The organism is Capnocytophaga sp. oral taxon 326 str. F0382, from assembly GCF_000318295.1.
In the GTDB taxonomy this organism is placed as follows: Bacteria; Bacteroidota; Bacteroidia; order Flavobacteriales; family Flavobacteriaceae; genus Capnocytophaga; species Capnocytophaga periodontitidis.
Genome location: NZ_KB291436.1, coordinates 11,447 through 69,117 on the forward strand (window position 1 = coordinate 11,447; position 57,671 = coordinate 69,117).

Sequence of the window (57,671 nt, forward strand, 5' to 3'; positions counted from 1 at the left end):
AAAAGCGATTTTTAGACTTTTCGGACAGCCCCTATTTGCTTAATCTGCAAAGCGTATTCCTATAGAGAAAGGATATTCGTTTACTGGGTTGTTGCGGAAGAGTGGTACAAGGCTGTAACGCGCGTAAAGCACACAACTTTTATATCCTAAATGCGCTGAAAGTCCGTATATCCAAGGGCTAATATTTAGGTCTTCTCTTATCACATTTTTATGAGTACCCCCATCGTCATATCTTATTTTCTGACTGCTGTCTATCAATACCCCTACATAGCCACCAAATCCTACTCTAAAACTTTCGTGAGTGGGGTAGATTGTAACTCCTTTTTTAGTTTTAGTGGGGGGAGTAAAATCAAACTCAAAATCTATAGGTACAATGGCGTAATTGGTGCGCAATTTTGATTTGTTGAGTTTATTAGCGGTATAAGGCACCGATTTTGTCACATCGTTTTCTCTTACAAAATACTCGCTTTCTTTGAATTTGAGTCCGTTGTGCATCCACGCAACCCCGTAGTTGATATGGAATAGATTGTTGGTTTTTAGCAAACGAAAGCTTGAGGTAAAGCCCATTTCAAAGGATTTAGATCCTGCAGTTTTAAAACGATTATCGCCAAAACCATCACTACTATTTAAGTTGTGAAAACCTATGGCTGTATAAAGATTTATATCGTGAGAAGCGCGATCGGTATTTGGTTTTTCGTCTTCTTTTCTTCGGAGAATTTTTTCTAATTCTTGCATTGCACGCAAATAGTCCTTGGCTTTATTCACATTAAGGGTGTCAAGAGTATTTACAGTAGCCTTTGAATCTACTTGCTCGCGTATAAGTTTTGCCAAAAGCTCAGCCTCGGCAGCTGTTTTTTCTTTGATATTCTTCTCGGTAGTGGCTGTGAGGTCTTCTTTTATCTGTAAGCCCAGTTCTTCGGTGATTTTCTTATCTTTAAGCAGTTCATTAACGGCTGAAAGTTTTTTCTTGAGCGTTTCTTTTTCTGAAGAAACTATAGAATCAATTGTGGCTTTTGATTTTTTGATAGCCTCTTCGGAATTATTTTGTGCGGTGATGACGCTTGTCGCCAACAAGCAAGTCATCCATAATAGATGTAATGTTTTCATTTTTTGATACTTGTTTTTAACTTTTATTATTTAATACGACACGTGTTCCTATTTCTTTGAGTAGCTTTTCAGCTAAGAGTTTTACTTTGTCCTTCAGTTGTTCTTTCTCAATGGTGTTGAAGGTTTTATCTTGCTGATATTTTTCAGTAACATACTGGTTGAGTTCTGCTTGAGTAGTAGCTACAAGTGCTAAATATTCGGGGGATAGGTGCTGCAAATCGGCAGCCATTTGGGTTTCCATCTGCTTGGTGATTCGGTTTTGTATAGCATTGGCAGTATACTGGGTAAAAAGAGTATCTACTGCATTGATATCAATAAGGGTAATCACCTCTTCTGAGGAAGTGAGATATGAGTCATACTGGCTATTTTTGAGAATTGAAGGGTATGAACTGCACTGGCTGTCTTTAAGAGTTGTAGGCACTGTAGGGTGCGGGCTGGTTGTGGGAACTGATGACTTTACAACAATGAGTTTTTTTGAGACTTGAAGGTCATTATTGGTTTCAGTGTGTTGTTGCCACAAATATCCTATTGCAAGGCATAACAGTACCGCAGCTGCCGCAGTGTAATACCACAGTTTTCGGCTCTTTTGCTCAGTTGGCAAGGTTTCACTCTCGGCTAATTGGGCTTCTAATTGCTCCCACAAAGCAGGTGAAGGGTTGATTTTTCTGTACCTAAACAGGCGTTGTATATTGTCTTTCCACATTTTTAAGCTCTTTTTTTATAAGTTGTTACGTGTTGTTGCAAAAGTTTTTTGGCATACGCCAATTGTGATTTAGAAGTACCTTCGCTGATAGAAAGTTCTTCGGCGATTTGCTTGTGTGAATAGTCCTCAAACACATAGAGGTTGAAAACGGTACGGCACGCGGTAGGCAATTGGTCTACAAAGGATTGTATTTCGGATTCGCTAAAAGTTTCATTCTCTAAGTAGACATCATCTATTATGTCGTAAGTGTCACTCCAGTCGGCGAAAGATAGCTTTTGGGCTTTGCTTTTGAGGAAATCTATACACTCATTTACAGCGATTCGCCGCATCCAAGCATAGAAGTGCTCTTGTTCTTCATACTTAGAGAGATTCGTAAAAATTTTGAAGAAGGCTTTTAGCAGGGCATCTTCGGCGAATTGCAAATCGTTGATGTACAGCCTACACACACTCAGCAAAGCAGGAGCGTACTGGTCGTACAACTGCTTTTGCGCTAAGCGGTCGTTGCGCTGAGCTTTCTCGATGAGACGATGGTCGATTTGCATTTTTCTTTAAATGATGAATGATTTATTCTTTTTAAGGTTCAAATTAAGTACGATGTAGAAAACAGGAGATTGTTCAACTTCATCGGTTACGGCAGTTTGATTATACAGCCCTTTCCTATGTTGTTTTTTTCAAACCATCCTTGAGGCACTTCAAGAGCATAACGCACAGGTTCCGATGAGTCCACACTTTGATGGCTGAACGGTGTCATATCGCGTGTTTCGCGAATTTCGCCATTCGAGTTAATGAACGCAATCGAAAGGGGGGTAGGCGTATCTTTCATCCAAAAGCTTAACTTTTCGTCTCTTTTAAAGATAAAAAGCATACCCGTTCCTTCGGGAATATTCTCACGCCCCATATAACCTTTTGACATCTCTCGTATGGAGCGAGCAAGCTCAACTCTTATGGGAATGGTCTTGCCGTCAAGATTTGTAATGGTCAAGTCCCTCTCTTCAAACTCAAGCGTGAGTGCTGAACAAGCGCTAAAAACAAGGTAGCACAATAGGACAACTCCTATCAGCAATAGTTTGGCAGATGTAAATATTTTCTTTTTCATAAGTCCTCCAATTTGCCCTTATAAACGAAGAAAAAATAAAAAGGTTGGAAAATAATTAAAAAATTTGTCAATTAGCAAATTATTTAACTTTAGCAAAGTTGGGTTTTATTGTTTAATGAGGTCGTAGCCTTTTACAGTAAAGGGGATTCCTAATCCTCGGTTTACTTTTCTAATGGTATTGTTAGGGAAACGTAACCAGCAGGTATTGGTAGTGCCGTGGAAGGAGAGGGTCGCATCGTCCTTGCCTCTCATTTCTACAAATTGTACCCCTACCCACAATTCGCCTTTGGGTGCTAATATTGATAGTTTATGGGTAAACGTTTGTGGTTTATCGGTAGGGAATAGATTGATGTAGATAGGTTCTTTAATCAGGGGGGTAAAGGTTTTGTGCTCTTTATCGGTTTGATACACTACTACGCGTAATACTGCTAAATAGAAAGTGCTTTCTTTCACCTCAATACTGAACTCGGTGAGCTGGGTATCATTAGGGAGGGTTACAAAATCACCTAATTCCGATAACACTCCATTTTCTTCTTGAAAATAGTGTTTCATCTCGCCGTAGAGCGTAAAAAAGGTTGTGATTCCTTTACTTTTTACGTCACGCACTTTAGGTTTTTTCATTTTTAGGGTAGTAGTAGGCAAGTCGATCACAGCTTCGGTAAGTTGTATTTCTTTGGAAATATCGCGATAGGCTAATACTTTATGTTGATAGCTTAAATGAGAAAAATAGATGCTATCTGTAGGTTTTGCCCCGAGTTTTTCAAGTGAAAAATAGCCATTTTCATCACTAATAATTCCTTTATTAGTGCCTACTATCCCTACATTTACGTATTCTATAGGCTCGTGATGGGTATTTACCACCCTATTTTGTGCTAAACAAGGCAGTGAAAAGAATATTGACAACAGAAAGAAGTAAAATTTTAGCATATATTACCAGAATTTGAGACCTATTACAAAGGGGTATGTGTTATCAGTACTATTTTTGAAAAGGGGAGCTAAACTATATTTGGCATACAAGGCTATAACGCCATAGCCTATATGTGCTGAAAGCCCATAAGTGAGTGGATTTGCCTTTATATCGTGTTTTAGCCATACATCATAGTCTTTATCACCTTCTCCGTATTTTATTCTCTGTTTAGCATTTATCAGGCTACCAAAGTAACCTCCTGCCCCTATACGAATTTTTGAAGGGAACTTCTTTTCTACACCTGCCATCAATGTGAAATAACTTGTGCGCAAGCGAGATACATCTAAAGAACGCTCATAAGGCACCAATTTAGTAACTTCGTTGTCAAGAACAAAATACTTATTGTTTTTGATATTTAAACTTTCACCTACTACCGAAAAACCGTATTGAAGGTACAAGCGTTTAGCGGAATGAATACGTGTACTAGCTATAAAAGCTAATTCAACAGAGGTAGCAGGTTTGAAATTGCTGTTTATAGCAGCGCGCATCCCTACCCCAAAGCTTATGTTGATGTTTGTTTTAGCTTCTTCTTTTAAAGAATTTTCAGGGAGAGAATCTATAGCTTGCATTTTTTGGCGATACTGTTTTCTCTCTTCAACAGTCATTACGCTATCGAGATTCGAAGAGCGAAGCAAGGTATCTAATTTTATTTCAGTAGCTTTTTTCTGGATAAGCGTTGAGAGGCGCAAGCCCTCTTTATAGCTGTGCACTTGTACATTGTGTTGCCATACCTCTTTAATTTCTTTGAGCATTTTCACGCTTTGCTTTTTGGTAATTTTTCCTTCGCTAAGCAACTGTTGAATAGCTTCCTCCTTCTGTAACATCAGTTTCTTTTCGGTAGCTACCAATGAATCGATGGTATATTTCGATTGTAAAATCTCTCTTTCAAAAGGATTCTGAGCTAAGAGATTTGCTGCCAAAAGCAGGAAGATAAATGATAAAAATTGTTTCATCGTTTTTTGATTTTTCAATTTGTCAATTTGTCAATTGAGATAAAAACTCAATCCTATAGAAAGGGGATGTATCTCGGTAGGACTATTTTGGAAGAGAGGAGCTAAGCTGTATTTGGCATAGATAGCAAAACCTCCATAGCCTATTTGAGCAGAAACCCCATAAGTGGCTCTATTAGGCTTTAGATTGTTGCGAAGAACGAGTTTGTAATCCTCATCATTTTCTTCATATTTAATTTTTTGAGTAGCATCTATGAGAGCACCAAAATAACAACCTATTCCTATATGGCTTTCTCTTCTAATTTTCTTTTGCAATTCGATAGGGATGATAAGGTAATGTAGACGCAATTTTGAGCTTTTCAAGGGTTTTCCATAAGGCACTAAGCGCGAGGTTTCATTTTCTGTTATAAAATAGTTATCGCCTTTGATTTCAAATCGGTTGTTTTGCCACACCAAGCCTGTGCTAAAGAAGAGTCGTTGTTTTTTGCTGATGCGTGCTATAAGTCCCAAACCTAAATCGGTATGGAGATGAGGTTTAAGTTGATTGTTGTCGCCTATTGCCGTTTGCAAGCCCATTGCCATATATGGTCGGGGGTATATTTTACTATATTTATCGTCATTATATTGCCTTCTATTCATATAGAACTGTCTTTTTTCTTCTTCGTAAGCAGCTTTCTGTTCATCGGTAATGAGGCTATCAAGAGTGGTTATTTTAGGAACGGTATCTATAGCGATTTGAGAGTTTTTTTGCTGGAGTTCAGAGTTCAATTGCAAGGCTTGTTTGTAGTAATGTAGCAGAATGTGTTGCTCGTTAGCCTCGCGGATTTCCTTTGCCATTTTGTCATACTGTTCTGAGGTAATTTTCTCTTTATCAAACAAGTATCTAAGCAACTCCAATTTATAATACATCTGGTTATTTTCAGCAAGTTTTAAGGAGTCAAACGTATTTTTTGATTTCTGGATAATGTTTTCAGAAGGAGTTTGTGCCCAAAGATAAGGAGCGAGGCATAGAGCAATGAGTGATACAATTTGTTTCATAATGGGGATTTATTTTGTTTGATTTATAAATAAAAAAGACTTAACGCAGAAGGAGTTAAGTCTTTTTTTTAGATATGTTATTTATTGTTTAGTCAATATCATACCTGGATGCTCATTAGAAGTGATAGTTTTATCTGATACTTTAGTAAATTCATAAGATTTCATTGTAGTACCACTCACTGTGAAAGAAACTTTATAGACTTTATCTGTTGATTCTTCTTTAACGTTAGTAATGAAATCTGCATTTACCCCACTACCATAACATAAAGTTGTAGCATTAGCTATAATGCAAATATCATTTTTTGCAAATTCATAACCTATGTTTCCTCCAGCTGATTTGTTTAACCATTTACCTTGAATCCAATTAGGAGGATTAAATTTTCCTGAGGAAGAACCTCCATCTCCTTTGTCATCGCTTTTGCCGCAAGCTACCATCGCAAAGATAGCAACTAATAAAAGAATTGTTTTTTTCATTGTTTGTTATTTTTAGAATTATTTAATGGTGCAAAAGTACAAATAATTTACAAATTAGCAAATTAACCTTTATTTCAATTGCATTACACGACTTAAAAGCAGAGGCAAGCCTGTTGTAGCATTGATATTATCATTATTCCAAAAGCTCATCACACAAGCAATAGGGCGATTGCGCACTACTTGTGCTACATAGTAAACCGTAAGGGTTTTTCCGCCCGACATCCCTGCTAAAGCTGATGCAATTCCCTTGATATCAAACACTACTCTCTTGGCTTTGGTGGGTACCTCTTCAAAAAGCACTTCTACTTCTTGCTCTTCTATAGGTTTGAACATCTTGCGCTGTTTGTTGGCTGCAAACTGGTCGGTTACCGCTTGTTGAGCGTCTTCTAAGGTGCGGTATATTCCCCAATTCATTTCGCCGTTGTAAGGGCATTGCACTATGTTGATACCCGTGAAATAACAGTCGTTTAACATCGGGATTTTTCGTCCTGCAAAATTGATGCTATTGGCATCGACAGGAGCAAATAGTTCTTGGGGGATTTTATTTTCTACAATAAGATTCACTACGGCTTCTTCTACCTCAACCTCTCTGTCTCTCAGTTTTGAAAACCAAACAAGGGAAATAGTATTTGCTGAGTTTTTCACAAAATAAAGAGACTCTACATACCCCTCTTTATCTCTATTAACCACATAGTTATCAGTGAGTATGCGAGGGTTAGGCTGCGCGTCTTGCGCATTGATTTTCAATTTTCGGTAAGCCTTCTTAAAGCCGTTTTCATCAAAAGGAAGTTTCAAATCTTCATTGGTAATGGTATAGCCATCAATCGCATAAAAATCTCTATCGTCGTTTTTGATAGCTGAAAGACGGTCTAACAAGGGCAATTCTTGTGCATAGGTAGCCCACAAGAAACTACAAAAGAAAAATAGAATACAACGTTTCATAATTAACAACTTATATTATTTAGTTCACAAAAATAAGTAAAACTGCTCTCTTTTACAAATAAAACTATAGCTTTATAAGAAAAATCTATTGCTAAAATACTCTCACTCATTTATTTTTATAGTAATTTTGCAACAAATTTAAAAAGAATATATTATGTTTACACTACCTGCATTACCTTATGCTTACAACGCACTTGAGCCTTATATCGATGCGCGTACAATGGAAATTCACCATACAAAACACCATAATGCCTATACAACCAACTTGAATGCCGCTTTGGCTTCTGCTGGGGTAGAAGGCAAAAGTATTGAGGAGATTCTTACAAACCTCAATATGAACAACGCTGCGCTTCGCAACAACGCTGGTGGATTCTACAATCACAATCTTTTTTGGGAAATAATGAGCCCCAATGGCGGTGGCAAACCTACTGGAGAACTCGCTAAAGCAATTGATGAGGCTTTTGGCAGTTTTGAAGGTTTTAAAGAGGCTTTTAGCAAAGCTGCAGCTACTCGTTTTGGCTCAGGCTGGGCTTGGCTTTGCGTTCACAAAGGCGGCAAAGTAGAGATTTGCTCTACTGCAAATCAAGATAACCCGTTGATGCCTAACACAGGTTGTGGCGGTTTTCCTATCTTAGGATTAGATGTATGGGAACACGCTTACTACTTGCATTATCAAAACCGTCGTCCTGATTATATCGAAGCGTTTTTTAACGTAATCAATTGGGCAAAAGTTGCTGAACTCTACAGCGCACATAAGTAGTAGCACGACAAACACAATACAAAAAGCCTCCTGAGAGATTAGGGGGCTTTTTATATTTTAAAGACGAATATGGTTATAAAAAATGGAAGTATCCACAATAATATGAGCAATAAAACGCGTTTAGCAATATGAGGTAGCACTTCTTCCATAGTTATAATGATTTTAAAGAACAAATATACATCTTTTTGATTACATAGGTAAGGTAGTAGCTTTTTTCTTTTCTAATATCTCTCTTACTACATCTTCACTAAATAAAAAGAATGATATACTTATCAAAAAAAATAAAATTGTTAGTATTATAGAAGCTATATTGCTACCCAAAAACTTAGGTTTTTCTTTTTTAACAATTCGTTTTCCTCTACCACTTCTATCGTATTTAAAGTGAAAGAAAATCACCAGAAGTATTATTAACTTAGTATTTGAAAACGACCTAAAGTATAACCGAAAAAATATGCCAATCCCATATTAAATGAAGAATTGACTATTAAAGCAAATAAAGATCCTAATATCCAAACAGTGTTTAAATCTGGGAAAGTATAAGGCAAAAACTTCACATTAAAAAGATAAATATAATAATAAAGCACGTTCATCATTTGCTGTAATTTTTATAAAAATAATTCCATATAGTTTCATTGGATTCAGAAGGTTTTACATTTAAACCCTATCCCCCAATTTATTAGCTATAGCAAAGCTAACGCTCCTAACAGTAACAACAATAGAGGAATAGCCATTACTATATTTGCTATAACACAACCTCGCTCTCGCTTCTGCGACAAAAAATAAGCCTCTATCGCCAAAAATACACCATAAAGTCCACAAAATAATCCTATCCAAAAGGCAAATACAAACACATCACCTGTCGCACAAGAACTTTTAGTAGTGAATATCGAGATAGGAATGAATGACAATATCCATACTACAACTAATAAAATCAACCGCTGCCCTATATGAATGAACTCTTTCACAATGTTATTTTTTAAGGTACAAATATACATCTTTTTTTGATTTGCTAATCAACAAATTGGTAAATTAGCAAATTATTTCATACCTTTGCCTCCTAAAATAAAATCATTTATGGAACAAACTTTACCCGCAGGACACCCCGTGCATACCTATATGCTTGAAGCTGACCTTATTTACTCACTAATGGACGAGCTACTTAGCATAGACCCTCATACCGATTATCAGAAATTCTACAACGTGTTCAACCATTTGGCAACCGTAGAAAAACACTTTGCTCGCAAGGAAAACCAGCTCTTTCCTTTCTTGGAAAAACGCGGCTGGATGAATCCTTCACAGAATATGTGGTCTTTTCACGATACCATTCGCGATATCTTCCGCTTAGTACGCAAAAACTTAGAAGAAAAAGACCTTGATGCGGCACAAACTAATGTGCGCTATATCGAAGAAAACTTAGGTCGTTTGCTAAATGTAGAAGCTAATATTCTCTTCCCTAATGCTTTGCAGTTGCTCACCGAAGAAGATTGGATTGAAATGCGCAAAGGCGAGGAAGAAATAGGCTGGATGCTGAAAGATGAACCTGCCCCCTACCCTAACAACAACCCCAATGAACCTGTATATGTACACCCTTCAATGGATACCGAACGCCGCACCGATGTTAAATTTGATGATGCTGCTGCCCATTATGATGAGGGCTATATGACTGTTGAACAGGTAAACCTCTTGCTCAAAACTCTCCCTATTGATATCACTTTTGTAGATGAACACGACCGCGTGATTTTCTACAACCGCGGTGAGGAACGTGTATTCCCTCGCAGTGCTGGTATTATAGGGCGCGAAGTGAAGTTCTGTCACCCTCCTAAGAGTGTAGGCACGGTGCTCAAAATTGTAGAGAACTTCCGTGCAGGCACACAAAACGAAGCTAATTTCTGGTTCAATTATCGCGGTCGCCTTATCTATGTGCGTTATTTTGCAGTACGCGATAAAGAAAAGAACTACAAAGGCGTGATTGAAATGTCGCAAGATATCACCGATATTCAAAAAATAGAAGGTGAACGCCGCTTATTAGAATGGGATAACTGATGAAAGACTTATTCGGACAAGCTATTTTAGATTATCAGCAAGGGCAATATACTGAAGATATTAAAACGGAAACTACTATTTCCGAGGAAGATGTATTGCCCTTGCCTTATTTGTTTCGTTCTTTTGAACAGATGCCTGCATTAGAGCAAAAAGCTCTACAAATGGCAAAAGGAAAAGTATTAGAAGTAGGCTGTGGGGCAGGCTCTCACGGACTCTATTTACAGAACGAACGCAAACTTGAAGTACATTCTATCGACCTATCGCCTAAGGCTATTGAGGCTTGCCAATTACGAGGCTTGCACAACGCCCAAGTACAGAATGTATTGGAAACTTCAGGGCAGTACGACACTATTCTCTTGCTGATGAATGGCGCTGGTATGTGCGGACGACTCAAAAAAATGGGCGCTTTCTATGCTCACCTGAAAACACTTTTAGCTCCACACGGACAAATCCTCACCGACTCTTCTGATATTATCTATATGTTCGATGAAAACCCTGATGGCAGTTATGATGTACCGCTCTATTTCGATTATTACGGAGAAGTGGATTACGTGGTGAAGTACAAGGGACAGAAAGAAAAACCTTTCCCGTGGATGTATGTAGATTACAATACTTTGCAGAATGTAGCTATTTCAGTAGGTTTAGAATGTGAACTTATCGCCGAAGGTGAACACTTTGATTACCTTGCAAAATTAGCAAATTAGCAGATTAGTAAATTAGCAATCTGACACCTCTTACCTAATATCAAGGTATTTATGCATTTGTAAGGAGGCTTTCCACTGAGGGTGAGCCATTACATAATCTACAATCTTGGGGATTACCTTATCGCGTTTGCTCCACTCGGGTTGTAGATAGAGCAGGCAATCTGGTGATACTTGTGCAGCCATTTCTTCAGCGAAAAGGAAGTCGTTGTTGTTGTAAATCACCATTTTCAGCTCATTAGCTTTTTGAAGAACGTCCCCCACGGGGCGTTTTATTTTTTTAGGAGAGAGGCATATCCAATCAAAAGTACCTGACAGCGGATGAGCCCCTGAAGTTTCGATATGAGTGCGCGCCCCTGCAGCTCTCAGTTTTTCGGTAAGGAGATCTAAATTCCACATCAAGGGTTCTCCTCCCGTGATGATCATAGTTTTGGAGAGTGCTAAGGCATCGGTTACAATAGTATCTACAGGCACTAAAGGGTGTGCTTCGGCAGTCCAACTTTCCTTTACATCACACCAATGGCAACCTACATCACAACCGCCTAAGCGAATGAAGTAAGCAGCAGTTCCTTTGTAAAAGCCTTCACCTTGTAAGCTGTAAAAAGCCTCCATCAGGGGGAGAAGCTCCCCCTTCTGCAAGGCTACTTGTGTATTCTTGTTTAACATCTAAAATTAATCGTAATTGGCAACATCCAAAATCCAAGGGTCAGGAATTTCAGTATTTTCACGTATTTCGTCTACCTTTTTCACTGCATCTTCATACTTGTCGTAACGAGCCACATAAATGAAGTTCAGCACTTGGTCGCGGTTGTAATATACTTGAGCATCATAGCCCCATTTTTTCATCTCTTCCACCCTATTGTTCACATTATTGATATTGAGGAAAACCCCTACAATCACGTAATATCCTTTTTCAGTATCTTTAGCGGTAAGTTTGGTTACACGAGTACTGCGGTGTAATTGGGTAATCTCTTTAGGGTTGTTCTCTATCTCCAAAGCAGTGAGAAACAGATAATAACGGTCGCGACTACGGGTATAGCTCAAATCTAATGAGGTAGCGTTGTTAGGAATGAGATATTGGTTGTCGTTCTTTATATCCATACGGAAAATATCGAAGCCTAAAGTATTCTCACTGTTAGGTTTGCGCGTTTTCACCAGCTCATCGTTATAAGTAATGGCACTACTAAAAAAGTTTTGATTAGGGCGTAATTTGGTTTCTAAAGAGGTAGTTTTACCACTGGCAGGTACACCTATAGACACATTGTCGCCCATCATATTAAAATCACCCTCAAGGGTGACCCCCATAATGCGAGTTTTGAAATCACCTGCTTCAGGAGTTTTAAAACCACTAAAGGTGAAAGTTTTAGCAGCGTCGTTAGTAATTGCCGAAAAACCGTCGTAAGTAATTATTTTTTTGATATTGCTATTGGCATTCTCGTAAACTATCACGAGTGCCCAACCTGCAGCCGAACCTCCTTCTACTTGCCCTAAGGCAGCCTTTACATTAGCAACGGTGTACTCTCCTTCTACAGTATTTGCAGCTGCTAACAAATTAGTTACATTGGCGTAATACACATAAGGTGCTGAGTTTTTCAAATCGGAATCGGTACGACCATCAAATATCAATTCGCCGTTTATAGGCACATAAGTATTGTTCTCAGGTATTTTGAGTAATACACTACTCGCATCTTCTCTATTAGCATCAATAATAGTGTTTTTACTACCTTTTAGCTGTCCTTTAGCATACGGGTAAGTAGCCGACCAGTACAAACCTGCATAAGCCACTTTGCCTCCCCCTGCACTTTCATACGCGAAGTTGGCACTACTGGATGAAAATGTGCTGGGGTCGCTATCAATATCAATGTATTGCATATCAAACTCGTCGTTGAGTTTTGCTTTAGGACTTCGATCGTTGTAAGGGTCGTTAGGTGTATCGCGTTTTTCCTTGCGGTTGAGGATGTTATTCCCTATAATTTTGATATCCCCTTTGATAAAAGTTTCGTAGCGGATTTTAAAATCGGTAGCAGATTGTGCCATTGATAGTGGGCTCACTACTACACAAATTAAGAGCGTAATGAGTTGTTTCATAGACTTACAATTTGTTTGGCTATTCTAAGGGCTTCAGTGCCTTGTTCGAGGGTAACCATAGGAGTTGTATCGTTTTCTATAGCATCGGCAAAGCTCTCAAGTTCGTCTAAGATAGCGTTGTTATTATGTATTTCAGGGTATTCAAAATAAATTTGACGGCGCTCTCCTTCCGCATTTTGTAATATCATATCGAAATCACCCGGCACTTCGGGGGCGTCTTTCATTTTCACCACTTCTACTTTTTTCTCCAAAAAGTCTACCGAAATATAAGCATCTTTTTGGAAAAATCTGCTTTTGCGCATATTTTTCATAGAGATACGGCTGGCGGTGATATTGGCTACACAACCATTTTCAAACTCCAAACGGGCATTGGTAATATCGGGTGAATGACTGATGACCATTGCACTACTTGCCGAAATGTGTTTCACTTTTGATTTTACAACGCTCAAAATCACGTCGATATCGTGAATCATCAAGTCGAGCACTACGGGTACATCGGTACCACGAGGGTTGAACTCAGCCAAACGGTGTGCCTCGATGAACATAGGGTTGTGAATCTGGTTGCGTACAGCTGTAAAGGCAGGGTTAAAACGCTCTACGTGACCTACTTGTCCTTTCACGTGATGTGCTTTGGCAAGGGCGATAATCGCTTCAGCTTCTTCTACTGTAGTAGCGATAGGTTTCTCGATAAAGAGGTGTTTGCCCGCTTTGATAATCTTTTCAGCACACACAAAGTGATTGAGAGTTGGAGTTACCACATCCACCATATCACATTCGGCAATAAGGGCTTCTATACTATCAAAACGCTTGTAGCCAAATTCTTCGCTCACTTTTTGAGCATTAGCTTCATCGGGGTCGTAAAAACCTACGAGTTCATATCTATCCGATTGGTTGAGCAATCGCAAATGTATCTTTCCTAAATGTCCTGCACCGAGGACGCCTGCTTTTAGTTTTGTCATTTTAATATCCTATTTTGGTGCGTACCCTACGCAAAGTTTCATCGGCTACACGGTGTGCTTTGGCAGCACCTTCTTTGAGGATAGCATCGAGTTCATCTAAATGCTCCATATAGTAATTGTAGCGTTCACGTGGGGTAGCAAATTTTTCTAATATCAGTTCGTAGAGGGCTTGTTTGGCATTGCCAAAACCGTAACCACCAGCGCGGTAAGCAGCTTCCATCGTTTGTATTTGCTCATCCGAAGCTAATAGGCGGTAGAGGCGCATTACGTTGCAAGTATCGGGGTCTTTAGGAGCTTCTAAAGGCGTACTATCAGTTTGGATTGCCATTATTTGCTTGCGGAGTTGTTTTTCGGGTAAGAAAATATTGATGAAGTTGTTGCGTGATTTGCTCATTTTCTCACCATCGGTACCGGGGATAATCATTATTTTTTCCTCTATTTTAGCTTGTGGCAATACAAAAGTTTCGCCCATTTGATGATTGAAACGAGAAGCCACATCGCGAGTTATCTCGAGGTGTTGCAATTGGTCTTTACCTACAGGTACCACCTCAGCATCGTAAAGAAGAATATCGGCAGCCATCAACATAGGGTAAGTAAAGAGCCCTGCATTTACATCTTGCAGGTAGTCCATTTTGTCTTTAAACGAATGGGCGAGGGTGAGGCGTTGGTAAGGAAAAAAACACGCTAAATACCACGAAAGTTCAGCTGTTTGAGGTACGTCGCTCTGGCGGTAGAAAGTAACTTTGTTTGTATCCAAACCAAAAGCTAACCAAGTGGCAGCGACGCTATAAGTATTGGCGCGAAGGAGAGCGCCGTCTTTTATTTGAGTGAGAGAGTGCATATCGGCAATGAACAGAAACGATTCATTAGCAGGATCAGATGCCATTTGCACAGCGGGGAGAATTGCCCCCAGAATATTCCCCAAATGAGGAGTACCGGTACTTTGAATACCTGTTAAAACACGAGCCATATAATCAGTCGTTAGTTGTTAATTATTAGTTCAAAGCGCAAAGGTAATAAATATTTTAGAAATAGCAAAATAGCTATTAGTCCTCTTTTGCTACTTATCAATTGTTAATTATCAATTGTTTTGTATCTTTGCGCCCTCAATTCAGAAACTCAAAACCTCTATGGCTAAAGAAATAGACGAAAGTAAACAAGGGCAAAGCCTTGTACTACAAGCTGATAACAACAATTCCAAAAAACTATACATCGAGAGTTATGGTTGCCAAATGAATTTCTCCGACAGTGAAATTGTGGCTTCTATCCTCTCCAAAGCGGGCTATAACACTACCGACACAGTTGATGAAGCCGATTTGGTGCTCATCAACACCTGTTCGGTGCGCGAAAAGGCTGAACAGACCATTCGCAAGCGCTTGGAGCAATTCAATGTGTACAAACGCAAGAAACCGACGATGAAAGTGGGCGTATTGGGCTGTATGGCTGAAAGGGTAAAACACGCTTTCCTTGAAGAGGAAAAAATCGTGGATATGGTGGTAGGTCCTGATGCTTATAAAGATTTGCCTAATCTTCTTGAAGAAGTAGAAGAAGGTCGCGAGGCAGTGAATGTGATTCTCTCTAAAGATGAAACTTATGCTGATATTGCACCTATCCGTCTCAATAGCAATGGAGTAACAGCATTTGTATCGATTACACGTGGTTGCGACAATATGTGCACTTTCTGCATCGTGCCTTTCACTCGCGGACGTGAGCGCAGCCGTGACCCCTACTCTATCCTTAACGAAATCGCCGACCTCCAAGCGCGCGGCTTTAAAGAGGTTACTCTCTTGGGGCAAAATGTAGATAGTTACTTATGGTATGGCGGCGGACTCAAAAAGGATTTTAGCAAAGCAAGTGAGATGCAACAAGCTACTGCTATCAACTTCGCAAAACTCCTCGATATGGTAGCTACAGCTCAGCCTGAAATGCGTATCCGCTTTTCTACTTCTAATCCGCAGGATATGACCCTTGATGTGATTGACACAATGGCGAAACATCCTAATATTTGTAAGTATATCCACCTGCCAGTACAGAGCGGTAGCAATCGCATTCTCAAAGCAATGAACCGTCTCCACACTCGCGAAGAATACTTCACACTCATCGATAGCATACGCGAACGCATCCCTGAATGTGCTATTTCGCAAGATATGATTGCTGGTTTCCCCACCGAAACTGAAGAAGATCACCGCGATACACTTTCGCTAATGGAATATGTGAAGTACGATTTTGGGTTTATGTTTGCCTATTCTGAGCGCCCTGGCACATTAGCCGCCCGCAAAATAGAAGACGATGTACCTGAAGAAGTAAAAAAACGCCGTCTTGCTGAAATTATTGACTTACAACAAAAACACAGCTTGTACCGCACTCAAGCCCAAGTAGGTAAGGTTGTTGAAGTACTCATTGAAGGGACTTCTAAAAAATCAGCTGCTGAATGGATGGGTCGCAACACCCAAAACACTGTGGTTGTATTCCCGAAAGAAGACTATAAAGTAGGTGATTTTGTATTAGTTGAAATAACAAATTGCACCTCAACAACCCTTATAGGAAAAGCGATAGGAATTAGTGATAAACGACAATAAAAAAGCTGCCCGTGAGGCAGCTTTTTTATTTATAGTTTTCGATAAGTAATTGTTACATTCAAAATGTCATCAATAGTATAACCTTTTCCTTTAAGATCTGGATCATAAGGTATTTGAGAGTACAAAAATGTTTTAAGTTCACTATTGTATTTAAAAACAAACTGTGTGGAGGTGAGACTAACTATATCATAAGCTTTAAGTACAACTCCATTAGCACTTTCTAAACATAGTTTATTATTTTCTACGAAATACTTTACGCTAGCTGTATTTTGCTGGCAATTACCTCCTTTAAAAATATGTTCTTCTGAGGTTAAAAACTCACCATAAAAAGTATATTTAGTCTTTTTAGAACATTCTATTTGTTCAGAAGAAGTTATCTCAGAAAACAATTTACCATCAGGCAAAATTGATTTTTCATAAACCCAAGTACCTTGTAATTCTTTAGGATGCTTAGTATCCTCATTGTCTTTTTTAGTGCACGCTGTGAAAGCTATCACAGAAAGTGCTATTAATAATATTTTTTTCATTGGTATAAAGTTTAAAATTCGCTACAAATGTACAAAATTTTATTTAGAAGATACTACAAGAGAATAGTATTTTTTTAGTAGGTGGATTGTATTTATAGTAATAATCTACACATTCTTTCATTTTTTTTAACTCTTCAGCTGAAAATTTAGCCTTCAAAACTGTTATTTTTCGTTCATACCCTCCCTTTTTACCAAAGAAAATAAGTGTGTATAGTTACGAATGTTTATTTTGTTTAACAATTTTCATTATCTCGATAATTCTAAATGATTCGGTAAAGGTATAAGATTATTGGCAAATTAGTAAATTTAAACAATTCATTGTCAAAAACTTGTTTTATAAGAAAAACATTCTTACTTTTGCGCCGCTTTAATTACATATACAGAGTACATTACGTTTCAAATAGAAAAAATCGCTATTTGAAATAATAGTTACAGAAATATTCCCCATAATCTATGTCAGATATTTTGCATTATACCCTTACTGATTTCGTCACCTCCTACGGGGTGCGTATCCCCACTCTTAGGGTGTATTATCAAGTGTTTGGAAAAGCCTTAGGCACAGCTCCGGTGGTGGTAGTAAACCACGCTTTTACAGGCAATTCACAAGTAACGGGTGAAAACGGCTGGTGGAAAGAAGCCATCGGTGAAGGAAAATTGATAGATACCCTTAAATACACAGTTGTAGCTTTTAATATCCCTGGCAATGGTTTTGGAGCACGTGAAGAAGATATGATTCCTAATTATGAGCATTGGGCGGGTATAGATATAGCGCGCATTTTCAACCAAGGGCTCACCGAGCATTTAGGACTTAAAGAGGTATTTGCCCTTGTAGGGTGCTCGTTAGGTGGCGGTATTGCTTGGGAAATGGCAGCCCTCGCCCCTACCCTCTTCAAAGAACTCGTAATTGTAGCTGCCGATTGGAAAGCAACCGACTGGATTATAGGCAACTGCCTCTTGCAAGAGCAGATACTCAAAAACTCTACACACCCCTTGCACGATGCACGTCTCCACGCGATGTTGTGTTATCGCACGCCTCAATCGTTGAAACTCAAGTTTGAGCGTACCACCAACATTCCGTTGCAGTTGTACAATGTAGAAACGTGGCTCTTACACCACGGCGACAAGCTGCACAAACGCTTCTCACTCTCCGCCTACAAACTGATGAACCAATTGGTAAAAACGATAGATATTTCAAAAGAACGCGGTAGTTTTGCCGAGGCTGTAGCGCCTATCACCGCACACATTACCATCGTAAGCACCGATTCCGACTTGTATTTCGTTCCTCAAGAGAACCGCGATACCGTAACCGAACTGCGCGAAATGGGAAAACCCGTAGATTATTACGAAATCCACTCCGTACACGGTCACGATGCTTTCCTGATAGAACACAAACAGTTAGAACAGTATTTAAAGAAAGTGTTTGTTAGGTAAGAGGTAAGAATTTGTTAATTGTTAATTGTTATAAGATGAAGATATTAAAATTTGGTGGAAAATCACTTGCCAATGACGGCATTGAAAAGGTACTCAGTATCATTGCTGGGCTTGCTAAAACTGAACCTCTATCAGTAGTAGTTTCAGCACGAGGCAACACTACCGATGAATTAGAGGCTTTGCTCGAAAAAGCGAGTAAAGGCGAGGATTATACTGCCGACTTTCAACAACTGAAAGACGAACAGCAGTATAACGATAGTGTGTCGTTTGAGCCCGAATTTCAGTTGCTCGAAAAACTCCTTGAAGGCGTTTCGCTACTGAAAGACTACAGCCCTAAGACCAAAGATTTGGTATTAGCACAAGGTGAACTGATGTCGGCTAAACTCGTGGCAACACTACTCCAGCACAAAGGCTTGGAAAGTACTTTTGTGGATAGTCGTGAAATCTTCAAAACTGATGCTGTGGTAGGCAATGCACAAATCATCAACTCAATATCCGAAAAACTCACCCGCGACCGCTTTGCAACCATTCCTCCTAATTGTGTGGCAGTGGTTACGGGCTTTATCGCTTCCACCGAAAAAGGCGACACTACTACCTTAGGGCGCAATGGCAGTAACTATTCGGCAGCACTTTTGGCTAACTACCTCAACGCTTCCGAACTGCAAAACTACACCCACGTCGACGGTATCTTCACTGCCAATCCTGAGTTAGTACCCGAAGCCAAAATTATACGTCATCTTTCTTACGAAGAAGCCAATGAGTTGGCTAACTTTGGAGCTTCTATTCTCCACGCTAAAACCATTATCCCACTCATTGAAAAAGGCATTCCGTTGCGTATCAAAAACACTTTCAACAGTGAGGACGCCGGCACACTCATTCACCAAGAAAGCGTGCAAGAAGGTATCAAATCGATTTCAGTAATTAAAGACAATGCCCTTATCGTGATGGAAGGTCGCGGACTCTTGGGAAAAGTGGGGGTAGATGCTCGTATTTTTAAAGCACTCGCACAAAAAGGTATCAGTGTGAGTATCATCTCACAAGGGTCATCGGAGCGCGGGGTAGGCTTGGTAGTAGCTTCTAAAGATGCTAAACTTGCCAAAGCAGCTATAGACGAGGAATTCTCACACGATTTCTACACCAATGATGTGAGCAGTGTGAGCATCGTAGAAGATGTAGCTGTAATTTCTATCGTAGGACAACCGCTTGCTACTTTTCATCACCCTTATAACGCTTTGATACGCAACCAAATCGTTCCTTTGCTCATCAATAATGCCGTAACGGGCAAAAACGTGAGTTTGGTACTCAAAACCAAAAAACTCCACAAGGCATTGAACGTAATTCACGGTGAAATATTTGGGGTTTCACGCCGTATCAACTTGGTAATCTTTGGTAAAGGTACCGTAGGGGCTACCCTCATCGACCAAGTGATTGCCGCACACGACAATATACTCCACCGCAAGAACATCAGTTTGCGTATCGTTGCGATTGCCAATTCACAACAAGTGCTCACCAATGCAAAAGGAATAGGCAACAATTGGCGCTCTGCCTTCGATAAAGAAGCCGTGCCTTATAGCTTCGACACTCTGCAAGCCTTTGTAGATAAAAATCACTTGGAGAACCTCATCGCCGTAGATGTAACCGCCAGCAAAACCTTTGTAGACAACTATATTCCACTTATCAAGAGCGGTTACGACTTGGTTTCAGCTAATAAAATAGCGAATACTATTTCGTTTGACTTTTACCAAGAACTGCGCAAAACTCTCAAACAACACCAAAAAACTTATCTCTACGAAACCAATGTAGGGGCAGGCTTACCATTGATAGACACCATTCGCCTCTTGCATCATTCGGGTGAGAATATCACCCGTATCAAGGGAATTTTCTCAGGAACACTCAGCTATTTGTTCAACACCTTTTCAGCGGAAAACAAGCCGTTTAGCGAGGTGCTCCAGCACGCTATCAACAGCGGTTATACCGAACCCGACCCTCGTGAAGACCTCTGTGGTAATGATGTAGGTCGCAAACTGCTCATCTTAGCCCGCGAACTCGATTTAGGTAATGAGTTCACTGATGTGAAGATACAAAACCTTATCCCCGAACATTTGAGAGAAGGCTCAGTGCAAGACTTTTTGCAACGTTTAGACGAGTTCAATGCGCCTTATCAGCAAATCAAAGAAGCCCAAGCCCCCGACCACGTACTGCGTTATGTAGGCGACCTTCACGGCGACTTAGCTTCTACCGAAACGGTTCAGTTAGACGTATCGCTCGTATCGGTTCCGCGCAACAGTGCCCTCGGTCAGGTAAAAGGTGCCGATTCTATTTTTGAAATTTACACCGAATCTTACGGCGATAACCCTATCGTAATACAAGGTGCAGGAGCAGGCGCTTCGGTAACCGCACGTGGGGTATTTGGCGATATTTTAAGGTTAGCAGAGAAAAGTAGGTTTTAGGGGTTAGCACTATGAATAAAGAAGAAAATCCTTTGTTAAAAATGTCGTTGCAGGAATTGTGGCAACTGTTCCCTATCAATCTTACACAGCACAACCCTTTGTGGAAAGAATGGTATGAGGAAGAACGCAGTTTCCTTTTAAAACAATTGCCCTCTAACGAAGTGGTACAACTAAGCCATATAGGTAGTACTGCTGTTGAAGGGATACAAGCCAAACCTATTGTAGATATGCTATTGGAAGTGAAGAAAGACAGTTCACTTCAGAAGCTAAAAGAACTCATATTACAATCAGGTTATCTATGTATGAATGAAACAAACGATAGGATTTCTTTTAATAAAGGCTATACTATTAATGGGTTTGCAGAACGTGTATTTCATCTGCACTTGCATTATGAAGGCGATAATGACGAACTCTATTTTCGCGATGAACTACAAGCGCACCCATCGGTAGCCAAAGACTATGAAACACTTAAATTATCGCTTTGGAAACCTTTTGAGCACGACAGAGATGCTTATACCGCTCACAAAACAGACTTTGTGAAACAATATACACTGATAGCAAAAGAAGAATTTAAAGGAAAATATGAAAATAACAGACCATATTAAGAATGCCAAAGGAAAAACACTCTTCTCCTTTGAAGTAGTACCTCCTAAAAAGGGAAATAATATTGAAGAACTATACCGAAACATAGACCCCCTAATGGAGTTCAATCCTCCGTTTATAGATGTAACTACCTCACGCGAGGAGTATTATTACATTGAACACCCTAATGGGCTATTGGAAAAGAAAGTAACCCGTATGCGCCCTGGTACGGTGGGTATTTGTGCGGCTATTCAGCATAAATACAAGGTGGACACAGTGCCTCACGTGCTTTGTGGTGGTTTTTCAAAAGAAGAAACTGAGTACCTTTTGGTAGATTGCCTCTACTTGGGTATTGACAACGTAATGGCTTTGCGCGGTGATGCGATGAAAGAACAACGCTACTTTCAGCCTACTGAGGGCGGACATACTTACGCTACCGAACTCGTTACTCAAATCAGCAATTTGAACAAGGGGATTTACCTCAACGGCATTGCTGCCGACCATAAGGCTAATTTCTGTATAGGAGTAGCAGGGTATCCTGAAAAACACATTGAAGCCCCCTCGCTCACTTCCGATTTGGCACGCCTCAAAGAAAAGGTAGATGCCGGTGCCGACTATGTGGTAACACAAATGTTTTTTGACAATCAGAAGTATTTTGAGTTTGTAGAGAAAGCCAAAGAAGCAGGTATCAATGTGCCTATCATTCCAGGGATTAAACCTATTGCTATTAAAAAGCACCTCAACCTACTGTCACAAGCCTTTAAAATAGATTTCCCCGAAGAGCTCATCAAAGCAGTGGAATCCTGCAAGAACAATAATGAGGTAAAACAAGTAGGTATAGAGTGGGCAATTCAGCAGAGTAAAGAGCTCAAAGCCGCTGGGGTACCTGTTTTACACTATTATTCAATGGGAAAATCGGATAATATAGTGAAAGTAATATCAGAAGTTTTTTAATTAGGTAAGAGATAAGAGGTAAGAAATCCTACTTTTTATCTCTTATTTTTTATTTCTTCATTAATTTGTTCGATGTAATGGGTAAGTTCTTCTTTGCCGGTTTTATTTTCGGCTGAAGTGATGAAGTAAGGCGGAAATTCTTCCCAAGTTTCGAGGAGTACTTGTCGATAAGCAGCTATATTGAGCTCAATAGCTAAAGGTTTGAGTTTATCGGCTTTGGTAAAAACAATAGCAAACGGAATGCCGTGTTCGCCTAACCATTGCATAAACTCTACATCTATTTTCTGGGGCTCGTGGCGCACATCTACTAATACAAATGCACATACCAATTGTTGTCGCTCCTCAAAATATTTAGTAATAAATTGCTGAAATACCTTTTTAGTTTCTTTGGACACCCTTGCATACCCATAACCAGGGAGGTCTACTAAAAACCAACTATTGTCTATTTTGAAGTGATTGATGAGTTGAGTTTTCCCTGGACGACCTGAAGTTTTAGCCAAATTTTTGTGATTGGTAAGCATATTGATGAGCGACGATTTCCCTACGTTGGAACGCCCTATAAAAGCATACTCAGGTAAGTTTTCCTTGGGGCACTTACTCACCTGAGAGTTACTCATCACAAATTCAGCTTTTTTTATCATCTTACCTCCTATCTATTTTCAAGCCACTTATTTAAAATCTCGTTGAACTGTTGAGGGTGCTCCATCATTGGGGCGTGACCACATTTGTCTATCCAGTGTAGTTCGGAATTAGGCAATAGTTCGTGGAATTCTTCAGCGACTTTAGGGGGGGTTACATTGTCGTTTTTACCCCAGATGAGGCAAGTAGGGGTTTCCATTTTAGGCAAATCTTTTGCCATATTATTGCGGATAGCACTTTTGGCAAGTGCCAAAGTTTTGATGAGTTTAGAACGGTCGGAGATATTAGCAAATACCTCATCTACAATTTCTTTAGTAGCTACGGCAGGGTCGTAGAACACTTCTTCGCATTTCTTTTTGATGAAATCGTAATCACCACGACGTGGATAGCCATCGCTCATTGCTTTCTCGTACAGCCCAGAACTACCTGTAAGCACTAATCCGAGTACGTTTTTAGGGTGCATTTTAGCATAGAGCAAACCTACGTGTCCGCCAAGCGAATTGCCAAGCAGGATTACTTTTTCAAACTTCTTGTGTTTGATAAATTTCTGTATATATTTAGCCAATGTTTTCACTGAAGTTGTGAGTAATGGCATAGAGAAGAGAGGCAGTTCGGGGACTACCACTTTATATTTATGGGAAAAAAAAGAAACTACTTCTTCAAAGTTACTAAGCCCACCCATCAAGCCGTGTAAGATAATGATAGGAGTGCCCTCACCTTTTTCGATGTATGTAAATTTACCTTCTTTTTTTACTTCTACTGTCATCGGTTTTTATCAAAAAGTTTTTTTGAGCTACAAAGGTAATATTTTTATTTTTATTTACGTGCAGGAAAGTGAAAATATTTTTTACTCTTTTTTGTAAATAGCTATTTATTAAGGAAATAGGATTTAAGCGGTATAGATTAAAGAAGTGGTAGAAGAAAGAAAATAAGAGTTAGGCGTTAAATTATTGTTAATATTTAAACGACATTGTGGTCGTTTATAACATTTATATTACATTTGCAATCTATTAAAAATTTTATAAAATAATTAGATTATGATGGATTTTCTAAAGAATCTTCAGAATATGATGGGAGGATCGGCTGAAGATATGCAAAAGCAAATGGAGCAAATGCAACAGCAAATGCAACAACAAATGAATGCTGCTATGGGGGGTAGCAATGAAAAAAGAGGTTGGCAACCTGATGAAGGTGTGTACTACGCTAAAGGTGAGTACGATGATGCCATAGAGTACAACAACGAAATTGTGTGTATCACCAATGGTTGTTCAGATGAAATGGCTGAAATGAACGACGCTATGGACGACAACGATTTCAACCGCGCTGAAGAAGTGCGTTTGCAATGGATTGAAGACCTTGTAACTTTCAAAGAAGAAGTACGCAAACTCGGTGCTTACAAAGGCGATACTTCATTGCTCGAAGCTGCTATCAAATTCTTCGATAATTACGATGGTTTGATGAAAGATGGTTACAAAACCCTTATCCAAATGCGTTTAAAAGGTTTGAGAGGTACTTCAGAAGAGCAAGCTCAACTCAAGAAAAACAACGCTTTTATAGTAAAAACTGCCGAAGATTTCAATGCTGTAAGCGATGAGTTCATTGAGCGTTATGAGGACGAAGACGACGATGATGATGACAATGACGAATAAAAAAAGCTGCCTTAAGGCAGCTTTTTTGAACTATTATCTGATTATTTCAATTTAACGTTTGCCATTTTCGCTGCCATTATCACAGCGTTTTTAGCATTTACAATAGTTCCAGTTGTAGAAAGTTCACTAAAGTTCTTTTCTGGACGTTTTTTGCCATCACCTTTATCTTCACCTACATATACATTCATATTCACTTTCACCCCTGAATCCATAATGATTTTCTTCACTTGGGCAGCTGTAAGGCTTGGGAAGTAAGAACGCAATAGAGCAGCTACTCCTGCTACTTCAGGCGATGCCATTGAAGTACCTTGCAAAAATTGGTATTTGTTGTTAGGAACAGTAGCATAAATTTTTACACCTGGGGCAAATACATCGACATTGCGTTTGCCATAGTTTGAAAATTCGGCTACTAAATTCTTGTTGAACTGATAGTTGAGAGCTCCTACAGTAAGGAAATTATCAGAGATTTCTTTTTTGTTTACCTCGTCGTTAGGGTAAGTATCTTTCACGTCGATATCTTGAGAGTCGTTACCAGCAGCGTTTACGATCAGTACATCTTTAGAAGCTGCGTATTTGATAGCATCGTACACCCACTCTTTATGAGGAGAAAAACCTTTACCAAAGCTGGTGTTGATTACTTTAGCACCGTTGTCTACTGCATAACGCAAAGCAAGAGCGACATCTTTGTCGTATTCATCACCATCGGGAACGGCGCGTACTGGCATAATCCATACGCTATTAGCAACTCCATCCATACCGATGCCGTTGTTGCGTTCAGCAGCAATGATTCCTGCTACGTGAGTACCGTGAAGAGCTTCTTTGCTATCAGGGCCTATTACGTTATTGTTGCCGTAATATTTTTTAGAAAAGTCGTTTTCGTCGTCTTTCAAGATTGTTTTACGCGGACTGAAGTCTAAACCCAAGTGATATTTAAGTTTAGTATCGAAATAGTCTACGCCCTCTTTCAATTCTTTTTTAATTTCTTCATTATCGTTAGCGCGAGCCAAAAGTTCTTTCATAAAGCCTATCATATCGGTAGTCATTGCGTCATAAGATTTTCCTTTGGTAGCTTTTTCGATATCTTCGAGGGTATAAGTATCTTTACCTACGATTTTGCGTACGGCTTTATCGGCGAAATCAGCAGTTTCGATAAGTTGTTGATAGAAAGCCTTAGTGCGTTTCGCTTCAGAGGCTTCTTTTTCGTACTCTTCTTTAGCGCGAGCATAATCAGGGTTTTTAGTATTTTTAGTTTTGTAGATACGGGTCATTTCGGTATTTTCTTGAATGATATTACCGAGGAAGTTCCATCCGTGAATGTCGTCTACATAGCCGTTTTTATCGTCGTCTTTACCATTGTTAGGGATTTCGGCAGTGTTTGTCCAGATCACATTTTTAAGGTCTTCGTGATTGATATCTACACCAGAATCTACCACCCCTACGATAATTTTTTTAGGAGTAAGATTTTTTAGGAGGGCATAAGCCTCGTCTAAATTGATACCAGGGAAATTTTGTTTAAAACCTTGGTGAGGCCAGTTTTTGAGAGTGTCGTCGCTGTATTTTTTTTCAGCAAAAGCGGAAGTAGGAGCTTTGTCTAACGCGCCCTTAGTAGTGCCGCAACTCGCTAACAATAAGGCTGCTGAAGTTGCTAAAATAAATGATTTTTTCATTCTTTGTTAATTATGATTTTTTTGAGTTATATGAAAAACTTTGCAAAGGTAATAAATAATTGACAATTAGCAATTAATAATTAACAATTATTTTTGTTAATTGTTAAAATAGTCGTACATTTGTCGGATTTTTTTAACAAACACATAAAAACATATTAAACAACAACTGTTATGAAAAAGAAAAATCCTATTACTTGGGTGCCTACTGCCTATTTTGCTATGGGGTTACCTATGATTATGCTCACTCTGGTAGCTTCAGTATTTTTTGAAGATTTAGGAATTCCTAAGTCACAGCACACTTTTTGGACAGGTTGGATTATTTTACCGTGGTCACTAAAACCTATCATTAGTATTATAATGGAACTTTTCGGTACGAAACGGCAGTATATTTTTATCACCGAACTTATATCAGCAGTTGCTTTTGGGGCTATTGTCTTCTCGCTGCCCCTGCCTAATTTCTTCACTATGGTATTAGTATTTATGGGAATCATTGCCCTAAGTGGTTCTACTCACGATATTGCTCTTGATGGAATGTATATGGAACAGCTTGATGTAGCTACCCAAAGTGCTTATTCAGGCTGGCAAGGAGCTTTTTATAATATTGCCAAAGTATTGGCTAACGGAGGGCTTATTTTTTTAGCAGGCTGGTTAGTAACAGAACAAGGTTTTTCACAAGTAGCATCATGGCAGGTAGTTATGAGTATTTGTGCAGCTATTTTTGGCATTGTAGGGTTTTATCATTTTTATATGTTACCTCGCGATGTGAAACCAAAAACTACTGGTGATTTTTCAGAAAAAATGAATGAACTTGGAAGTATCATCGTTGATTTCTTTCGGAAAAAACATATTTGGTATTACCTTATTTTTATCTTTTTATATCGCTTTGCTGAAGGTTTTGTAATGAAAATATTTCCTTTATTCCTCAAAGGGAAAGTTGCTGAAGGAGGTTTAGAGCTCAGCAATGAACAAGTAGGTTTTATCTATGGTACAGCGGGAGTTATAGCTTTTATTACGGGCTCTATTTTAGCAGGGCATTACGTATCAAAAGTAGGGCTCAAAAAATCCCTTTTTATTCTCGTATGTGCTTATAATATTCAATTTATAGTATATTTGTTATTGGCATATTTTCAGCCTACCCATCTCACTACCATTGCACTTGGTGTGATAGGTGAAAACTTTGGTTATGGTTTTGGGGCAGTAGGACTTACTCTCTTCATTATGCAACAAGTAGCTCCTGGTAAAAATCAGATGACGCATAATGCTTTTGGTAATAGTTTAGCGATGTTATCTTTAGCATTATCAGGAATGGCAAGTGGAGCATTGAGCGAATCTTTAGGGTATTTAGGTTTCTTCCTCTTAGCCATCGTATTAATAATTCCTTCCATAACACTCGCTTGGTATGTACCTTTCTCTCACAAAAGTCACACAGAAGTATAATCTATGTTACAAGAAATAGAACGCAAATTCAAGGTAAAAAGCAACACTTATAAAGCACTCTCTACTAAGGCGATACGCATTACACAAGGCTATTTGAGCTCTGTGCCAGACCGCACAGTGAGAGTGCGCATAAAAGACGACGAAGCATTCCTCACTATAAAGGGCAGTAGCAACGAGAGTGGTACCACGCGTTTTGAGTGGGAGAAAGCCATTGCAGTAGCCGATGCTGAGCAACTGCTCACTCTTTGTGAAAGGGGAGTGATAGACAAAACCCGTTATCTCGTGCCTTGTGGCGAGTTGTGTTTTGAAGTAGATGAGTTCTATGGAGACAATGAAGGATTAGTGATTGCAGAGATAGAATTACCCTCTGAAAATACCCCTTTTGAGCGTCCCGAATGGTTAGGCGAGGAAGTAACCAATGAGGCGCGTTACTACAATGCTATGCTCAGCAAAAATCCCTACAAAAATTGGTGAACTGAAATAATTGACAATTGATAATTGTTAATTGTCAATTAATCACTACCTTTGCACCCAAAATCAACACATTAGAAAAAATAATATTATGGCAAGAGATATTTTACCTACTCCCGTACTCGAGGGAGAAGAAGTCATAGAGTTCTACAACAAGTTAGCAAACTTTAAAGAGAATTTAAAGAAAAAAGGCATTACTTGGGAAGTTATCCAAGAAGATGCAAAACGTTTAAAATCAATTTTTAAAGAAAACCCAGATGTTGAAAAGAAATAGCTTAGAGGGTTTATCTTTCTTTCAACTAAAAGAAAATTACCCTATCAAACCTTTTGACTGTGAAGATGATGATTTGAATGATTTCCTGTTCAATAAAGCATTACTATATCAAAAAGAATTGCTTGCTACCACTTTTATTGTTGAAGATAAAGAACGTACTTTAGGCTACTATAGTGTGCTCAACGATAGTCTGCAACTCAAGGAAGAAGATTTTCCATCAAAAAGCAAATACAAAAAGTTTTTAAGTCATCTAATTCCTCATCCTAAACGCCATTTGAAAAGTGTACCTGCTGTAAAAATAGGACGTTTAGCCATTGATAAAACTTACAAGGGCAAGGGATTAGGAATGATTTTTATTCGCAATGTTATACGTGATTGCGTTGATTTAAACAAAAAGATAGCTTGCAGACTTATCACAGTAGATGCCTATAAAGGAGCTTTAACTTTCTACCAAAAGTTAGGTTTTGAATTCTTAACTGAAAAAGATAATAATGAAGACATTCGCCAGATGTTCTTTGATTTAACAAACCTTGAAATTAAATAAAATATTAAAATATGTCTAAACTAAATATAGATCAAAAAACAATAAAAGGACTTTTTTCGGATAAAAAATCAGATTTTTTAATTCCAGACTATCAACGTCCTTATGCTTGGGGAGAAAATGAATGTCAAACTCTTTGGGATGATATATTCTCTTTTGCTATTCCTGAAGATGATGCTACTAAATTCAAACAAGATGATGAATATTATCTTGGACCTATCGTGACATTTAAAAATGAAATAAACAAACAAGAAATTATAGATGGACAACAACGTCTAACAACTTTGATGTTATTACTTCGTGCTTTTTATGAAAGGTCTGGAGTTATGCAAGATAAAGAAACCAAAACTATGCGGAAGATGATTGAGCAGTGTATTTGGAAAACTAATGAATTTGATGAACCTAATAAAGAGGCTCTTAAAATAAATTCAGAAGTAGCAACAGACGAAGACAAAGAAGAATTCTTACAAATTCTAAAACAAGGAACAGCTCCTGACAATTTTAAAAGTCGTTATGCTGATAACTATAGATTCTTTGAAAAAAAAATCACTTCTTTTTTAGGAAGTTACCCTACATTTTTCCCTTATTTACCTATACGAATATTAAACAACTGCATCTTGTTGCCCATAGAAGCAGAAAACCAAGATACTGCTTTGAGAATATTTTCTACCTTGAATGACAGAGGGAAACCACTTTCTGACGCTGATATTTTTAAAGCTGAGTTCTACAAATATTACTCTAAAAAGGGTGAAAAAGACACATTTATTGAAAAGTGGAAAGAATTAGAGCAAACATCCATACAAACTTTTAAAACAAACGATAGTAGTTCGTCATTAGATGAATTGTTTACTCGTTATATGTATTATTTGCGAGCAAAACAGGGAAATACAAATTCAACTACTGAAGCTCTTAGAAAGTTCTATGAAAAAGAGTATTATAAAGAATTGAAAAATGAATCTACATTGACTAATTTGGAAGCATTGCTTTACTTTTGGTATGATGTAAACACTCAAAACAAAGAACGTTTTTCTGATAGAGTACTTAAGCGTCTGTTTGTTTTAAACTATGCTCCTAATGGGATGTGGTATTATATAGTGTCTGTTTATTTTATGCATCATCAAGAAAAAAATAGAACTCTAGATGATTCTCAATTCTTTAATTTCTTAGAAAAAATAACAGCCTTTATTTGGGCTTATGCACTCACAAATCCTGGAGTAAATGCCTTGCGCACACCAGTTTATCGTGAAATGGTAAATATAATAAATGATAAAGAGGTGACTTTTGAGGATTTTAAATTTGATAAAAATAACTTTGTAAGTATTTTTAAAAATTTTAAATTTCTTAATCAAAGACAAATTACACGTTCAATGATAACTTGGTGGGCTTTTCATTTCGAAGCACAAGAACTACTTCCTATAGATTGCCGTTTAGATATTGAACATATTTATGCTCGTAATAGAATGAAAAGTGAACCTCTTTCTTCTGAACAAGATATAGATCTTTTAGGAAATAAGTCACTTTTGGAGCAACGTATCAACATTAGAGCTTCTGACTATCGTTTCGCTGATAAGATACTATATTATCAGGGAATACGAAAAAATAATAAAGTACAAGAAGCTACATCTATTTATGAGCTTTTAGAACTTTCAAAACTCTCTAATTTTGATGAAGTCAATATTGTTGAACGAAATGAAGAAATTTTGAAAGGTTTTTTAGAATTTCTCAATAAAAATAAGTTACTAAAATAATAGAATAAAATATACACTTTATCAAACAAATGAACGAAAAAGAACCTAAAAAATACAATCCTACAGAATTAGAAGAAAAATGGTATGCCTATTGGCTTGCCCACAACTATTTTCACTCTACCCCCGATGAGCGTACGCCCTACACCATTGTTATTCCACCCCCTAACGTTACAGGGGTGCTCCATATGGGACACATGCTCAACAACACCATTCAGGATGTACTTATTCGTCGTGCACGCCTCAAAGGCTTCAATGCTTGCTGGGTTCCAGGTACTGACCACGCTTCGATTGCAACAGAAGCCAAAGTGGTGGCAAAACTCAAAGAACAAGGCATTAAAAAATCTGACCTCACTCGTGAGGAGTTCCTTGTACACGCGTGGGAATGGACACACCAATACGGTGGGGTAATCCTCGAACAACTCAAAAAATTAGGTTGCTCTTGCGACTGGGAACGCACTAAATTCACTATGGACGAGGAGCTTTCGGCTTCGGTTATCAAAGTGTTTGTAGATTTGTACAACAAAGGACAGATATACCGCGGTCACCGTATGGTGAACTGGGATCCAGAGGCTAAAACTACCCTTTCTGATGAAGAGGTGATTTACGAAGAACGTCAAGGATTTTTGTATCATTTGAAATATCAAATTGAAGGGACGAATGAGCACCTCGTGATTGCTACAACGCGCCCTGAAACGATTTTTGGCGATACGGCTATCTGTATCAACCCTAACGATGAGCGTTGGCAACACCTCAAAGGCAAAAAAGCGATTGTGCCTATCTGCAACCGCGTGATTCCGATTATTGAAGATGAGTACGTAGATGTAGAGTTTGGTACAGGTTGCCTGAAAGTAACCCCTGCCCACGACCCTAACGACAAGGTTTTGGGCGACAAACATCAGTTGGAAGTAATTGACATTTTCAATGATGATGCAACCCTTAATCATTACAGTTTGCACTATGCTGGCAAAGACCGCTTTGTAGTGCGCAAGGAGATAGTAGCCGAATTAGAAGCAAAAGACTTACTCGCTAAAAAAGAGACTTATACTAACAAAGTGGGGACATCTGAGCGTACCAAAGCCGTGATAGAACCCCGCCTTTCCGACCAGTGGTTCCTAAAAATGGATACCCTTATCCAACCCGCTATCAAGGCAGTATTGGAAGACGAAAGCATCAAACTATATCCTAAGAAATTCGAGAATACTTATCGCCATTGGGTAGAGAATGTACGCGATTGGAATATCTCACGCCAATTGTGGTGGGGACAACAAATTCCTGCTTACTACTACGGCGAGGGCAAAGACCAATTTGTAGTAGCCGAAACTAAGGCAGAAGCCCTCGCTTTGGCTAAAGAAAAGAGCGGCAATGCACATCTTACTGAAGCCGATTTGCGACAAGATGAAGATGCTCTCGATACTTGGTTCTCGTCTTGGTTATGGCCAATGAGCGTTTTCAACGGTATTTTAGAGCCTAATAATCCTGAAATCGAGTATTATTACCCAACCAACGATTTGGTAACAGGACCTGATATCCTTTTCTTCTGGGTAACCCGAATGATAGTAGCAGGTTATGAATACAAAGGCGAGCGTCCGTTTAGCAATGTGTACCTCACCGGATTGGTACGTGACAAACAACGCCGCAAGATGTCTAAATCCTTAGGTAACTCTCCTGATGCACTCAAACTCATCGCCGATTACGGTGCTGATGGCGTGCGCGTGGGGCTCTTGCTCTCATCAGCAGCAGGTAATGACTTATTGTTTGACGAAGCCCTTTGTCAGCAAGGAAAAGGATTTGGCAACAAATTGTGGAATGCTTTCCAATTGGTAAAAGGATGGCAAGTGGATAGCTCGGTAGCACAACCTGCAGCTGCTCAGCTGGCTTTGCAATGGTTTGAAGCTAAGTTCAACGCAGTACTCACCGAAGTAGAAGACCATTTTGAGAAATATCGCATCTCCGATGCCCTAATGGCAATTTATAAACTCGCCTGGGACGACTTCTGTGCGTGGCTTTTGGAAATGGTAAAACCCGAATATGGCAAACCGATGGACAAAGCAACTTATGAGGGCGTAGTAACCGCTTTTGAGAACTTACTAAAACTTCTCCACCCCTTTATGCCTTTCCTCACCGAAGAAATATGGCAAAGTTTAGCACCTCGTACCCCTGAACAAGCCCTTATCGTGGCTACCTACCCCACCGTACAGCCATATGACGAAAAACTATTGGCAGAATTTGATTTTGCTACCGAAGTGATAGCTGGTATCCGCACGGTGCGCAAAGAGAAGAATATACCTTTCAAAACACCGCTTAGCCTTTATTCTGTAACAGATATATTTCCCATAAAAAGAGAAGAAGTAAAAATTAAACTGTTTGAAGTGATAAAGAAGCTGTGTAATATGGATAAAGTAGAGGATTTTGTCTCTAGAGGAGCTTGTAAAACTAATGATCTTCAAAGTAAAGAGTCTCAGAAAATAATTAGTTCTTTGCAAGAAATGTCTAAGTCTTTCAGAGTAAAAGACGTTACTTTCTTTATCCCAATGGAAGGCGCGGTGAATGTAGAAGAGGAACTCAAAAAACTACAAGAGGAACTCACCTATACACAAGGCTTTTTAGCCTCAGTACGCAAGAAACTTTCTAATGAGAAGTTTGTAAACTCAGCGCCTGCTCAAGTGGTAGAAAACGAGCGCAAAAAAGAAGCTGATGCGTTAGCGAAAATTGAAACACTTGAAAAAGCAATAAAAGCAATTAAAAATTGATAATTAGATAAATGGAACACTTAAAACAAATGATAGATGAGGCATGGGAGAATCGCTCTCTGCTTCGTGAGGAAATTGTACAACAGACTATCCGTGAGGTGATTCACCTCTTAGATTTAGGTCAGTTGCGAGTGGCAGAGCCTACTGCCGATGGCTGGAAAGTAAACGAATGGGTGAAAAAAGCTGTAGTGCTTTACTTCCCTATCCAAAATATGAAACCCGTAGAGGTGGGTATCTTTGAGTTCCACGATAAGATACCGCTCAAACACAATTACGACGAAAAAGGAGTGCGCGTAGTACCACCAGCAGTTGCTCGTAGAGGCGCTTTTATCGCCAAAGGCGCTATACTAATGCCCTGCTATGTGAATATAGGGGCGTATGTAGACGAAGGTACAATGGTAGATACGTGGGCTACTGTGGGTAGTTGTGCCCAAATAGGCAAACACGTGCACCTGAGTGGTGGCGTAGGTGTAGGGGGGGTATTAGAACCCTTGCAAGCAGCCCCTGTGATAGTAGAAGATGGGGCTTTCATCGGGTCGCGTTGTATCTTGGTAGAAGGAGTGCGTGTAGGCAAAGAAGCCGTACTTGGTGCTAATGTAGTGCTTACAGCCTCTACTAAAATCATTGATGTAACGGGCAGTGAACCTAAAGAACTGAAAGGCTATGTACCCGAACGCTCAGTAGTAATCCCTGGTAGTTATACCAAACACTTTCCTGCTGGCGATTATCAAGTGCCTTGTGCCCTTATCATCGGGCAGCGCAAAGCCTCAACCGATAAGAAAACTTCACTAAACGATGCTCTAAGAGAATATGGAGTTTCTGTTTAAGTAACAAGTAACAGAACAAAAAAGCTGTCTAACATTTTACTTTTGTTAGACAGCTTTTTGTATTTCACTTTAGTCAATTAAAAAAGTATTCTTTAAAGGTATTTATATCGAGATAGCCTTTTTTGCCGTTTTTTTCTATTTCATAGAAATGAAAAGTACATTTTTTAACCTCATTGTAAGAAGGTTCTTTTTGCTGAGGGAAAAAGCCTTTTTTGCTACCTTTTTCAAAAAAGAACTGATTATTGCTTTCATAATACAATTTATCATATACTATTGGTAGCAGTTCTTCTTCTGTAATTTTTTCTTCTGGAGTGAGTTTGCAAAGAAGCAATCCCTTATAACCATTCTTTTCAACTCTTAAATAATACAAGTTTTTATCGCGATGTATCTCGGTTATTGTTTCACCTATTTCTTTTACAGCAGAACGTTTTTTACTGAGATACTCACCCCATAGCTCTCCTATGTGCAATTGCATGTTACTGATAACATAACAGTCATCTCCCTTATTAAGATTAGGAAGCTCTGTTACTTTTTTGCCATAAGCATCGTAGTAAGCGGCTCCACTTTCCTTGAGTACCTCTATCCCCATATCATAGAGATAAAACCCTTTTATATCACCTATATCCATCTTATCCTGATACAGATTATAAACTTCTATCTTCCCATTATTTTCTGTAACAAATATACTTTTAGAATAGTAAATATTGTCATATTCATCAGGTAATACCTTAGCTCCCAATATGTTTACCAACTCGTATTTATCTGCTTTAGGCTTTTTGAAATACAAGTCTTTATGTCCCATAGCATCAGCTATATAGCCTTTATCAAGCTGAATAGATTCCAACTCCCCGCTGATGTTATATCCCACTAACTCATCTCTATCTTTAAAAGGAACCAAGGCGTTGTATATACGATTCCAGCTATACCCTTTCCCTAATAGATAAATACACTTATCCTTAGATAGTTGGATTACAATAGGTATGAACGACAATGAAGTAGATTTGTACGCTTCCAAGTACTGTTCAACTATATACGATGTATTGACAAAACTGAGGATTACCCCTCCGCCTAAAGACCATTTTTTCTTATTGAAATCAGCATACGTTGTACTACGCAGGTCTTTGGTATAGAAAACTCCCTTTTCCTCTAATTCCTTTTTAATTTTTCGTTTTTTAATAGTAGCTACCTCTTTTAGAGAAAGATTGTACATTTTGTTATTCTGTACATCTCTTTCCTCTTTGCATTCCAATTGATATGCAATATAATCACCATTCTCTTTTATGTGATAAAAAGTAAAGCCTACCCGTTCATCAACAGCTATAACATCAATTTCTTTAGGAGTGGAAAGCGTATATTGCGCTTCCACTGATAAACTACAAAAGAATAAAAAAAGGATTGTTATGAGGTGCTTCATATTTATAACTTATCATTCAAAAAAGTATTCTTGAAAGGTCTTTATATCGAGATAGCCTTTTTTGCCGTTTTTAGTAATGCGGTAGAAAGAATGAGTTTCGGCGGGTTCTATAGCACTATAAGTAGCTGTTTTCTGTTGAGGATAGATACCTATTTTACCATTTAGATAGAAATAGATAAGTCCGTTACCTTGTTGCTGTATATGGTCGTAGACAATAGGCAATAGTTCTTTACCTATGACAAAACTATCGGGATAATTGCGTTTTTTTCGTTGAAACGATTTATCGGAATCTTCTGAGATTTCTTCTTGGTAAGGACTTTGAAAGTCAAATTCAAAATTGTACTCGAACAAGCCGTATTTACCATTACGTTGTACTCTTACAAATTGAGGATGAGGATATGTATGACCTACAACATCTTTATTCACATTCCATTCTACACCTATGTTCCCCTCTACAAAAGTCAAAGTTTCATCAGGGCTTCTATCGGTTAGATAAAAGCGTTTATCGGCATAGAAATGTGTTGCTCCTCTTAATTGATATAGCATATAATGAGGTTGTGCCGTGTTTAGGCTATCTTTTTTAAGAGTGTAATAACTTCTGCTAATAGTGCCACATAACCCATAATAGAATGACGAGAGTTTTCTTAAAGGCTGACCTTCATTAGAATAATAATAAGCTCCTTTATCGGTAAGTACCTCAAACTCGTTATCTCTATCAGACAACAGATGAATTACTTTCACATCTTTAAGTAATTTAGGTTGTAAATTGTATTGATATAAGCTGTATTCCTCCCCTTTTTTGGTAATGAGCATTGTCCTTGTGTAATAAATAGAGTCATAAATGCTAGGCAATATTTTCCTATTGAAAATATCTACCAATTCATATCCTTCTTTTATATGCCGAAGAGTCATAAAGTTTTGGGGGGTATAATCATCAAAAAGTGTGTTGTAATCAGGTTCTTTTTTATAAAAAGAAGAAAGTTTGCTATAGCCCTTAGGAGTGTCGCAGAGTAATACAGTTTTATATTTTAGAGGAACTATAATAATCTGGTCATCATTTTCATCTAATAATATATAAATGTATTTATCACTTCCTAAGTTGAGAGGAATGAAAGAATAGTAATCTTTTTCTGGGTAATCATCTATCAAGTCTTTTTTAGAGAGGATTTCGTAAGTAAGTGCTAAGAAAGGGTTCACGATTTTCAACAAAGCACCTCTCTTGTCATCATAGAAACCTTGTTTGAGAGCAAATGATTTACCTATAAAATCAGAGGGGTGCGTGCGACGTATCTCTTTAGTATAAATAATTCCTTGTTCTCCTTTTAATATTTCACTTAGTGTCTGAGATTTTTCATCGCTGTAACAGACGAATTTAGATGTATATATATCAAAATCATCACACGATGCCTCTTCATTATCTTCCAATTCAAATTCTACCCTCAAAAAGCTATTTTTACCTTTTTGTATATAGAAAGATGGAGATGATTTTGAAGCATACGTAATAGCCTTGATTTGTTCAAGGGCTATTTCTTTACCTTCTTGAGCGTTTGCCCATTGAATAATCAATAGGAGCAATATAAACGTGAACTGTTTCATATTCGTACTTCGTTATTCGTAGCTTGTCATTACTCTTTGGCGTTTTGCCTCAAAGATGAGTACAGCAGCAGCTACCGATACATTCATAGAATCGATTACACCTTCCATTGGGATGATGATATTCTGGGTACTATGCCTGAGCCATTCACCGGTGAGTCCTTGGTCTTCTGTACCCACTACTATAGCTGAGGCTTCGCTAAACGACACTTCGTAGTAAGGCTTAGATGCCGTGAGAGCCGCACAATAACTGCTGATGTTTTTAGCTTTCAGAAAATCAATGACCTCGGCAGTAGTACCTGTGGCGATAGGCACCGTAAACACACAGCCCACACTCGAGCGGATGATATTGGGGTTGTAGAGGTCGGTTTTAGGGTTGGCGATAATCACAGCATCTATATGGGCAGCATCGGCAGTACGGAGGAGTGCCCCTATATTCCCCGGTTTTTCGGGAGCTTCGGCTACTAATAGCAAAGGTTTTTTAGTGCTGAATGCCAAAGTGTCTAAACCGTGTTTTTTTACTTCTACCAAAGCTATCACCCCCTCAGTAGAACTGCGATAGCTAATTTTCTCATACACTTCTTTGCTAATAGCAATAGGCGTGAGTTTTTGGGTAGTATAACCGAGCAATTCGGTGAGTTGCCTTTCACTGAAGATATTAGGTTGATACAAGAGCGTTTCAAGGGTATAGTTACCTTGTAAAGCCAAACGTATTTCGCGCGCGCCTTCTACTACACATAAACTTTGTTTTTTGCGTTCGCGTGATTTTTCACTCAAAAGAGCGATTTTTTTTATTAGGGGGTTTTGAGTACTAGTGATGTTCATTTTTAGATAAGAGGTAAGAAGTAAGAAAAAGCTACCTACTTACGTAGGCAGCTTTATTATTATTTATCCATAAGCACCTTGCAGTGTGAAAGTTCGGGCTTATTTTTAGTATAGGCATCAAGCCAAACTTTTAGTTCTTCTACTTCGTAGGGCAATAGTCTATCTATTGCTTTGTTAAGTTCTTTGTAGAATAAGTTTGGATCAAAACTTACCTTTGATAAAATCATTTTTGTGTATTCAAACATTGCACGTTTCATAATAGATAGGTTTTAATGTTTTTCTGTACAAATGTAGGTAATAAAAATGAGATAGGCAAGTTTAAAAATGTTAATTTTGTGTTAAAATTTGTAACTATTTCAGTTTCACATCGTATTCTAAACGGGCTTGTATGCCGCGTTGTTGAGCGATACGTTTCACTTGTTGATATACTTCATAAGCTTCTACTCCCATTTCGTTACGCAAATTTTCGCCTCTCAACTGAGCGCCAAAACGACGGAACATTGTTTTGAAATCCATCTCGAATACAGGATAAGAAACAGTGCGATATTCTTTGAGTCCGTTATCTTTAGCGGCATAGGCGATGGCATCGTTAAGAGAGCCGAGTTCGTCTACCAAACCATTGGCAAGAGCTTCTTTACCGCTCCACACCCTGCCTTGTGCGATAGAGTCTATTTGAGCTACTGTTTTTCCACGTCCTTTGGCTACACGGTCTAAAAATACAGTATATACCTGTTCGATAGATTCAGTCATTTCTTTTCTGAATTGTTCAGTAGGCTTTTGATAAGGGCTATACCATTGAGCATTAGGGTGAGTGCTCACCGTTTCGGCAGTTATACCCCAATTAGTCACTAAAGCATTTACGTTAGGAATCACTCCAAATACCCCGATAGAACCTGTAATGGTACCTGCTTCAGCAAAGATGCGATTGGCATTGCAAGCTATATAATATCCACCTGAAGCGGCGTAATTTCCCATAGACACATATACCTTCTTCTTCTTTTTAGTAATTTCTATTTCGCGATGCATCAGCTCTGAAGCTAAGGCATCACCACCGGGGGAATTGATACGGAGAACAATTGCTTTTACTTCTTTTTTATCGGCGGCTTTGCGCAAAGCACGGATAATGGTTTCGTTGCCCACTACTTCGGCACGCCCCTCGCCTTGCATAATTTCACCATCGGCGTAAATCACAGCGATTTTATCTTTAGTTTTATGGCTTGAGGTTTTACCTATCACAGCTTCGGCATAGTCTTCTATATTGATAAAATCTACTTTGTCAATACTTTTGCTACCTGTTTTATCGCATATAATTTTCTCGAACTCATCTCGAAAGAGGATATCGTCTACGAGTCCGTTGTTTTTAGCGAGTTGGGCAGTACGTCCGCCTACATTTGTAGCGATTTCGTTGAGTTTATCGACAGAGATATTGCGGCTTTGGGCGATATCGGCAGCGATAACACTCCACATTGCATTGAGCAGTTGTGTGATTTGCAAGCGGTTGTTGTCGCTCATTTTATTATCTAAGAAAGGTTCGACAGCGCTTTTGTATTTACCGTGGCGAATTACTTCCATTTGTACTCCTGTTTTCTCTTGCAAACCTTTGAAGAAGAGCACTTCGGAAGAGAGACCGCGGAGAGCAACGCTTCCGAGCTGACTTATATAAATTTTATCGGCGACACTTTGAAGGTAGTAATCAAGTTGAGAAACTTCGTCGTTATAGGCTAAGACGAATTTACCAGAAGATTTGAAATCGATTAAGGCTTTACGGAGTTCTTGAGCGAACGCTAACCCCCCGATGTTGCCCGTACTTTTGAGGTAAATACCTTTGATACGTTTATCGTTTTTGGCTTTTTGAATAGCTTTTAGAGTAGTGTTCAATCCGTTGTAAGACTGAGAGGTATAATCAAAATCTTTGAAGCTAATGCGCTCACTATAGTCGGTAAGTGGCTCGTTGAAAGCAAGTTCCAATACTGAATTATCCTTTACGGTTATTTCATCGCCAGAGGAACTTCCTACTACTGAACCTATCATCATAGAGATGAAGATGAGGAATAGGAGGAGGCATATTCCCATAGAGATAAAGAATCCGAGGATTGTAGCTAAGAGGGTTTTGAAAAAAGTCATATTATCAATTTGCCTATTTGTTGATTTATTTGTGTTCGTGGAGTCCGCATTCTTTTTTGCTGTTACTTTCCCACCACCAGCGGCCAGCGCGGAAATCTTCACCTTCTTTGATAGCGCGGGTACAAGGGGCACATCCGATACTCACAAAACCTTTGTCGTGCAACACGTTGTAGGGGATATTATGCGCTTTGATGAAAGCTTTTGTATCCTCAAAAGTCCAATGGAGAATAGGATTATACTTAAATAGGTGATAGGTATCGTCCCACTCAAGTATTGGGAGGTCTTTGCGGGCTGTACTTTGGTCGGCACGCAAGCCTGTAACCCACACTTTTTTACCTTTGAGCGCGCGACTGAGAGGTTCTACCTTACGGATATGGCAGCACTCTTTGCGGAGTTCAACAGAGCGGTAGAAAGAGAGCGGTCCGTTTTTATGTACGTATTCTTCTATATCGTTTGCTTTAGGGTAATAAGGTTGAATGTAAGTGTGATAACGTTCATTGGTACTTTCCCAAACGGAGTAAGTTTCGTTGAACAAGCGCCCTGTATCCAAAGTAAAGATACTGATAGGGATTTGGTTTGCCAAAATAAGGTGACTAACTGCTTGATCTTCTAATCCAAAACTGGTAGAAAAGACAATTTTATTGGGGAATTGTTGAGCTAAGAAAGCGAGACCTTCTACTTCATTTTTTTGGAGGAGAGCATTATGGAGTGTTGTTAATTGTTCTTTCATATTATTTATCATCGGCAAAAGTAAGATAAGGCATAATCTCTTTGATGGGTACTTTTACTTCAAAAGGCACATCTACATAAGGAGCGATTTCAAAAGGGTCGTAGTACAAAATGAGGGCATCGGTAGCGATTCCCATTTTGTTAGGGAGAGAAAATACTCCATCTTCAAAATCGAATTTTTTATCGTTTAAAGGAGTAATTGTAGCAGTTTCTTTTGCTTTTTTGAAGTAACGTTCGGCAATTTGAGTTACTTTCTGTTCATCGGTAAAGAGATTTTCGTTTGTAATTACCTCGCCATCATCGAGGGTAAAGTTAGTAAATACTTTTGTTTGTGTAGGTTGAGCTTCACCTGTAGAGGCATAGCGATTAGATACCAAAGAGAGCATTTTGGTATTTTTCCACATAATACTATCGGTAACGATGAACTCGAAAGCTGGGAGCTCGGGAAAATGGCCGTGGAGTTTGTAGTAATCGTTGCTCAAACTATCCAAGGCTTTTTCGACACTGATGCCTTCTACTTGGAGCGTATCTTCGTTGGAAAGAAGGAAATTAGAGATTTGCATTTCAATTTCTTTATTGAAATTTTGGGCGAACTCGCTATTGCCTTTACAATGCAAATAATTTAAGCTCACAGAGAAGCAATCGTCGTCGCAATTTTCTTCGCTACGTTCTATGGTTATTTCTTCAAAGCGGAGTTTGCTAAAATAATTATAGGTGCAGTAAGCACCAGCTATTATTACAGCAATAAGGGCTATAATGAGGGTTAGTTTTTTCTTATTCATTTTTCTTTAGTATTTCCATTGACATATATATTTCTGCAAACCATTGCAGAGAGGTTGATATGTTTATCATTTACCAGCAGGAACATAGAGTCGTCAAAAGGTTCTTTGCTGAGTACTTCTATTTCATCACCCAAAGCGATGTTCATTTTGTTTAGATACACCAAAAACTCTCTAGAGGTATTTTTTACGGCGGCACAGACCCCCTTGTCACCTTGTTTGAGTTCGCTGAGAAGGGTTTGGACGGTGGTAGAGAAGACACCTTCTTTATTAGGGATAGGGTCGCCGTGAGGGTCTTTTTTAGGGAATCCTAAGAAAGCGTCGAGGCGTTCGATGAGTTTATCGGATTGTATATGTTCGAGTTCTTCGGCTATTTCGTGTACTTCGTCCCACGAGAAATTAAGTTTTTCTACTAAAAACACTTCCCACAAGCGGTGTTTGCGAATGATGCTAACAGCTCTTTGATAGCCTTTTTTGGAGAGTGTAACACCTTGATATTTGACATAGTTGATAAGTTGTTTTTCGGCTAATTTTTTGAGCATATCAGTTACTGATGAAGCTTTGGTGTTCATCACTTCGGCAATAGCATTGGTACTCACAGCCTGTTTAGTTTCGGCATAGAGGTGAAAGATAGCTTTCAAGTGGTTTTCTTCTGATAAGGTCATTTTTATTTGTTTTTAAGAGAAAAAACCGCCTTTTTACAGTGGCGGTTCTTGCTATTACATCAACTATTTTCTAACTCGGTGAATAGGGCTTTGAGCTCGGTAGCATCGTGAGGGCTCAATTTGCCAGCGATTACGAGGCTGAGTTGGCGACGTTGCAAAGCGCCTTTGAAACGTTCTTTTTCAAGCTCGGTTTCGGGTTCTAATTCGGGTACTTTTACGGGGCGACCATTTTCGTCGACCGCGACAAACGAGTAGATCGCCTCAGTAGCTTTAGTGCGTTCGCCATAGGTATTTTCCATCCACACATCTATATACACTTCCATAGAAGAGGAGAATGCGCGTGAGATAGCCGCTTCAACAGTTACAATACTCCCGACGCGTATGCTATGGGTGAAAGCGACGTGGTTTACTGATACGGTAACCGTAGCACGACCTGAGTGGCGCTGAGAGGCTATACTTGCGGCTCTATCCATACGAGCGAGGAGCTCGCCCCCGAACATAGCGTTCAGGTGATTGGTTTCGCCAGGTAGTACGAGGTCGGTGAGTATAGTACGTGAATCAGAAGGGGTTTTCTTATATGGTATCATTTTTTTAGGGTTGAGTGAGTATCCATCCGCCGTCGAGTTTTTTCTCTTGTTTAGAAGCTTGTACTTCGCGTTGTTGTAGTCTTGCTTCATCGACAGAGTCGAAACCACCATAGCTCACTTGGTATAGACCTTTGGCGTTTACACCTAAGACGAAAGCATTAGGGTAACCTATTTTTCTAAGTTGCTGTACACGAGCCTGAGCGTTTTTCTCGGAACTAAAAGCTCCTGCAATCACTTGGTATTTTTTGTTAGCCAAAGGTGAAGGTCGGTTAGGTGCACTTGGTGTGTTCGTGTTAGCAGGTTTGGTACCTGCTGTAGTTTGCGTAGGTTTAGTACCTGTGGTGGTTTGTGTAGGTTTAGTACCTGCTGTAGTTTGTGTAGGTTTTGAGGTTGGTGTAGGTTCTGTTCTTGTAGGTTTAGGTGATTCAGTAACCGTTTTAGGTTTAGATTCAGGTTTTGCCTTACCTTTTTCTGGGGTAAGGTTGATTACGGGCATAGTGATAGGTGGAGTAAATACCGCTGCTTCACTAAGTTGCTGGTTTAAACGTTCTTGCACCAAACTATCGGTTACCACATATTGTTGTTCATCGGAGCTACCATTAGCGAGTTTTTCACTAAACAAAGCATAGGCACCATAGGCCAATATTGCCAATCCTAACATTGCTACTGCTGTATATTTGATATAAGGGCGCAGTTTGAATTTCTTTTTATTTACAGTGGGCTTAGGAGGGACTATATTTTCTACTTCGGGTTGAGAAATAGGCTCTACAGGAGGTGCTGGTTGTGAAATAGGGCTTTCAATAGCGGCGAGAGATTTCTCTTCAGGAGGGAGAATTGACTCGGGATCGATTGTAGGTTTAATTTGATTTTCAGCAATTTGGAGGTCGGCAGTAGGGACTTCGTGAGGCACAAAAGGTCCCATACCGAAAGAATCGGTAAGGTAGTTTACTTCGTTAGCTGGTTCAAAAGACACACGGCCTTCACGAGTTTGGCGCAAAGTACCGATTCTGTCTAACACCAAAGGTTGTTCTTGCTGTAAGATGCGTTTCCAACCTTCAACAGCGAGATTTACATAGTCTTCAACGAGTTTATAGTCGATACCTGATTGTTCAGAGACATATTTCATTAGCAATCCGTCGTTAGAATTGAGGCTTGCATTGAAACTCAGCTCGCGTTTAGGGGGGTCAAAAGTCTTATCATCAGCCATTTTGGCTGATTTTCTATTAGAGATGAATGCTCCAAACTTAGGGATAATCACACATTGGTGTTTGTAGAGCAACTCTTCGATGTATACGTTTAAATCTTTCATAATCTTTACTGATTAAAACAAGTGGTCCTGCCAAGAATCGAACTTGGATCAAAAGTTTAGGAAACTTCTATTCTATCCGTTGAACTACAAGACCCACTTAGTAATTTTCGGCAAAGGTAATACTTTTTTTTGAAATACCAAATTTTAAACAGTAAGGGTATTGAGTTCTATGGGATGGGAGTTCTCTGAGTATCAGAGATCTTGGAGGTCTCAGTATTCTCAGAGTTATCGGAGTTTATTTAACGTGAGTTCGAGGTAAGTAATTTCACGAATTTTCACCTGACGGTGATTTTTTTGTGAATATATTGTGTTATATTGCTGTAAATCAATTTTCTGTTATATTGAACTGATATTATTTAACTTTGGTAAAGATGCGAGCGCAAAGCATACGATCATTACCAGAAAGGTCTTGACGAAGGGTAATTTCAGTAAAGTTTTTCTGTGCTAACATCACTTGCATTTCGGCTGCTAAATACTGATTAATCTCAAAAAACAGTCTGCCTTTAGGCTTCAGATATTGCTGAGCGAGAGTAGCTATTTGCTCATAGAACAACAGTGGACGATCATTGGGGACAAAAAGAGCTAAATGAGGTTCATAGTTGAGCACATTGCTATGCATTTCATTTTTTTCTAACTCACGCACATAGGGGGGGTTAGAAATGATTATATCGTACTTCTCGGGCAAGGTTTCGGTTTGCAAAATATCTCGTTGTAAAAACTGAACTTTTATTCCGTTGCGCTCGGCATTGCGCTGTGCCACTGCTATGGCTTTAGGCGAAACATCTATAGCAGTTACCTGTGCCTCAGGCAAGGCTTTTGCCAATGAAATAGCAATACAACCACTGCCCGTACCTACATCTAAAATATGTAATGGATAGGTTTTATCAGGATAGGTTTGCAATACCCAATCCACTAATTCTTCGGTTTCTGGTCGGGGTATGAGGACATTCTCATCTACAAAAAAACGATTAGAGAAGAACTCAGTTTCGCCCAAAATGTATTGTATGGGTTTAGCTGTTTGTAATTCTGTAATCGCTTGTTGTATCGCTTTTGTTATATTATCAGTGAGCTGAGTACTAACATTGGCTAATACCTCGGCTGTAGTATAATTACCATAATGTTCTAACAAGATAAAATAAAAAGAATTGATTTCACTCTTAGGATACAAAGATTGTAAACTATTGTGAATATGCGCTTTGAATTCGGCAAAAGTCATTAGTTTACACGGATTTGTTGTCCTACTTTCAGATTGCTACTAGCTACATCATCAAAATTGTTGAGTTTCATCAGTTGTTGTACTGGCACTTGTTGTTCGCGTGCTATTTTATATAAAGTATCGCCTGTTTGCACTTGATAAAACACTTGTGCAATTGCATCTTTTTTGATAGGACTTTCTTTAGCTGTTGCTGAAGCAGATTTAGCAGCAGGCACTTTAGTTGTTTCAGCTTTAGCTATGACTTTAGGCGTTTCTTTAACTACCGGCTTAGGTGTTTCTTTGACTGTTGGTTTAGCTATTTCTTTAACAGCTGGTTGAGTGGTTTCTTTTGCTGCAATTTTAGGTGTAGGTGTTGCAATGACATCGGTATTAGGCATTTTGAGTTCTGTTCCTTTCATTGCAATCACTTGATTGTCGTACAGATGCAGGTTAAATTTCTTGATAAGGGCAATCAGTTTTTTAGCATAGGCAGGATCGGTAGCGTAGCCTGCTTTTTTGAGTCCGTGCGCCCACGATTCGTAATCGGTAGGGTCTAACTCGAACAAGGAGCTATATCTACCGCGTTTTACTAAGAATTGAGAGTGGTCTTCAAAAGATTCGTAAGCATATTTATAACGGCGGAAGCACTCACTTTTCTCATCGTCGTCGTGAGTAATTGTTTTGCCGTTCCAAGTAGCGTGGCATTTGATACCGAAATGGTTATTGCCATAGCGTGCCAAGCGACCTTGCCCAGAGCCACTTTCTAAGATACCTTGTGCCAATGTGATACTTGCAGGAATGTTATAGCGCTGCATTTCGACCATAGCAATATCTTTGTAATCTCCAATATACTTTTGAGTTACTGCTTCTGTCACTTGGAGAGCAGGAGGTACTTCGTGGAAATCGTCTTCCATAAAATCCTTGCGATTGAGTTTTGAATCCATCAAGGCTTTATTCCTTTGAGCGAGCTCTGAATGGGTAGGTTTTTTGACCTCCATACGTGGTGTAGGTCGTTGCCCACGATAGATCACGGAGTGAGAATTTTTCCCATTCCTATAATGCTGTTCAGAGCAAGATGATATTATAAAGAGAAATAGTAATAGTAAACTAAATCTTTTCATCATAATTCAATATACTTTTATGTTTTTTAATTCGTTCGTTGTTAAAGCCCTTAATTCCTTGTAAACCACCTGTGTGGATGGCTAATATGCGGGTATTGGGCGGGAAATACCCTTGCTTTGAGAGGGCAAAGATAGCAAAAATCATTTTACCTACATATATAGGGTCCAATAAAATTTTTGTTTGACTGTTAAAATCATTTAAAAAATCTACCAATTCGTCGTTCACTTTGGCATACCCACCGAAGTGATAATCGTGTATCAACTCCCAATTTGTTTTGGTAGTATATTGCTTGATTACCTCACTAAGAAATTTACCTTTGAGAGCAGGAAATCCTATGACTTTCTGATGATTAGCGCTTGCATTGATAAGCCCAGAAATCGTACCACCAGTACCCACAGCGCTACATATCACATCAAAAGCACTATCTTCGGGGGTAAGAATTTCTTCACAACCCCTCACAGCCAGCGTATTAGTACCCCCTTCGGGGGCTATATAAATATTGTTACCATAGCGTTTTTGGAGATTTTGTAAGAATTCGGGCGTATGCTTTTGGCGATAATTCTCACGGCTAACAAAGCAAAAATCCATTCCGCAAGATTTAGCAAACTTTAACGTTGGGTTAACATCTATTTTAGAAGCTAATTCATCACCACGAATCACACCTATAGTTTTCAAACCTACAATTTGCCCCGCAGCAGCTGTAGCAGCGATATGATTAGAATAAGCCCCTCCAAAGGTGAGGATGGTATCTTTGTCTTCCTCTTGAGCTTTAGCAATGTTATACTTGAGTTTGCGGAGCTTGTTACCCGACACAAAAGGGTGGTTCTTATCCTCACGCTTGATAGTGAGGGTAATGCCGTAGGGCAACGGGATATTTACGGGTTCATTTTCTATATGGAGGTTGTTAAACATAGGTGTAAGGGGTTAGTTATTCATATCTCAATGCTTCGACAGGGTTTAATTTTGAAGCTTTCATCGCGGGGTACAAGCCTGAAATTACAGATACTACTATTGCAATGACGATAGCTATTGCTATCACACCCCACGGAATAGTAAAGTCGAATTTTATGGCTTTGGCTATCACAAATCCTAAACTAATACCCAAAACGATGCCTGTTACTGCTCCCATTTGTGCGATAAGTAGTGTTTCAGTAAAAAATTGTAAAGTTATTGATTTGCGTTTTGCTCCTAAAGCTTTGCGAATGCCTATTTCCTTAGTGCGTTCGGTTACTGAAACGAGCATAATATTCAGCAAGGCTATGGAAGAACCCAAGATAGTGATAAGCCCAATTACAAAACCTGCAATGGTGAGTGTACCTGTGATATTGCCTATGCGCTGCAAAAGGTCGTCACTGCGCTCTATACCAAAATTATTCTCTTGCAAAGGTGCTAACTGACGAAGATTGCGCATCACGATGGTAGCATCGTCTACCAATCCGTCAAGCTGATCTTTACTTTGGGCGCTTATTTTTAATTGGAAATTAGGATTATCTACAGGAAAAGCGGCACGTGCAATATTTAAGGGGATGAACACTTGAAAATTTTCGTAGTTGCCAAAAGAAGAACTCTGTTCTTTGAGTACCCCTATTATTTTGAATTTATAACCTCGTATAGAAATAGTTTTTCCGATAGGATTTACATCTTTGAGGAGGGTTTTCTTAAAATCGGAACCTATAACACATACTTTGCTATTGTTTTGGATCTCAAAATCACTAAAATTGCGTCCTTCGTCTACTTCTAAACCTGAATTGCCGATATAGTACTCATCAACTCCTACCACTACTGCGAGCGGGTCAGTTTTTTTGTTTTCGTACTTCACTTCGGCTGCTGAGGCAACATTTATAGAAATGCTTGTTTTGGCAAACGGATTATTGAACTGTTCTTTGAAAGTAGTTGCTTCTTGATAAGTGATATAAGGATGAGGTTTTTGGGTAGTTCCGCTGCCTTCAGCACGCTGACTATACTGATAGCGAGTTATAGAAAACGTGTTTGCTCCCATAGAAGAGAAATTACCTTCGAGGGTATTGCGCAAAGCGGTAATCACACTGAGTATACCCACCAATGCAGTAATACCGATGGCAATAATGAGCACGGTAAGGATGGTGCGCAAGAGTTGCCCACGGATGCTATCGAGTGCTATTTTGATATTTTCACGAATTACGATCCACACGGTATAATTAGCAAATTAGGGAATTAGCAAATTAGTAAATGGTTAAAAATAGAAAAAGGCAACCAATAACCTATCAACTTCTAATTGTTACGTGTTACCTATTGCCTATTTAGTGGAGTCGGAGAGAATCGAACTCTCGTCCAAATAAGTCATCAAAGAGCTTTCTACATACTTAGTACTCGTTTGATTTTCGTCGTAAAACTGACCGAGCACCGCCCATTTTACGCTTAGCTTCCTAAAATTAAGAACCATTAGCAGAAGCTTACTGCAGGTTCGATGTTGACTTTTATGGTGCCTCTATACGAAACGCCGTCAACAAGGGCTTTTCAGAGACATCTCGCTTCCCTACCTTGTAGGGACTTAGCCAGAAATCTTACTAAACTTCAGATTAGGCAGCAAGAGCGTAGTTATTCTCGCCATTTAAAATTTTGAAATAGAGATTAACGAGCATTCATTTCACAGCTCGGTATGCTTACTGTTCAATGCCACTTACTGTCAAAACCGGTCGACCCCAAGTGTTCATTTATGTAATTTGGGTGCAAAGATACGAATAATTTGCAAATTAGCAAATTTGTTATAACAAACTTTGCCAAAGATGCGAGCCGCACGGGCAGGAAGCTTTGGCAAAGTTTGCAACACAAAAGCGACTATTTTTCTTTTTCTAACTTAATGGTAAGCACTGGAGTATTAGAGTGGTTTACAAGGTCGCTACTAATACTGCCGTTGAAGAAATGAGCGATACCTTTGCGTCCGTTAGGGAACATACAAATAAGGTCTATTTTATTATCCTTCACGTAGTTGAGAATACCTGTTTCTACACGAATATCGTTGTATACGTGAGTTTCGTAATGCTGACGTACGTGTTCAGCTTCTTTGAGAAATTCTTGCATACGGTGGTTAATTTCGTGAGTGGTAAGGAATTGATAAGGGGTATTCACATACACTAAATCTACTTTAGCACCAAAGAGTTTTGCTAATTTCAACGCTTTTTCAAAAGGTTTTAAAAATCGTTTAGAGAAGTCGCAACCGAACATAATGTGTTTAATTTTGAGTTTTTCGTGTGGGTTTTTAATTACCAACACGGGTACAGAAGCAGAGCGAATTACTTTCTCGGCATTGGAACCTATAAAGAGTTCTTTAGCTCCTGAAGCACCGTTAGAACCCATTAACACGAGGTCGATATGGTGTTTTTTCACGACATCTTCTACGGCATCGGGCAGAGGAGATGTTTCTACCAAATCAAGGATTTCTACATCGGTATTGAGAGTTTGGCGGAGATCGGTGAAACGTTGCTTGGTGAGGTTGAGAAAGTACATAGCCTCGGGCACAGATACTTGACTCTCGGTCATTAAGCGCAGTGGCAATTCTATAGCGTGAAGCAAATAGATTTTAGCTTTGTGTTTTTTAGCCAATTCTATTGCTACGTGGAGAGAAGCGATAGACTTCTCAGAGAAATCGGTGGTTACTAAGATGTTTTTCATAAGACTCTATTTTTTTAGTTATTTTATTCGTTTAGGAGTTAGTATTTTGGGGCGTTTTGGCAATCTCTTACACATTTGCCAGTTTTATCTATATGAAAGCTTTTGCCTTCAAATACAACTTCAGTTTCATTATCATTCTCGTATACAAAAGGCTCTATACTATCGAATATCATAGGAAGGAGTTGTTTTCCTTCGAGGTTATAGAGTCCTACTTTGTCGTTGCGAAAGACGCGTATAGTGCCTCTTTTCAAATATTTGGTATCTACATTATTATAAAACTCTTCGGGGACAATAACTTTTCCTTTTTTGCTGAGCACTCCAAAGTATATTTCGCGACGAGTGAAAAATACGAAATCGCTATTTTCATCATCTTTATCAAAATGCTCTATTGTGAGCATATCGTAAATGGGAGGAACGAGAGGCTCTCCTTTTAGGCTGAAAGCACCTTCTTTTTGATCTTTTCTTACAAGAGCTATTTTGTTTACGAGTGTTACTCTGCTGTATTGGATAGGGATGAGCACTTTTCCTTGTTTGTTTACGAGCCCTTGTTGGGCATTATTGCCTACTACTATAACTCCATTTTTGGGTTCGCCTACAAATTCATATTGAGTTTGCCATCCTTTTTTAGGTTTTTGAGCGGAGATTCTTTCTAATTCCTCGCAATATTGGACACATTTTCCTGTTTTATCAATCACAAATATCGCATCATAGCGTGAGACCACGGCAGTTCCTTCATCATCAAAAGGATCGACAGATGAGTAGGTAAAAGGAATCACCACCTTGCCGGTAGTATCTATATATCCCCATTTACCATCTTTTTTGACGGCGGCTAATCCTTCGCTAAAATCTTTGGCATTTTCATATATTAAGGGGATTATTTCTTTGCCTTGAGTATTTACAAAGCCATAATGATCTTTTTGGGTGACGATTGAGATGCCATTAACAAAAGGACCTGCATTATCGTATTTAAATGGGGTAAGAGGTTCATTTTTTTTATTGATAAATGCCCATTTATTATTCTTTTTTACTGAGGTTACTCCTCGTTCAAATGCCCAACCATAGTCGTACTGTAATGGAATGACTTCTTTGCCTGTGGCGTTTACATAGCCACAACCTATATTCTTTTTATAAACCCAAGCTAAGCCGTCGAAAAACCTATCTACTGCGTCATACTTGATAGGCACTACTATTTTGCCTGTTTTGTCGATAAAGCCTTCTTTGCCTGTTGTGGCATCGCGTACGCTTAAGCATCCTTCTAAACAAAAACCTATAAGCTTGTATTTGCAGGGCACAATAAACTTTCCTTTTTTATCAATAAGTCCATATAAGTTATTATTCACTACCCGACATACTCCGTCATCAAAAGAATCTACCCCATCAAACTCAATAGGGATTACGATCTTTCCTTTTTCGTTTACAAAGCCCCATTTTCCGTTGTTATGCCATACGGCAGCTAAGCCTTCATAAAAATCCATCACTTGTCTATATTCCTCACGCCACGCTTCCTTTTGGGCGTGTAGAGGGCAAAGCAAGAATGTTAATAGGAGACTGAGAAAGTATTTCATTTTTATGCGCTTTATTTGTTTGATGAGGCAAATGTACGACTTTTATTTTTTATTTGCAAGAAAAAAGTTTCTTTTCTTTTCATTTTAGTAATAAATCATTGTGATATCAGCCTTTTATTATGTTAATTTCCTAAACTTTATTTTGTTGCGTTACTCAAAATATAATATATAAAGCTATAAAACACTATATTCAACAACAAAAAGAAATAAATAATCTTTACAACTTTAAAAACTTTATAATGAGACTTTTGCATTAATCTCAACACCGTTTGATATATGAGAAATATAGACGACACTATAAAAGCAGTAAAAAATATAGTCCCTCCTATTATTTCAACCGCATTATTATACCTAAAATCATCACTCGTATACAAAAGATTATTAAACAACATTTCCCAAAATACAAAAGGGTTGATTATCACACAAATCAAACACCAAATACCCAACAATAAAGTCACTTTTCTCATTTCTATTATTCATTTTTAATAGCACATTCTATCCATATAAAATAAAAGTTATTATCCTTTTTTTCAAACCAATAAATCATAAAAAGGTCATCAACCTTACCATCATATTCTTTTAAAACAAGACCATAAAGTTTATGCTCTGTTTCTGGTGTAGTATTATAATCTATAGCTGGATAATAGAACAACTTAAAATCTTTTTCTTTGAGTTTTTGTTAGAAAAACTCATCAAAAATAGTGTTAAACGCCTTCTTTACTTTTGCCCTGCTATAGATAGTAGAGTGGTGCATATCTATGGAAGGAATGTAATCAATTGTTACTTTTTTATCTATCTTAAAACTTTTATCTTTAAGCTGACTGAGCAACATAATAGAATCTTGCTGATAAAAGCTATTTTCTTGCGCCCAAGTGAGAGTACTCACACAGCACAATATTGTTAATAGAAATGTTTTCATTATTTTTTCAATTATTTTTTATGAGGGCTAATTGCCATTAGCCCCTACATAAATTCTCTATGAAAGGATACTATCGTGTTCAAACTTTTTAGAAATTAGAAGTTTCTTCATTATTTATATTGCTTTATAGAGCCCCAAAACTACCACCTATTTATCTAATTTCCAAAACTTTTTTACTTTTTTTCTTGTTATTTCAAAAAAACGTTGTATCTTTGCCCCGAAAAACAACATCAGAGGGGACATTTTAGTCCCCTCTTTTTATAACAAATGAATTTTAAAGACCAAGTTAAAGAGTTAGTAGATAAGGCTTTAAGCAATCATCCTGAACTCTTCCTCACTGATTTAACCGTGGGCGCTGACAATACCATCCGCATCACTATCGACGGCGATAAAGGCGTTTGTATAGACGATTGCATTGAACTCAGTCGTGCTGTAGAAGGCGCTTTAGACCGCGAAACTGTAGATTTCGCTTTAGAAGTAACCTCTTTTGGTGCTACCGAACCCTTTGTAATGGAGCGCCAATACACCAAAAACGCTGGAAGAACCGTACAAATCACAACCCTTGACGGTAAAACTCACGAAGGGGTACTCAAAGGATTGCAAGAAGGTAAAGCCGTTCTTGAAACCGAAACTCGCGAACCTAAACCCGTAGGCAAAGGAAAAATCACTGTAAAAAAAGAGCAATTTTTTGCGCTCACCGACATAAAAGAAACTAAAGTAATCATTAAATTTTAATTAAACGTATATGAATAGTCTTGAATTAATCGAATCGTTTTCAGAGTTTAAAGATGATAAACTCATCAACCGCGAAACCTTGATGGCTATTTTGGAAGAGGTTTTCCGTAACACCCTTAAAAAGAAATACGGCTCTGACGATAATTTCGATATCATCATCAACCCCGATAAAGGCGACCTACAAATCTTCCGCAACCGCGTGGTAGTGGAAGACGATGCGGTTACTAACGACAACCAGCAAATCGCCCTTTCGGCAGCTCGCAAAATCGAACCCGACTTTGAAGTAGGGGAAGACGTTTCTGAAGAAATTAAAATTAATGACTTAGGTCGTCGTGCTATTTTAGCATTACGCCAAAATCTTATCTCCAAAATCCACGAATACGATAGTATGACTATCTATCAGCGTTTCAAAGACTTGATAGGTCAGCTATACGTTGCCGAAATCCACCACATTCGTCACAAAGCTATTATCCTGCTTGACGACGAAGGCAACGAAATCATTCTCCCTAAAGAAAAACAAATCCCGTCCGACTTCTTCAAAAAAGGGGAACACGTGCGCGGAATTATAGAATCGGTAGAGCTTAAAAGCACTAAACCTACCATTATTATGTCGCGTACCTCTCCAGTATTCTTAGAACGCTTGTTTGAGCAAGAAATTCCAGAGATTGCCGATGGACTTATCACCATTAGCAAAGTAGTGCGTATCCCTGGTGAAAAAGCCAAAGTAGCTGTAGATTCATTTGATGAGCGCATTGATGCAGTAGGAGCCTGTGTAGGCGTACGTGGCGCTCGTATTCACGGTATTGTGCGCGAGTTAGGCAACGAAAACATCGATGTATTGCCTTTCACCACCAATCCACAATTGCTCATCACTCGCGCCTTAGCACCTGCACGTGTATCATCAGTGATTATCAACGAAGAAGAAAAGCGCGCCGATGTGTATTTAGCTAACGAAGAAGTATCTAAAGCTATTGGAAAATCAGGTTACAACATCCGCTTAGCAAGTCAGCTTTCAGGTTATGAAATTGATGTATATCGCGAAGGAGTAACCGAAGAAGATATTGAACTTACCGAGTTCAACGATGAAATTGAACAATGGGTAATTGAAGAGCTCCAAAAAGCAGGACTTGACACCGCTAAAAGCGTACTTGAACTTTCAGCTGAAGAGCTAATGCAACGCACCGACCTTGAGGAAGAAACCGTAAAAGAGGTGCTACAAGTACTTGCTGCTGAATTTGAGTAGCAGGTAAAAAGTAAGTGAAAAGAGGTAACAAAAAAAGGGAATTGACAATTGTGAATTGCCAATTGCTAATTGATAATTAAAAACATATATATGAGCGAGGGAAAAACAATAAGAATTAACAAAGTTTTAAAGGATTTGAACATCTCTTTGGCGACAGCCGTGGACGAACTCAAAAAACATAAAAATGTTGAAATTGAAGCGAGTTTGAACACTAAAATCACTGAGGAAGATTTTCAGTTTCTTTCTAACAAATTTAAAGCCGACAAAAACAAGCGTGCGGTTTCTAAAGAAATTGTAGAAGATAAGCGCAAAGAGCGTGAAGCCATCCGTATGGAACAAGAGAAGGAAAATAAAGAAAAACGCAAGCAACAAGAACAGGAAGTGATTCGTGCCAAAGCTCAATTGGCAGGACTCAAACCTGTGGGCAAAATTGACCTCGACGGGGGTAAAAAAGAGGAAAAAACTCTTCCTGCCGAAACTCCTAAAACCGAAGTAGTGAACACCCCTCCTACTCCTGTGGAGCCCATAGTAGCATCCAAAGCAGCTGTAACCCCTCCTGCTGAGCCTGCTAAAAACAACGAAAATAAAGATCATAACCACAAAGACCAGAAAGATATCAAAAAGAAAGAATCCCCAAAACCCGACGCTCAAAAAAATAAATCTGTTTATCAAAACCCTTTGACGCAAGCCCTTACCCCGCCTAAGAAAAAGGAACAACACGCCAAACACAAAGAAGAAGCTACCCCTGAGACTCCTATTGGCGTAATTGAAACTCAATACCAAAAACTTACAGGCCCTAAAGTGGTAGGTGAAAAAATTGACCTCAGTCAGTTTGAGAAAAAGAAGAAAAAACGCAAACGCAATCGCCATAAGGACAAGGACAAAGATAAAGAGGCACAAACAACCGCTATTGGTGCTACTGGCGCTATTAACGATAACGAAAAACGCAAACGCAAACGCATCCGCAAAGATGAAGTGAATGTGGCTAAAGGCGGCGACACTCCTAAAAAAGAAAAGAAAAACAAGATTATTGCTAAAATAGAACCTACTGAAGAAGAGGTACAAAAACAAGTACGCGAAACCCTCGAACGCTTGCAAGGAAAAGGTGCCAAATCCAAAGGAGCTAAATACCGAAAAGAAAAACGCGAAACTCACCGCCAAAAAGCAGAACAAGAACTCGCAGAACAAGAACAACAAGAAAAAGTACTCAAAGTAACCGAGTTCGTTACCGTAAACGAATTGGCAACAATGATGGATGTGCCTATCAATAAAGTGATTGGCGCTTGTATGTCACTTGGCATTATGGTTACAATGAACCAGCGCCTTGATGCTGAAACACTTTCTATCGTAGCCGATGAATTTGGTTATGAAGTAGAGTTCGCAACCGCTAACATCGAAGAGGCTATCCACACCGAGGAAGATAAACCTGAAGATTTAGTACCTCGTGCGCCTATCGTAACCGTAATGGGGCACGTAGATCACGGTAAAACGTCTCTCCTCGACTACATTCGTAAAGAAAATGTAATTGCAGGTGAAAGTGGTGGTATTACTCAGCACATAGGGGCTTATGGAGTGAAACTCGAAAGCGGTGAGCGCATCACTTTCCTCGATACCCCTGGTCACGAAGCCTTTACCGCTATGCGTGCTCGTGGTACCAAAGTAACCGACATCGCTATTATTGTAGTAGCTGCCGACGACGATGTGATGCCACAAACCAAAGAGGCTATTAGCCACGCTCAAGCGGCAGGAGTGCCTATCATCTTTGCTATTAACAAGATTGATAAACCTAATGCGAACCCCGATAAAATTAAAGAACGCTTGGCAGGTATGAACCTACTTGTGGAAGAATGGGGTGGTAAAATACAATCACAGGACATCTCAGCCAAAAAAGGTATTGGCGTTCCTGAACTATTGGAAAAAGTACTCTTAGAAGCCGAAATTCTCGAACTAAAAGCAAACCCTAACAAGCCTGCTGTAGGTACTGTAGTAGAAGCTGCTCTCGACAAAGGTCGTGGTTATGTATCTACTGTACTCGTAGAATCAGGAACTTTGCGCGTAGGTGATTATGTGCTTGCAGGTACTAACTCAGGTAAAATACGCGCTATGCAGGATGAGCGTGGTAGAAAGGTGAAAGAAGCAGGTCCTTCAACTCCTATTACTATCTTAGGTCTCGATGGCGCTCCTCAAGCTGGTGATAAGTTCTACGTATTTGAAGATGAGAAAGAAGCTAAACAAATAGTAGCTAAACGCGCTCAATTACAACGCGAACAATCGGTGCGTACACAGCGTCACATCACCCTCGACGAGATTGGACGACGCATTGCCCTCGGCGATTTCAAACAGTTGAACATTATCCTCAAAGGAGACGTAGACGGCTCGGTAGAAGCACTCACCGATTCATTCCAAAAACTCTCTACCGAAGAGATTCAAGTATCTATCATTCACAAAGGTGTGGGTGCTATCACCGAATCGGATGTATTGTTGGCTTCAGCCTCTGATGCGATTATCATCGGTTTCAACGTTCGCCCAATGACCAATGCACGTGCTTTGGCAGAAAAAGAATCTATCGATATCCGTACCTACTCTATCATCTACGACGCTATCAACGATTTGAAAGACGCGATGGAAGGTATGCTTTCACCAGTGTTCAAAGAAGAGGTTACCGGTACAGTAGAGATACGCGAACTCTTCAAGATTTCTAAAGTAGGAACCATTGCGGGCTGTATGGTAACCGATGGTAAAATCTACCGCAACTCTAAGATACGCCTATTGCGCGAGAATGTGGTGATTTATACCGGCGAACTTTCTTCACTCAAGCGTTTCAAAGACGACGTAAAAGAAGTGAGCAAAGGTTACGATTGT

General features: G+C 39.0%; 54 protein-coding genes, 1 tRNA gene and 1 other RNA gene (1 of these 56 cut by a window edge). 19 read left to right on the forward strand and 37 right to left on the reverse strand.

Annotated elements, in window-relative coordinates:
- Positions 1–39: 39 nt before the first annotated feature.
- From HMPREF9073_RS10465 to HMPREF9073_RS10505, 9 genes are all read right to left on the reverse strand, one after another.
- The gene (locus HMPREF9073_RS10465) at positions 40–1,107 is read right to left on the reverse strand and encodes a hypothetical protein (protein WP_009413723.1); all 1,068 of its coding nucleotides are present in this window, start codon (positions 1,105–1,107) and stop codon (positions 40–42) included.
- Positions 1,108–1,123: 16 nt separating this feature from the next.
- Positions 1,124–1,810: a hypothetical protein gene (locus HMPREF9073_RS10470; protein ID WP_009413724.1), complete on the reverse strand. Its 687-nt coding sequence runs from the start codon at positions 1,808–1,810 to the stop codon at positions 1,124–1,126.
- Positions 1,811–1,812: 2 nt separating this feature from the next.
- Complete coding sequence (locus tag HMPREF9073_RS10475) at positions 1,813–2,352, reverse strand: RNA polymerase sigma factor (RefSeq protein ID WP_009413725.1); 540 nt, start codon at positions 2,350–2,352, stop codon at positions 1,813–1,815.
- An 86-nt stretch (positions 2,353–2,438) separates the two neighbouring features.
- The gene (locus HMPREF9073_RS10480; protein WP_009413726.1) at positions 2,439–2,906 is read right to left on the reverse strand and encodes a DUF192 domain-containing protein; all 468 of its coding nucleotides are present in this window, start codon (positions 2,904–2,906) and stop codon (positions 2,439–2,441) included.
- A gap of 105 nt (positions 2,907–3,011) precedes the next feature.
- Positions 3,012–3,833 carry a carboxypeptidase-like regulatory domain-containing protein gene (locus HMPREF9073_RS10485; protein ID WP_009413727.1) on the reverse strand — a complete coding sequence of 274 codons (822 nt, stop codon included), beginning with the start codon at positions 3,831–3,833 and terminating at the stop codon, positions 3,012–3,014.
- 3 nt (positions 3,834–3,836) lie between these two features.
- Entirely contained in the window at positions 3,837–4,826 is a 990-nt protein-coding gene (locus HMPREF9073_RS10490) for a hypothetical protein (RefSeq protein WP_009413728.1), read from the reverse strand.
- Positions 4,827–4,856: 30 nt separating this feature from the next.
- The gene (locus HMPREF9073_RS10495) at positions 4,857–5,861 is read right to left on the reverse strand and encodes an outer membrane beta-barrel protein (RefSeq protein ID WP_009413729.1); all 1,005 of its coding nucleotides are present in this window, start codon (positions 5,859–5,861) and stop codon (positions 4,857–4,859) included.
- Positions 5,862–5,942: 81 nt separating this feature from the next.
- Entirely contained in the window at positions 5,943–6,335 is a 393-nt protein-coding gene (locus HMPREF9073_RS10500; protein ID WP_009413730.1) for a hypothetical protein, read from the reverse strand.
- Positions 6,336–6,404: 69 nt separating this feature from the next.
- Positions 6,405–7,277, reverse strand: coding sequence for a hypothetical protein (locus tag HMPREF9073_RS10505; RefSeq protein WP_009413731.1), 873 nt, complete (start codon positions 7,275–7,277; stop codon positions 6,405–6,407).
- Between the two features lie 154 nt (positions 7,278–7,431).
- Here HMPREF9073_RS10505 and HMPREF9073_RS10510 point away from each other — a divergent pair, with 154 nt between their 5' ends.
- Complete coding sequence (locus tag HMPREF9073_RS10510; RefSeq protein ID WP_009413732.1) at positions 7,432–8,037, forward strand: superoxide dismutase; 606 nt, start codon at positions 7,432–7,434, stop codon at positions 8,035–8,037.
- 680 nt (positions 8,038–8,717) lie between these two features.
- On the opposite strand, the gene HMPREF9073_RS10520 is transcribed toward HMPREF9073_RS10510, so the two are convergent.
- A complete protein-coding gene (locus HMPREF9073_RS10520; protein WP_034555814.1) occupies positions 8,718–9,002 on the reverse strand; it encodes a hypothetical protein in 285 nt (94 codons plus the stop codon).
- A gap of 109 nt (positions 9,003–9,111) precedes the next feature.
- Between HMPREF9073_RS10520 and HMPREF9073_RS10525 the strand changes: the two genes are divergently transcribed.
- Together HMPREF9073_RS10525 and HMPREF9073_RS10530 are read left to right on the forward strand one after the other, a co-directional pair.
- Entirely contained in the window at positions 9,112–10,080 is a 969-nt protein-coding gene (locus tag HMPREF9073_RS10525; RefSeq protein WP_009413736.1) for a DUF438 domain-containing protein, read from the forward strand.
- On the forward strand, positions 10,080–10,784 hold the full coding sequence (locus HMPREF9073_RS10530) for a bifunctional 2-polyprenyl-6-hydroxyphenol methylase/3-demethylubiquinol 3-O-methyltransferase UbiG (RefSeq protein WP_009413737.1): 705 nt from the start codon (positions 10,080–10,082) through the stop codon (positions 10,782–10,784). Before HMPREF9073_RS10525 ends, HMPREF9073_RS10530 begins: the two co-directional genes overlap by 1 nt.
- A gap of 30 nt (positions 10,785–10,814) precedes the next feature.
- Here HMPREF9073_RS10530 and HMPREF9073_RS10535 read toward each other — a convergent pair whose 3' ends face one another.
- The 4 genes from HMPREF9073_RS10535 to trpS are packed head-to-tail and all read right to left on the reverse strand — an operon-like array spanning position 10,815 to position 14,798.
- Positions 10,815–11,447 carry a 7-carboxy-7-deazaguanine synthase QueE gene (locus HMPREF9073_RS10535; RefSeq protein WP_009413738.1) on the reverse strand — a complete coding sequence of 211 codons (633 nt, stop codon included), beginning with the start codon at positions 11,445–11,447 and terminating at the stop codon, positions 10,815–10,817.
- A 6-nt stretch (positions 11,448–11,453) separates the two neighbouring features.
- Entirely contained in the window at positions 11,454–12,869 is a 1,416-nt protein-coding gene (locus HMPREF9073_RS10540) for an SPOR domain-containing protein (protein ID WP_009413739.1), read from the reverse strand.
- On the reverse strand, positions 12,866–13,828 hold the full coding sequence (locus HMPREF9073_RS10545) for a Gfo/Idh/MocA family protein (RefSeq protein ID WP_009413740.1): 963 nt from the start codon (positions 13,826–13,828) through the stop codon (positions 12,866–12,868). Before HMPREF9073_RS10545 ends, HMPREF9073_RS10540 begins: the two co-directional genes overlap by 4 nt.
- Before the next feature lies 1 nt (position 13,829).
- A complete protein-coding gene (gene trpS / locus HMPREF9073_RS10550; protein ID WP_009413741.1) occupies positions 13,830–14,798 on the reverse strand; it encodes a tryptophan--tRNA ligase in 969 nt (322 codons plus the stop codon).
- Positions 14,799–14,958: 160 nt separating this feature from the next.
- Here trpS and miaB point away from each other — a divergent pair, with 160 nt between their 5' ends.
- Positions 14,959–16,407: a tRNA (N6-isopentenyl adenosine(37)-C2)-methylthiotransferase MiaB gene (gene miaB / locus HMPREF9073_RS10555; protein ID WP_009413742.1), complete on the forward strand. Its 1,449-nt coding sequence runs from the start codon at positions 14,959–14,961 to the stop codon at positions 16,405–16,407.
- 29 nt (positions 16,408–16,436) lie between these two features.
- Here the strand turns inward: miaB and HMPREF9073_RS10560 are convergent, their stop codons facing one another.
- Positions 16,437–16,934 (reverse strand): lipocalin family protein, encoded by a 498-nt coding sequence (locus HMPREF9073_RS10560; protein WP_009413743.1) that lies wholly within the window; start codon positions 16,932–16,934, stop codon positions 16,437–16,439.
- A gap of 453 nt (positions 16,935–17,387) precedes the next feature.
- On the opposite strand from HMPREF9073_RS10560, the gene HMPREF9073_RS10565 reads away from it, so the two are divergent.
- The 4 genes from HMPREF9073_RS10565 to metF are packed head-to-tail and all read left to right on the forward strand — an operon-like array spanning position 17,388 to position 22,351.
- Positions 17,388–18,365 carry an alpha/beta fold hydrolase gene (locus HMPREF9073_RS10565; protein WP_009413744.1) on the forward strand — a complete coding sequence of 326 codons (978 nt, stop codon included), beginning with the start codon at positions 17,388–17,390 and terminating at the stop codon, positions 18,363–18,365.
- A gap of 35 nt (positions 18,366–18,400) precedes the next feature.
- Positions 18,401–20,815 (forward strand): bifunctional aspartate kinase/homoserine dehydrogenase I, encoded by a 2,415-nt coding sequence (gene thrA, locus HMPREF9073_RS10570; RefSeq protein ID WP_009413745.1) that lies wholly within the window; start codon positions 18,401–18,403, stop codon positions 20,813–20,815.
- Between the two features lie 11 nt (positions 20,816–20,826).
- On the forward strand, positions 20,827–21,420 hold the full coding sequence (locus tag HMPREF9073_RS10575) for a GrpB family protein (protein WP_009413746.1): 594 nt from the start codon (positions 20,827–20,829) through the stop codon (positions 21,418–21,420).
- Complete coding sequence (gene metF, locus HMPREF9073_RS10580) at positions 21,398–22,351, forward strand: methylenetetrahydrofolate reductase [NAD(P)H] (RefSeq protein ID WP_009410407.1); 954 nt, start codon at positions 21,398–21,400, stop codon at positions 22,349–22,351. The genes HMPREF9073_RS10575 and metF overlap by 23 nt, the downstream gene beginning before the upstream one ends.
- Positions 22,352–22,386: 35 nt before the next feature.
- Here the strand turns inward: metF and yihA are convergent, their stop codons facing one another.
- A complete protein-coding gene (gene yihA / locus HMPREF9073_RS10585) occupies positions 22,387–22,992 on the reverse strand; it encodes a ribosome biogenesis GTP-binding protein YihA/YsxC (RefSeq protein WP_009413747.1) in 606 nt (201 codons plus the stop codon).
- Between the two features lie 8 nt (positions 22,993–23,000).
- Entirely contained in the window at positions 23,001–23,756 is a 756-nt protein-coding gene (locus HMPREF9073_RS10590; protein ID WP_009413748.1) for an alpha/beta fold hydrolase, read from the reverse strand.
- Between the two features lie 271 nt (positions 23,757–24,027).
- On the opposite strand from HMPREF9073_RS10590, the gene HMPREF9073_RS10595 reads away from it, so the two are divergent.
- A complete protein-coding gene (locus HMPREF9073_RS10595) occupies positions 24,028–24,639 on the forward strand; it encodes a hypothetical protein (RefSeq protein WP_009413749.1) in 612 nt (203 codons plus the stop codon).
- Between the two features lie 41 nt (positions 24,640–24,680).
- On the opposite strand, the gene HMPREF9073_RS10600 is transcribed toward HMPREF9073_RS10595, so the two are convergent.
- Positions 24,681–26,306: a S8 family peptidase gene (locus HMPREF9073_RS10600; protein WP_009413750.1), complete on the reverse strand. Its 1,626-nt coding sequence runs from the start codon at positions 26,304–26,306 to the stop codon at positions 24,681–24,683.
- Between the two features lie 171 nt (positions 26,307–26,477).
- On the opposite strand from HMPREF9073_RS10600, the gene HMPREF9073_RS10605 reads away from it, so the two are divergent.
- The 7 genes from HMPREF9073_RS10605 (at position 26,478) to HMPREF9073_RS10635 (ending at position 34,354) form a co-directional block, all read left to right on the forward strand.
- Complete coding sequence (locus HMPREF9073_RS10605; RefSeq protein WP_009413751.1) at positions 26,478–27,743, forward strand: MFS transporter; 1,266 nt, start codon at positions 26,478–26,480, stop codon at positions 27,741–27,743.
- Positions 27,744–27,746: 3 nt separating this feature from the next.
- Positions 27,747–28,217, forward strand: a complete 471-nt coding sequence (locus HMPREF9073_RS10610; RefSeq protein WP_009413752.1) for a CYTH domain-containing protein — start codon at positions 27,747–27,749, stop codon at positions 28,215–28,217.
- A gap of 88 nt (positions 28,218–28,305) precedes the next feature.
- Positions 28,306–28,488: a hypothetical protein gene (locus tag HMPREF9073_RS10615; RefSeq protein WP_009413753.1), complete on the forward strand. Its 183-nt coding sequence runs from the start codon at positions 28,306–28,308 to the stop codon at positions 28,486–28,488.
- Entirely contained in the window at positions 28,472–29,032 is a 561-nt protein-coding gene (locus HMPREF9073_RS10620; protein ID WP_009413754.1) for a GNAT family N-acetyltransferase, read from the forward strand. Before HMPREF9073_RS10615 ends, HMPREF9073_RS10620 begins: the two co-directional genes overlap by 17 nt.
- A gap of 11 nt (positions 29,033–29,043) precedes the next feature.
- Positions 29,044–30,777 (forward strand): DUF262 domain-containing protein, encoded by a 1,734-nt coding sequence (locus HMPREF9073_RS10625; RefSeq protein ID WP_009413755.1) that lies wholly within the window; start codon positions 29,044–29,046, stop codon positions 30,775–30,777.
- A gap of 29 nt (positions 30,778–30,806) precedes the next feature.
- The gene (locus HMPREF9073_RS10630; protein ID WP_009413756.1) at positions 30,807–33,527 is read left to right on the forward strand and encodes a valine--tRNA ligase; all 2,721 of its coding nucleotides are present in this window, start codon (positions 30,807–30,809) and stop codon (positions 33,525–33,527) included.
- Positions 33,528–33,538: 11 nt separating this feature from the next.
- The gene (locus HMPREF9073_RS10635; protein WP_009413757.1) at positions 33,539–34,354 is read left to right on the forward strand and encodes a 2,3,4,5-tetrahydropyridine-2,6-dicarboxylate N-succinyltransferase; all 816 of its coding nucleotides are present in this window, start codon (positions 33,539–33,541) and stop codon (positions 34,352–34,354) included.
- 73 nt (positions 34,355–34,427) lie between these two features.
- On the opposite strand, the gene HMPREF9073_RS10640 is transcribed toward HMPREF9073_RS10635, so the two are convergent.
- The 19 genes from HMPREF9073_RS10640 to HMPREF9073_RS10735 form a co-directional block, all read right to left on the reverse strand.
- A complete protein-coding gene (locus HMPREF9073_RS10640; RefSeq protein ID WP_051046598.1) occupies positions 34,428–35,768 on the reverse strand; it encodes a hypothetical protein in 1,341 nt (446 codons plus the stop codon).
- Positions 35,769–35,780: 12 nt separating this feature from the next.
- Positions 35,781–37,364, reverse strand: a complete 1,584-nt coding sequence (locus HMPREF9073_RS10645) for a hypothetical protein (RefSeq protein WP_009413759.1) — start codon at positions 37,362–37,364, stop codon at positions 35,781–35,783.
- A 12-nt stretch (positions 37,365–37,376) separates the two neighbouring features.
- Complete coding sequence (locus tag HMPREF9073_RS10650) at positions 37,377–38,186, reverse strand: RNA methyltransferase (RefSeq protein WP_009413760.1); 810 nt, start codon at positions 38,184–38,186, stop codon at positions 37,377–37,379.
- Positions 38,187–38,245: 59 nt separating this feature from the next.
- Positions 38,246–38,443, reverse strand: coding sequence for a hypothetical protein (locus tag HMPREF9073_RS10655; protein ID WP_009413761.1), 198 nt, complete (start codon positions 38,441–38,443; stop codon positions 38,246–38,248).
- 94 nt (positions 38,444–38,537) lie between these two features.
- Entirely contained in the window at positions 38,538–40,310 is a 1,773-nt protein-coding gene (gene sppA, locus HMPREF9073_RS10660) for a signal peptide peptidase SppA (protein ID WP_009413762.1), read from the reverse strand.
- A gap of 25 nt (positions 40,311–40,335) precedes the next feature.
- A complete protein-coding gene (locus HMPREF9073_RS10665) occupies positions 40,336–41,040 on the reverse strand; it encodes a phosphoadenylyl-sulfate reductase (RefSeq protein ID WP_034555817.1) in 705 nt (234 codons plus the stop codon).
- 1 nt (position 41,041) lies between these two features.
- Complete coding sequence (locus HMPREF9073_RS10670) at positions 41,042–41,821, reverse strand: DUF3298 and DUF4163 domain-containing protein (protein ID WP_009413764.1); 780 nt, start codon at positions 41,819–41,821, stop codon at positions 41,042–41,044.
- A complete protein-coding gene (locus HMPREF9073_RS10675) occupies positions 41,818–42,483 on the reverse strand; it encodes a metal-dependent transcriptional regulator (RefSeq protein WP_009413765.1) in 666 nt (221 codons plus the stop codon). The genes HMPREF9073_RS10670 and HMPREF9073_RS10675 overlap by 4 nt, the downstream gene beginning before the upstream one ends.
- Positions 42,484–42,542: 59 nt before the next feature.
- Complete coding sequence (locus HMPREF9073_RS10680; protein WP_009413766.1) at positions 42,543–43,070, reverse strand: acyl-CoA thioesterase; 528 nt, start codon at positions 43,068–43,070, stop codon at positions 42,543–42,545.
- A gap of 4 nt (positions 43,071–43,074) precedes the next feature.
- Positions 43,075–44,379, reverse strand: a complete 1,305-nt coding sequence (locus HMPREF9073_RS10685; protein ID WP_009413767.1) for an SPOR domain-containing protein — start codon at positions 44,377–44,379, stop codon at positions 43,075–43,077.
- A gap of 22 nt (positions 44,380–44,401) precedes the next feature.
- Positions 44,402–44,473 (reverse strand) — tRNA-Arg (locus HMPREF9073_RS10690).
- A gap of 258 nt (positions 44,474–44,731) precedes the next feature.
- Positions 44,732–45,595, reverse strand: a complete 864-nt coding sequence (gene prmC, locus HMPREF9073_RS10695; RefSeq protein WP_009413768.1) for a peptide chain release factor N(5)-glutamine methyltransferase — start codon at positions 45,593–45,595, stop codon at positions 44,732–44,734.
- A complete protein-coding gene (locus tag HMPREF9073_RS10700; RefSeq protein WP_034555806.1) occupies positions 45,595–46,698 on the reverse strand; it encodes a glucosaminidase domain-containing protein in 1,104 nt (367 codons plus the stop codon). Before HMPREF9073_RS10700 ends, prmC begins: the two co-directional genes overlap by 1 nt.
- Positions 46,682–47,608 (reverse strand): 1-aminocyclopropane-1-carboxylate deaminase/D-cysteine desulfhydrase, encoded by a 927-nt coding sequence (locus tag HMPREF9073_RS10705; RefSeq protein WP_009413770.1) that lies wholly within the window; start codon positions 47,606–47,608, stop codon positions 46,682–46,684. The genes HMPREF9073_RS10700 and HMPREF9073_RS10705 overlap by 17 nt, the downstream gene beginning before the upstream one ends.
- A 16-nt stretch (positions 47,609–47,624) precedes the next feature.
- Positions 47,625–48,866, reverse strand: a complete 1,242-nt coding sequence (locus HMPREF9073_RS10710; protein WP_009413771.1) for an ABC transporter permease — start codon at positions 48,864–48,866, stop codon at positions 47,625–47,627.
- Positions 48,867–48,976: 110 nt separating this feature from the next.
- Positions 48,977–49,379, reverse strand: a transfer-messenger RNA (tmRNA) gene (gene ssrA, locus HMPREF9073_RS15535).
- A gap of 134 nt (positions 49,380–49,513) precedes the next feature.
- On the reverse strand, positions 49,514–50,347 hold the full coding sequence (locus HMPREF9073_RS10715; RefSeq protein WP_009413773.1) for a universal stress protein: 834 nt from the start codon (positions 50,345–50,347) through the stop codon (positions 49,514–49,516).
- Between the two features lie 38 nt (positions 50,348–50,385).
- Entirely contained in the window at positions 50,386–51,912 is a 1,527-nt protein-coding gene (locus tag HMPREF9073_RS10720; RefSeq protein ID WP_009413774.1) for a WG repeat-containing protein, read from the reverse strand.
- Between the two features lie 679 nt (positions 51,913–52,591).
- Positions 52,592–52,831 (reverse strand): hypothetical protein, encoded by a 240-nt coding sequence (locus HMPREF9073_RS10735; protein ID WP_009413777.1) that lies wholly within the window; start codon positions 52,829–52,831, stop codon positions 52,592–52,594.
- A gap of 267 nt (positions 52,832–53,098) precedes the next feature.
- Here HMPREF9073_RS10735 and rimP point away from each other — a divergent pair, with 267 nt between their 5' ends.
- The 3 genes from rimP to infB form a co-directional block, all read left to right on the forward strand.
- A complete protein-coding gene (gene rimP, locus HMPREF9073_RS10740; protein WP_009413778.1) occupies positions 53,099–53,566 on the forward strand; it encodes a ribosome assembly cofactor RimP in 468 nt (155 codons plus the stop codon).
- A gap of 10 nt (positions 53,567–53,576) precedes the next feature.
- Positions 53,577–54,809: a transcription termination factor NusA gene (gene nusA / locus HMPREF9073_RS10745; protein WP_009413779.1), complete on the forward strand. Its 1,233-nt coding sequence runs from the start codon at positions 53,577–53,579 to the stop codon at positions 54,807–54,809.
- A gap of 90 nt (positions 54,810–54,899) precedes the next feature.
- Positions 54,900–57,671 carry the 5' portion of a translation initiation factor IF-2 gene (infB, locus tag HMPREF9073_RS10750; protein ID WP_009413780.1) on the forward strand. 90 nt of this gene lie beyond the right edge of the window, so only the first 2,772 of its 2,862 coding nucleotides appear in the window; it begins with the start codon at positions 54,900–54,902; the stop codon falls past the right edge of the window.

What these genes read in the sequence shown, in the direction of transcription:
- HMPREF9073_RS10565 (WP_009413744.1), top strand. Translation starts at nt 17,388, where the DNA reads ATGTCAGATATTTTGCATTATACCCTTACTGATTTCGTCACCTCCTAC.
- HMPREF9073_RS10475 (WP_009413725.1), bottom strand. Translation starts at nt 2,352, where the DNA reads ATGCAAATCGACCATCGTCTCATCGAGAAAGCTCAGCGCAACGACCGC.
- HMPREF9073_RS10510 (WP_009413732.1), top strand. Translation starts at nt 7,432, where the DNA reads ATGTTTACACTACCTGCATTACCTTATGCTTACAACGCACTTGAGCCT.
- HMPREF9073_RS10540 (WP_009413739.1), bottom strand. Translation starts at nt 12,869, where the DNA reads ATGAAACAACTCATTACGCTCTTAATTTGTGTAGTAGTGAGCCCACTA.
- HMPREF9073_RS10630 (WP_009413756.1), top strand. Translation starts at nt 30,807, where the DNA reads ATGAACGAAAAAGAACCTAAAAAATACAATCCTACAGAATTAGAAGAA.
- HMPREF9073_RS10620 (WP_009413754.1), top strand. Translation starts at nt 28,472, where the DNA reads ATGTTGAAAAGAAATAGCTTAGAGGGTTTATCTTTCTTTCAACTAAAA.
- HMPREF9073_RS10685 (WP_009413767.1), bottom strand. Translation starts at nt 44,379, where the DNA reads ATGAAAGATTTAAACGTATACATCGAAGAGTTGCTCTACAAACACCAA.
- miaB (WP_009413742.1), top strand. Translation starts at nt 14,959, where the DNA reads ATGGCTAAAGAAATAGACGAAAGTAAACAAGGGCAAAGCCTTGTACTA.
- HMPREF9073_RS10545 (WP_009413740.1), bottom strand. Translation starts at nt 13,828, where the DNA reads ATGACAAAACTAAAAGCAGGCGTCCTCGGTGCAGGACATTTAGGAAAG.
- HMPREF9073_RS10465 (WP_009413723.1), bottom strand. Translation starts at nt 1,107, where the DNA reads ATGAAAACATTACATCTATTATGGATGACTTGCTTGTTGGCGACAAGC.
- HMPREF9073_RS10600 (WP_009413750.1), bottom strand. Translation starts at nt 26,306, where the DNA reads ATGAAAAAATCATTTATTTTAGCAACTTCAGCAGCCTTATTGTTAGCG.
- nusA (WP_009413779.1), top strand. Translation starts at nt 53,577, where the DNA reads ATGAATAGTCTTGAATTAATCGAATCGTTTTCAGAGTTTAAAGATGAT.
- HMPREF9073_RS10470 (WP_009413724.1), bottom strand. Translation starts at nt 1,810, where the DNA reads ATGTGGAAAGACAATATACAACGCCTGTTTAGGTACAGAAAAATCAAC.
- HMPREF9073_RS10680 (WP_009413766.1), bottom strand. Translation starts at nt 43,070, where the DNA reads ATGATACCATATAAGAAAACCCCTTCTGATTCACGTACTATACTCACC.
- HMPREF9073_RS10590 (WP_009413748.1), bottom strand. Translation starts at nt 23,756, where the DNA reads ATGACAGTAGAAGTAAAAAAAGAAGGTAAATTTACATACATCGAAAAA.
- HMPREF9073_RS10615 (WP_009413753.1), top strand. Translation starts at nt 28,306, where the DNA reads ATGGCAAGAGATATTTTACCTACTCCCGTACTCGAGGGAGAAGAAGTC.
- HMPREF9073_RS10650 (WP_009413760.1), bottom strand. Translation starts at nt 38,186, where the DNA reads ATGAACATCACTAGTACTCAAAACCCCCTAATAAAAAAAATCGCTCTT.
- HMPREF9073_RS10645 (WP_009413759.1), bottom strand. Translation starts at nt 37,364, where the DNA reads ATGAAACAGTTCACGTTTATATTGCTCCTATTGATTATTCAATGGGCA.
- HMPREF9073_RS10480 (WP_009413726.1), bottom strand. Translation starts at nt 2,906, where the DNA reads ATGAAAAAGAAAATATTTACATCTGCCAAACTATTGCTGATAGGAGTT.
- HMPREF9073_RS10670 (WP_009413764.1), bottom strand. Translation starts at nt 41,821, where the DNA reads ATGAATAAGAAAAAACTAACCCTCATTATAGCCCTTATTGCTGTAATA.
- HMPREF9073_RS10655 (WP_009413761.1), bottom strand. Translation starts at nt 38,443, where the DNA reads ATGAAACGTGCAATGTTTGAATACACAAAAATGATTTTATCAAAGGTA.
- HMPREF9073_RS10640 (WP_051046598.1), bottom strand. Translation starts at nt 35,768, where the DNA reads ATGAAGCACCTCATAACAATCCTTTTTTTATTCTTTTGTAGTTTATCA.
- yihA (WP_009413747.1), bottom strand. Translation starts at nt 22,992, where the DNA reads ATGATAAAAAAAGCTGAATTTGTGATGAGTAACTCTCAGGTGAGTAAG.
- rimP (WP_009413778.1), top strand. Translation starts at nt 53,099, where the DNA reads ATGAATTTTAAAGACCAAGTTAAAGAGTTAGTAGATAAGGCTTTAAGC.
- HMPREF9073_RS10535 (WP_009413738.1), bottom strand. Translation starts at nt 11,447, where the DNA reads ATGTTAAACAAGAATACACAAGTAGCCTTGCAGAAGGGGGAGCTTCTC.
- HMPREF9073_RS10665 (WP_034555817.1), bottom strand. Translation starts at nt 41,040, where the DNA reads ATGAAAGAACAATTAACAACACTCCATAATGCTCTCCTCCAAAAAAAT.
- HMPREF9073_RS10495 (WP_009413729.1), bottom strand. Translation starts at nt 5,861, where the DNA reads ATGAAACAAATTGTATCACTCATTGCTCTATGCCTCGCTCCTTATCTT.
- HMPREF9073_RS10610 (WP_009413752.1), top strand. Translation starts at nt 27,747, where the DNA reads ATGTTACAAGAAATAGAACGCAAATTCAAGGTAAAAAGCAACACTTAT.
- HMPREF9073_RS10625 (WP_009413755.1), top strand. Translation starts at nt 29,044, where the DNA reads ATGTCTAAACTAAATATAGATCAAAAAACAATAAAAGGACTTTTTTCG.
- HMPREF9073_RS10675 (WP_009413765.1), bottom strand. Translation starts at nt 42,483, where the DNA reads ATGACCTTATCAGAAGAAAACCACTTGAAAGCTATCTTTCACCTCTAT.
- HMPREF9073_RS10715 (WP_009413773.1), bottom strand. Translation starts at nt 50,347, where the DNA reads ATGAAAAACATCTTAGTAACCACCGATTTCTCTGAGAAGTCTATCGCT.
- sppA (WP_009413762.1), bottom strand. Translation starts at nt 40,310, where the DNA reads ATGACTTTTTTCAAAACCCTCTTAGCTACAATCCTCGGATTCTTTATC.
- HMPREF9073_RS10605 (WP_009413751.1), top strand. Translation starts at nt 26,478, where the DNA reads ATGAAAAAGAAAAATCCTATTACTTGGGTGCCTACTGCCTATTTTGCT.
- HMPREF9073_RS10525 (WP_009413736.1), top strand. Translation starts at nt 9,112, where the DNA reads ATGGAACAAACTTTACCCGCAGGACACCCCGTGCATACCTATATGCTT.
- HMPREF9073_RS10490 (WP_009413728.1), bottom strand. Translation starts at nt 4,826, where the DNA reads ATGAAACAATTTTTATCATTTATCTTCCTGCTTTTGGCAGCAAATCTC.
- HMPREF9073_RS10500 (WP_009413730.1), bottom strand. Translation starts at nt 6,335, where the DNA reads ATGAAAAAAACAATTCTTTTATTAGTTGCTATCTTTGCGATGGTAGCT.
- thrA (WP_009413745.1), top strand. Translation starts at nt 18,401, where the DNA reads ATGAAGATATTAAAATTTGGTGGAAAATCACTTGCCAATGACGGCATT.
- HMPREF9073_RS10575 (WP_009413746.1), top strand. Translation starts at nt 20,827, where the DNA reads ATGAATAAAGAAGAAAATCCTTTGTTAAAAATGTCGTTGCAGGAATTG.
- HMPREF9073_RS10720 (WP_009413774.1), bottom strand. Translation starts at nt 51,912, where the DNA reads ATGAAATACTTTCTCAGTCTCCTATTAACATTCTTGCTTTGCCCTCTA.
- trpS (WP_009413741.1), bottom strand. Translation starts at nt 14,798, where the DNA reads ATGGCTCGTGTTTTAACAGGTATTCAAAGTACCGGTACTCCTCATTTG.
- HMPREF9073_RS10530 (WP_009413737.1), top strand. Translation starts at nt 10,080, where the DNA reads ATGAAAGACTTATTCGGACAAGCTATTTTAGATTATCAGCAAGGGCAA.
- HMPREF9073_RS10595 (WP_009413749.1), top strand. Translation starts at nt 24,028, where the DNA reads ATGATGGATTTTCTAAAGAATCTTCAGAATATGATGGGAGGATCGGCT.
- HMPREF9073_RS10735 (WP_009413777.1), bottom strand. Translation starts at nt 52,831, where the DNA reads ATGAAAACATTTCTATTAACAATATTGTGCTGTGTGAGTACTCTCACT.
- HMPREF9073_RS10560 (WP_009413743.1), bottom strand. Translation starts at nt 16,934, where the DNA reads ATGAAAAAAATATTATTAATAGCACTTTCTGTGATAGCTTTCACAGCG.
- metF (WP_009410407.1), top strand. Translation starts at nt 21,398, where the DNA reads ATGAAAATAACAGACCATATTAAGAATGCCAAAGGAAAAACACTCTTC.
- prmC (WP_009413768.1), bottom strand. Translation starts at nt 45,595, where the DNA reads ATGACTTTTGCCGAATTCAAAGCGCATATTCACAATAGTTTACAATCT.
- HMPREF9073_RS10505 (WP_009413731.1), bottom strand. Translation starts at nt 7,277, where the DNA reads ATGAAACGTTGTATTCTATTTTTCTTTTGTAGTTTCTTGTGGGCTACC.
- HMPREF9073_RS10700 (WP_034555806.1), bottom strand. Translation starts at nt 46,698, where the DNA reads ATGATGAAAAGATTTAGTTTACTATTACTATTTCTCTTTATAATATCA.
- HMPREF9073_RS10485 (WP_009413727.1), bottom strand. Translation starts at nt 3,833, where the DNA reads ATGCTAAAATTTTACTTCTTTCTGTTGTCAATATTCTTTTCACTGCCT.
- HMPREF9073_RS10635 (WP_009413757.1), top strand. Translation starts at nt 33,539, where the DNA reads ATGGAACACTTAAAACAAATGATAGATGAGGCATGGGAGAATCGCTCT.
- HMPREF9073_RS10705 (WP_009413770.1), bottom strand. Translation starts at nt 47,608, where the DNA reads ATGTTTAACAACCTCCATATAGAAAATGAACCCGTAAATATCCCGTTG.